The organism is Bradyrhizobium algeriense, from assembly GCF_003062295.1.
GTDB classification, from domain to species: domain Bacteria; phylum Pseudomonadota; class Alphaproteobacteria; order Rhizobiales; family Xanthobacteraceae; genus Bradyrhizobium; species Bradyrhizobium algeriense.
In genome coordinates this window covers 1-56,133 of sequence record NZ_PYCN01000019.1, presented here as the reverse complement: position 1 = coordinate 56,133, position 56,133 = coordinate 1, and the positions used below count along the sequence as shown (strand labels likewise).

The following is a 56,133-nucleotide window of genomic DNA, read 5'->3' as shown; positions in this document are numbered from 1 at the left end:
GCTACAATTCACCCGCGCCAAAACGCGCCATTGGCCGGGCGTAGTTTCATGCCTACATGCTGCAGTCTCAATCGATGATGCAATCTCTGCCGTTCTCAGGGAAAACTCGTAAGAGAGCTTCTCATCAGGGAACGCTCGACCGCCGGGCCCGTTGCCGGCGTTAGAACCAGAAAGCGAATACGACGTGGATATTTACACCATCATCTTCCTGGCGCTGGCGGTCTTTATTTTCCTGCGCCTGCGCAGCGTCCTCGGACAGCGCACCGGAAGCGAACGGCCGCCTTATGATCGCGCCGCTCCCAACGTCGTGCAGCGAACGCAGGACAATAACGCCGTCCCGATGCCGGGTGCGGTGATCGATCAGGCGCCGCTGGCGCCGAGCGCCGATGTCGCGCCGGCCGATCGCTGGAAAGGCATTGCCGAGCCGGGCACGCCGCTTGCCGCAGGCCTCGACGCCATTGTCGCCCAGGACTCCTCGTTCGATCCCAGGCACTTCATCTCCGGCGCCCGCGGCGCCTACGAGATGATCGTGCTGGCCTTCGCCAATGGCGACCGCCGCGCGCTGAAGGATCTCTTGTCCAGCGAGGTCTATGAGAGCTTCGAGGCCGTGATCAAGGATCGCGAGAAGCACGAGCAGAAAACCGAAACGCGGTTTGTTTCGATCGACAAGGCCGAGCTGGTGGGTGCGGAAGCCCGCGACCGCGCGGCGCAACTGACTGTTCGTTTCGTGTCGCAGATGATCTCGGTCACCCGCGACAGGACCGGCGCCATTGTCGATGGCAATCCCGATAAGGTCGCCGATATCACCGATGTCTGGACATTCGCCCGCGACACGAGCTCTCGCGATCCGAACTGGAAGCTGGTTGGCACTGGAAGCGCGGCCTGAGACGCGACGCCTTGCGAGGCTCGCGTTTGGCGTGATCGCTTTGGCGTGTTCGCTGGCTCCGGTGGATGCCCTTGCGGCACGTCATGCGCGTTCGCAAAAGCCTTCGTATCCGCCGTCCGTCCGTCACCTGCCATATCCGCCACTTGAATTGCCGTTTCAGATCAGCGGCGGCCAGTATGCCCCGGTCGCATGGTCCGGGATCGCGGGCTGGAGCGAGGACGATCATCTCGCCGCCTACAAGGCGTTTCGGGTGAGTTGCAGGCCGATATCGGCGCAACGAACGCCGCCGGCCGATCCGAAGGCGCTCGGCACTTCGCTGCGCGATCCCTGCCTCGTCGCGAGAGGCCTGGAACTGTCCGACGGACTGAAGGCAAAAGCTTTCTTCGAGGATCATTTTCTCCCCTTGCGCATTTCGCGGCTTGGCGAAGGCGAGGGTTTTGTCACCGGCTATTACGAGCCCATCGTCGACGGCTCGCGGACGGAGAACGAGGTCTACAAGGTGCCGGTCTATCGCCGGCCGTCCAATCTGTTCGTCCGCGGCACCACACAGAGCTCGGCCGGCTTGCCGAACAAGGGCCAGGTATTCCGCAAGATCGGCCGCCGCAAGCTGGTGCCCTATTACGATCGGGCCGAGATCGAGGACGGCGCGATTGAAGGCCGCGGCCTCGAAATCTGCTGGCTGAAGGAACAGACCGACCTGCTGTTCTCGCAGATCCAGGGTTCGGCGCGGGTCAGCCTCGACGACGGCTCGACCGTTCGTATCAATTACGATGCCCATAATGGCTATCCCTATACGGCGGTCGGCCGCATCCTGATCGAGCGCAACATCATCCCCAAGGATCAGATGTCGATGCAGAAGATCAGGGAGTGGATGGAGCAGAACCCCAATGAGGCCGACGAGCTGCGGCGGCAGAACAAGTCCTACGTCTTCTTCCGCGAGGTGCAGCTTTCCGACAAGGACGAGGCGGTCGGCGCCCAGGGCGTGCCGTTGACGCCGGGCCGCTCGATCGCGGTCGACAAATCGCTGCATGTCTATGGCACGCCGTTCTTCATCGAAGGCGAGCTGCCGATCGAAACGGAGCAATCGAAGACACCGTTCCGCCGCCTGATGATTGCGCAGGACACCGGCTCGGCCATCGTCGGTCCGGCGCGCGCCGATCTCTATTTCGGCGCCGGTCTCGACGCCGGCAAGGTTGCCGGCCGTCTCCGCCACAATGCGCGCTTCGTCATCCTTGTGCCGAAGAGCCTCGATCCGGTGGCGCGCGGCCGCAAGATGCCGGTACCCGACCAGCGGCCGTCGGAGACGATCGCTAAATTGTTCCCGCAAACCGATCCGCCGAAGGACCAGAAGAACGCTGCGAAGCCGCCCGAGGTCACCGCGGCGACCACCGCCAGGCCCGCGGCTCAGGCAGCACCGCCGACACCGGCAGCGGCGCCTTCGCAAATCCCGGCCGCGCAGGCTGCCGTGACAAAGCCGGTGCCGCTACCCGAGCCGCGGCCGAAGGTTGAAGCGGCCTCCGTAAAGCCGCATCAGTATCATTTGCGCCGATATCGCCATCGTCGATGAAACGCCGGCCGTCGAGTTTGATTCCCGAATTGCCGGAGCCGCCGCGACGCAAGCCCGGCCTGAGCGAAGAGGACCGCGCGCTGTGGGAGAGCGTCGCCAAGCAGGTCAAGCCGTTGCGCAAACGGCACCGCCCTTCGAAGCCGCCGGCCGTCTCGACCGAAGCCGATAGCAAAGTCGCGCCGAAACCCGCCGCTTCGCCGCGGCACGTCGCCCCGGCACGAATCGTTGCTCCTTCAAAGCCGGAACCGCCGCCATTGGCGCCGATCGGCCGCCGCGAGCGGTCGCATCTGTCGCGCGGGCGGAAGGAGATCGACGCCCGGCTCGACCTGCATGGCATGACGCAGACGAGGGCGCATCGCGCGCTGTTCGGCTTCCTGCAGCGCGCCCATCATGACGGGCTGACCTTCGTGCTCATCATCACCGGCAAGGGCAAGATCGGCGCCGAATCCGAGCGCGGCGTGCTCCGCCGCCAGGTGCCGCTATGGCTCGGCCTGCCGGAATTCCGTTCTCTGGTGGTCGGCTTCGAGGAAGCCCATATCGGCCATGGCGGCGAGGGCGCCTTGTACGTTAGGGTGCGGAGATCGAGAACTTAGATCTGTCAGAACGGCCGCACGATTCCGACTCGTGGAATCAGGGTCACGATCCAGCCGAACACCATTGTCTTCCGGTCATCGCCCGATATCGGCGGCACTTCTTTTGAAGGCAGCGTCTTCACCGCGTGCAGGATCAGGAACAGGCACACCGCCCAGTTCGAAATCCACCTCGAGTAATCGAAGATCATCGCGAACATGATGAGATAGCCGAGGCTGACGACGACGATCGCGGCAGCGACGATCCGGCGATGCGCTTCTATTGATAACGCTGCGATCAGATCGACGAAATATCGACAGAGCGGCGTGTGCAGCCAGATCAGGAGCGCAAATACGGGAATGCCGAGGAGGTTGTGCGGCAGCCGCTGCCAGGTATCCAGAACTTCCTTCGAGAGTGGCTGGTACCAGATATAGCCAAAGCTCAGCAGCTTGGTTTGCGATGGGTCGGCCATCCGGCCCTGCAGATAGACGACGAACTCCGCCTCCGGTACCGCCATCGTGCCGTAGAATTGCTCGGTGATGAAGAGCAGGCCTATGGCCGCGAGCGATGCCATGCCAACAGCGGCGTTCCGTCGGCTCACGCCCTGCACGAGGTAATGACGCAACGCCACGATGGCGGTGATCGTAGGCACGTACATCAAGAGATGAATGTGGTGGATCAACACGAGTACGATCGAGAACATCGCGGCGAGCAACACATAGGCCAGCGAACGCGCCGGAATCAGCAGCAGGCAGATCGCCAACAGGCATCCGTAAATGTCGAAGTGCCCGAGCGTGTGCATAAAATTCTTCAGGAAAAACGGTGAGCCCGCCATGAACATGAACAGCGGCAAATGCTTTTGATCAAAACCAAACGTTCGGCGGAATAACTGTACGAACAGCCCTGCCGTCACCAGCCACACCGTGCCGCTGAGCGCAAACACCAGCCACACCGGCACCTTGGCCGTGAACAGCGCGACGATCGCGCCGATCAGGGCGCGCTTGGTGAAGCCGAAATGATAATCGACCAGCAGATGGATGTAGGGGACGTAAGGCGGCAGCGTGATCTTGTGCCAGAAGACCCCGATCAGCACGGCGGCATTGACGGCAAGCATCAAGCGCCAGGGGTTTTCCCATAGCCGCAAATTCAGGTTCATCGTCGTCCCGGCCAAGCGATAGCGCGAGCCGGGATCCATAAACTACAGGCCGGCGTCACAGACGGGATAGCGGCCTCGGCGAGAGCGCACAATGAAGATTTGTGGTTGTGGGCGTAGCCCGGATTGCGCTGCGCTCCATCCGGGCTACAACGGCTACAAAATAAACCGGCTCAAATCGGCGTTCTTGGCGAGGTCGCCGACGTGCTTCTGCACGTAATCGGCATCGACCTTGATGGTCTCGCCATGACGGTCCGGCGCGGCGAATGAAATCTCGTCGAGCACCCGCTCCATCACCGTCTGCAGCCGCCGCGCACCGATGTTCTCGACCGTCGAATTGACGGCGACCGCGATATCCGCCAGCGCGTCGATGGCATCGTCGGCGATGTCGAGCGTGACGCCTTCAGTCTGCATCAGCGCGACATATTGCTTTATCAGCGAGGCCTCCGGCTCGGTCAGGATGCGGCGCATGTCGTCGCGTGTCAGCGCTTCCAGCTCGACGCGGATCGGTAGCCGCCCCTGCAATTCCGGCAACAGGTCCGAGGGCTTTGAGATATGGAACGCGCCGGAGGCGATGAACAGGATGTGGTCGGTCTTGACCGCGCCGTGCTTGGTCGAGACCGTGGTGCCTTCGATCAGCGGCAGCAGGTCGCGCTGCACGCCCTCGCGCGAAACGTCGCCGCCAGTACGGCCGTCGCGCACGCAGATCTTGTCGATCTCGTCGAGAAACACGATGCCGTTGTTTTCGACCGCGTTGATGGCTTCCAGCACCAGCTGATCGCTGTCCAGCAGCTTGTCCGATTCCTCGTTGACGAGAATCTCGTGCGAGCTTTCGACCGTCAGGCGACGGGTCTTGGTTCGTCCGCCCATCTTCCCGAAGATGTCGCCGATCGAAATCGCGCCCATCTGCGCGCCGGGCATGCCCGGGATTTCGAACATCGGCATGCCGCCGGAGGATTGCGTCTCGATCTCGATTTCCTTGTCGTTGAGCTCGCCGGCGCGCAGCTTCTTGCGGAAGGAATCGCGTGTCGCGGGGCTCGACGCCGGTCCGACCAGCGCATCCAGCACGCGTTCTTCGGCGGCCTGCTGCGCGCGGGCCTGTACGTCCTTGCGCTTGCGCTCGCGGACCTGCACGATCGCGACCTCGACGAGGTCGCGGATGATCTGCTCGACGTCGCGGCCGACATAGCCGACCTCGGTGAACTTGGTGGCCTCGACCTTGATGAAGGGCGCGTTGGCCAGCTTCGCCAGCCGCCGCGCGATCTCGGTCTTGCCGACGCCGGTCGGCCCGATCATCAGGATGTTTTTCGGCAGCACCTCTTCGCGCAAGCTGCCGGTGAGCTGCAGCCGCCGCCAGCGGTTACGCAGCGCGATCGATACCGCGCGCTTGGCGTCGGCCTGGCCGACAATGAAGCGGTCGAGTTCGGAGACGATTTCACGGGGAGAAAAGTCGGTCATACGTACATTCTTACACGGATAGGGTTGGTTGCGGGAGGCGACGCGTGAGCGTCGATGGTGCCAATTTCAATATCCCGGCCCGAAGTGGCTTCCATCCGGCGCTGAGCAACAGCACGAAAGCGCCGAGGGTCAGGATTGTGAGCGGGGTCGTTATGTCGGAAAGGCCCGCCTGGCGGATCAGAGCCCAGAAGGCACCTCCTGCATAGGCGAGGCCGGATACCAGCAGAGCGCGGCGGTCGATCAGGACCGCGACAAGGCTAAGTGCCAGAAACACAGCCACTACGGCAACAGCAGGTTTGGGTTCGAGTTTTACGCCCACGTCGAACACGCCACCAATTAATGAGTGTACGATGAGCGGCGCAGCAAGCAGATGTAGCCAGAAGGCAATATCGGTCCGGCGCGTCAGCCGTTTCGGATCCGTCATGTCAAACCCCATGGCCAAGCCAAAAATAGCGAGGCCGCAAATGAAAGCCAGGGCGCTGTACGCGCCGTGCGGTAGCTGCGGAAAAAGCCCATAAGCCAGTCCCATGACCGTGAGCAGCAACGCGCCGCACCCCGCCGCGATAGTTATGGGCACCCGAAAGCGCCAGTAGTGCAGTGCCGTCAGCAGCACGGTCATAAATGCGGCGCTCGCCAACGTCGCTGGCTCGATCCCACCAGGTCCGGAAAGCCCCCATGCAGATAGCGGAAAGCTGTATGGCCGGGCGCCCGCCCCGAGAAAGACGGCGCTGGCGGCGAAAGCGGCCCAGGCAAATACGATCAGGAGAACGATGCTTGGTAACGCCATGCGCCGCAGCCGTGTGAAGAATTCGGCGAGTAGCCAGGCTGTAACGGCGACTGCTATCCACATACCAACCGGCCCGCTGGATGACAGGGCAAAATAGCCGACCGCCCCGACGAACATGGCAAGGCCAATGGTGACAAAGATGTCGCTGAAGCCGCTGATGAAGCGAAGCTGTTCGTCGTCGGGCGAGGCGGGCAATTCCGGCGGCTCGCCGGCATTTTCCAGCGCGCGCAGGCGTTCGGCCTGTTCGGGCGTGATAATGCCGCGCTCAACGCCTTTCGCCAAAATCTCGCTTGCAATCATCGATACTGGACCTCTGGAGTTAAGTAAGCCGGATCAGGCCTGTCGCAAGCAGCCGACACAATCGTCTCTAGATAATCGGCGGTCCGCCTTGCCAAACCTTGATCGCCTCGAAGGGGTGAATCAGCATGATGATGTTGAGCGTCAGATTGTCGCGAATGTGGAGCGTCATTACGAGTTCGAACAACAGCGCCACCGCCACCGTGATGGCGACCGGAAGCCTTTTTGCCAAAAGGAAGCCGCCGATCATCGCAAGTGAATCGGAGATCGAATTGACAATGGTATCGCCAAAATAATCCAGCGAGATCGTGCCGGCGCGGTAGCGGTTGATGATCCAGTCGGAATTCTCGACCAGTTCCCAGCCGCCTTCCAGCAGCATGGCAAGGATCAGGCGGCCCTGCCAGGCGAGGCGCGGGAAGGCGAGGAAGGCCGCGCCGTAGAACAGGATGCCATGCAGGATGTGGGACAGCGTGTACCAGTCGGTAATGTGCTGCGAGTTTTCCGAACTTTGCACCACGCCGTGCCAGAGTTTGACGTAGCCGCAGGCGCAGATCGGCAGACGGCCCATCGCATACAGGATCGCGGCTTGAACTGCGAGGATGCCGGCTGCGATCAATGTCCAATGCCAGGCCGAAAGCGCGCGGATGACCGGGGCTTTTTCGATGCTGCTGGTAGAGGTCATGCGTTGCGGACCATCAATAAAGCGGGGCCATCAGGTGTATCGACCATACCAGCTTTTTCAAAGCCCGCTTTCTCGTAGGCACGAACGGCCCGGGTGTTGGCTGGATCGGGATCGGTGACAATGCGCGGCGCACCATTCCGCAGGCGCTCGTCGACGAAGGCGCGAATGAACGCCGAACCATGGCCGCGCGCGATCATGTCGGACTCGCCGATGAACAGGTCGATGCCGCGGGTGCCGGGCGGATGTTCACCAAAGCCTGAATTCCAGGCGGTCAGGTCGTAGCATTGCAGATAGGCGAAATCGTTGCTCCCTGCCGAGACGATGAATTGATCCATCGCGGGTTCATCGAGATCGCCGCTGACCAGATCATATTGCTCGGACGGATCGCCCCACCATTCCCGGACATGCGGCTGCGCCAGCCACTGCCGGATTACCTGCAGATCGTCAGATGTCATCGGGCGGAAGACATAGTCCGACGCCATGACCGGCGGCTCCCCTCAGAGCGTTTCGATCGTGACGTTGCGGTTGGTGTAGACGCAGATGTCGGCGGCGATATCGAGCGCGCGGCGCACGATGCTCTCGGCGTCCTTGTCGGTATCGACCAGCGCACGCGCCGCGGCGAGCGCATAATTGCCGCCCGAGCCGATCGCCATCACGCCCGCTTCCGGCTCCAGCACGTCGCCGGTGCCGGTCAGGACCAGCGAGACGTCCTTGTCGGCGACGATCATCATCGCCTCCAGCCGGCGCAGATAGCGGTCGGTCCGCCAGTCCTTGGCAAGCTCGACCGCCGCGCGGGTCAATTGCCCGGGATACTGCTCAAGCTTGCTTTCCAGCCGCTCGAACAGGGTGAAAGCGTCGGCGGTCGCCCCGGCAAAGCCACCGATCACGTCGCCCTTGCCCAGTTTGCGGACCTTTTTGGCGTTGGCCTTGATGACGGTCTGGCCGATCGAGACCTGGCCATCGCCGCCGATCACCACCTTGCCGCCCTTGCGGACCGTCAAAATCGTCGTGCCGTGCCAGATCGGCAGGCTGTTTTCAGATGCTTGCATGAATTGCCCTCGTTCCCATCAGATTTAGGGGCTGGCGGGGAGGGTTACAATCGCGGCCGGGATTCCGGTCACCATAGGCCGAAGTTCAGCCTCCAAAAGCGTCATCCCGCAGTAGCGAAGGCGACATCCGCCTGTTAAAAGGGCCGCGTTTTCGGCCCCCAGGGCGGCCAAAGGGAAGCAGTTTTCATGCGCACAGCGTCCATCAAGCGCAAGACCAAGGAAACCGACATCGAGGTCGCGGTAAACCTCGATGGCACGGGCGTGTCCAAGGTATCGACCGGTATCGGCTTTTTCGACCATATGCTCGACCTGCTGGCCCGGCATTCCCGCATCGATATCACCGTGAAGGCCGATGGCGACCTCCATGTCGACCACCACCACACCACCGAGGACGTCGGCATCGCGCTGGGCCAGGCCGTGAAACAGGCGCTCGGCACCATGGCCGGCATCACCCGCTACGCCTCGATCCACATGCCGATGGACGAGACGCTGTCGCGCGTCGTGATCGACATTTCGGGCCGGCCGGTGCTGGTGTTCAAGGTCGATTTTCCGCGCGACAAGGTCGGTCAATTCGATACCGAGCTGGTGCGCGAATGGTTCAACGCCTTCACCATCAACGCCGGCGTGACTTTGCACGTCGAGACCTTATATGGCGAGAACAGCCATCATATCGCCGAATCCTGCTTCAAGGGTCTGGCGAGGGCGCTTCGTGCCGCGGTCGCGATCGATCCGAGCGCGGCCGGCGAAGTGCCTTCCACCAAGGGTCAGCTCGGCGGCTGATTTCTTGTTCGCGTTTTTCGTTCGCGGCGGAGAGGTTCGATGCCGGTCTACACAGTGCATGCTCCCGTAGCCAACGGCGCCGATCTCGCGGCGACCGACAAATTCGTCTTTGTCCGCGACGGCTTCCATTTCTGGGCCGCGGTTGCGAGCGTGATCTGGCTGTTGTGGCACCGGCTATGGCTGGCGCTGATCGGCTGGATCGTTCTGATGATCGCCGTCCAGTTCGGGATGTCGGCGCTGGGCGCCAGCCGTGGCACGATCTTCATGGTTGTCGTCCTGATTGCGATCCTGATGGGATTCGAAGCGCCCAGCCTGCGGCGCTGGACCCTGTCGCGGCGCAAATGGCGCCAGCTCGATATCGTGGTCGCCGCCGACGAGGAGACGGCCGAACGCCGATTCTTCGAGCGCTGGACGGCCCGGCAGCGTGGCCTGAGCAATGACCAATGGGCGGTCGATCGCGGCGCACCGCCGCCGACCCGCAACATTCCGGGCCAGCCGTTCTCCAAACCGCCGCCGCCATTGCCGCAAGGCGGGATCATCGGCCTGTTTCCAGAGCCGGGAGGGCCGCGATGAGCGTTGCGATCATCGACTACGGCTCGGGTAATCTCCACTCGGCGGCAAAAGCCTTCGAGCGGGCCGCGCGGAGCATGGAAGAGCCGCAGAAGGTCATGGTGACGCGCGATCCCGAGGCCGTTTATCGCGCCGACCGCATCGTGCTGCCCGGCGTCGGCGCCTTCGCCGATTGCCGCCGGGGCCTCGACGCCGTGGACGGCATGCTGGAAGCGATGACCGAGGCTGTGCGCGTCAAGGCGCGGCCGTTCTTCGGCATCTGCGTCGGCATGCAGCTGATGGCCACGCGCGGCAAGGAGCACGTCGTCACCGAGGGCTTCAACTGGATCGCGGGCGACGTCGAGAAGATTGCGCCGCGCGAAGAAAATTTGAAGATCCCGCACATGGGATGGAACACGCTCGATATGATCCGTGAGCACCCGGTGCTGGAGCGGCTGCCGCTCGGACCGAAGGGACGCCACGCTTATTTCGTGCACTCCTATCATCTCAATGCCTCCAACGAGGCCGATGTGCTGGCGCGCGCCGATTACGGCGGGCCGGTGACGGCGATCGTCGGCAAGGACACCGCGATCGGCACGCAGTTTCACCCTGAGAAGAGCCAACGCTTCGGCTTGGCCCTGATCTCGAATTTCCTGAAGTGGAAGCCGTGATTCTCTTTCCCGCCGTCGATCTGAAAAACGGCCAGTGCGTGCGCCTCGAGCAGGGCGACATGGCGCGCGCGACCGTGTTCAACCTCGATCCCGCGGCGCAGGCGCGGTCCTTTGCCGAGCAGGGGTTCGAATATCTGCATGTTGTCGATCTCGACGGCGCCTTTGCCGGCAAGCCGATGAACGCGCTCGCGGTCGAGGCGATGCTCAAGGCCGTCACCATGCCGGTGCAGCTCGGCGGCGGCATTCGCGATCTCAAGACCGTGGAAGCCTGGCTGGACAAGGGAATTGCCCGCGTCATCATCGGCACGGCCGCGGTGCGCGATCCCGAGCTCGTGAAGAGCGCGGCGAAAAAATTTCCCGGCCGCGTTGCTGTTGGCCTCGATGCGCGTGACGGCAAAGTTGCGGTGGAAGGCTGGGCCGAGACCTCGCAGGTGACCGCGCTCGAAATCGCACAGCGTTTTGAGGATGCCGGCGTCGCCGCCATCATCTTCACCGACATCGCACGCGACGGCCTTTTGAAGGGCCTAAACCTCGATGCGACGATTGCCCTTGCGGAGCGGATATCGATTCCCGTCATCGCGTCGGGCGGTTTCGCTTCGATCGATGACGTGAAAGCCTTGCTTGAGCCACGTGCCAAAAAGCTTGCGGGTGCGATTGCTGGCCGCGCGCTCTATGACGGCCGGCTCGATCCGACTGCGGCGTTGACGCTGATCCGCAACGCACGCGCCGCGGCGTAGAGCCATGGTCAGAACCATGGCTCTACTTTTTATTTTGATGCGTTTTCTTCACGCGAACCGGTACCCGCTTCGCTTGAAAACGCTTTGGGAGTATCGCCATGTTCAAGGTCCGCGTGATCCCCTGTCTCGACGTGAAGGACGGTCGGGTGGTCAAAGGCGTCAATTTCGTCGATCTGCGTGACGCCGGCGATCCCGTGGAAGCCGCGATTGCGTATGATGCGGCCGGCGCCGACGAATTGTGCTTCCTCGATATCACTGCTACCCACGAAAACCGCGGCACCATGCTGGATGTCGTCCGCCGCACGGCGGAAGCCTGCTTCATGCCGCTGACGGTCGGCGGCGGGGTCCGCACCATCGACGACATCAAGACGCTGCTGCGGTACGGGGCCGACAAGGTCTCGATCAATTCCGCCGCGGTCAGCAACCGGGAGTTCGTCAAGCAGGCGGCCGAAAAATTCGGCGAGCAGTGCATCGTGGTCGCGATCGACGCCAAGCGGGTCAAGCGTGCCGGCGGCGGTGAGCGCTGGGAGATATTCACCCATGGCGGGCGCAACTCCACCGGGATCGACGCCATCGAATACGCGCAGGAAGTGGTATCGCTCGGCGCCGGCGAAATCCTGCTGACGTCAATGGACCGCGACGGCACAAGGCAGGGGTTCGACCTGCCGCTGACGCAGGCCATCGCCGACAGTGTCCCTGTACCGGTCATCGCCTCCGGCGGCGTCGGCAATCTCGACCATCTGGTCGACGGCATCCGCCAGGGCCACGCCACCGCGGTGCTGGCGGCCTCGATATTCCACTTCGGCGAATTTACCATACGCCAAGCCAAGGAGCACATGGTGCGCGCCGGCCTGCCGATGCGGCTCGATCCCTGACGACTCCCCGTCACAAAAGTGCTAAGTCCCTGATCGGGACGGCGTCGCGGCCTTCGGCCGGGCGCAAGTGTTGAGTTCGGTTGATGTCGCGTTTCACGATCCATGATCTGGCCGCCACCATCGATGCACGGGCCGCATCGGGAGGAGAGGCGTCCTACACCCGCAAATTGCTCGACAAGGGCGCGGAGCACTGCGCCAAGAAACTGGGCGAGGAGGCGGTCGAGACCGTGATCGCGGCCGTCGAGGACGATCGGGACCATTTGATCGCCGAAAGCGCCGATCTGCTGTTTCACCTGCTGGTGCTTTTGAAGGCGCGCGGCGTCAAGCTCGAAGAGGTCGAGGCCGCGCTGGCGCAGCGGACGTCGATGTCCGGGCTCGAGGAAAAGGCGTCGCGCAAGCGCGACTGACCGAGAGGGCAGTTCATGGATATCCGCACCCCCGACCAGCAATACAACCCCTACCGTATCTTCACCCGCGAGCAGTGGGCGCGCTTGCGCGACGATACGCCGATGACGCTGGAGCCGGGCGAATTCGAGCGGCTGCGCTCGATGCACGATCGCCTCGACATGCAGGAGGTGGAGGACATCTACCTGCCGCTGTCGCGCCTGTTGTCGATCTATGTCGACGCCACTCACCGCCTCTATCAGGCGCAGCGCCAGTTCCTCGACATCCGCGACCGCAAGGTGCCCTACATCATCGGCGTCGCCGGCTCGGTCGCGGTCGGCAAGTCGACCACCGCGCGCGTGCTGCAGGCGCTGCTCGCGCGCTGGTCGCCGCGGCCCAAGGTCGACCTGGTGACGACAGACGGTTTTCTGTTTCCCAATGCCGTGCTCGAGCGGCAGGGGCTGATGCAGAAAAAAGGCTTTCCCGAGAGCTACGACCTGCCGATGCTGCTGTCGTTCCTCTCCGACATCAAGGCCGGCCGCCGGCCAGTGCGCGCGCCGGTCTATTCGCATCTGGTCTACGACATCGTGCCGAACCAGTGGATCGAGGTCGACCGCCCCGACATCCTGATCGTCGAGGGCGTCAACGTGCTGCAGACCGGCCGCCTGCCGCGCGACGGCAAGGCGGTGCCGGTGGTGTCCGACTTCTTCGACTTCTCGGTCTATATCGATGCCGAGGAGCCGGTGCTGCGCGAATGGTATGTGCGGCGCTTTCTCGCGCTCAGGGATACCGCGTTCCACGATCCCAAATCGTACTTCCATCGCTACGCAGTGCTCTCGGACGAGGAGGCCACGGCGACCGCGATCGCGATCTGGGAACGCACCAACCTCGCCAATCTCGAGGACAATATTCTGCCGACCCGGCCGCGCGCGACGCTGATCCTGAAAAAGCGCGCCGATCATCTGGTCGAGACGGTGGCGCTACGGCGGCTGTAGCTCCGGTCGTCCCTGCGAACGCAGGGACCCATACGCCGCGGCTTCTCTTCGGGGCAGGGTGGCTAACGACCTTCTACTTATCGCTAAATCCTGTGGTTATGGGTCCCTGCGTTCGCAGGGACGACCGCAGCTACCGCTTCGGCACAAGGCCACCTCACGCCGCGATGTGTCGTGACGCGATGAGGCCGGAGAGCGCCTCGGCGAGTTTCTCGCGGTCGAGCGGCTTGATCAAAAATCCGTCCATGCCGGCTTCGAAGCAGGCGTAGCGGTCTTCCACCAGCGTGTTGGCGGTGAGTGCGAGGATCGGCGTCCGGCCTCCCGGCTCGCCCGCCTCGAGGGTGCGAATCCGCTTGGTGGTTTCGATGCCGTTGAGCTGCGGCATCTGGATGTCCATCAGGACCAGATCGTAGGGGCTGCCTGCGGCTTTCGCCGACAGCCAGGATTCCAGCGCCTCGGCGCCGTTGGTGGTGATCACGGCGTGATGGCCGAGCCGGCCGAGCAGCGAGCGGATCAACAGCGCATTGATCTGATTGTCTTCGGCAACCAGGATCGACAGGCCCTTGGCTGACGGCGCGGCTGATGTCTCGATCGTGTCGATGGCCGGCTCCAGGCTCGGCGCGGCCACCTCCGGCGCGGTGGTCAGGCGCGCCGCGAGCGAAGCCGCGCGCAACGGCTTGACCAGATAGCCGGTGAGGGCGGAGGTGGCGGATGGCTGCAATTCCTGCCGCGTCGCCGGCGTGAACATCACGATACGCTGCGTGGCATGCAGGCGCGCAGCTTCGCCGAGCCGTTCGATATCGGCCAGCCCCAACGCGTGATCGATCAGCACGGCGTGCCAGGGCCGCTCGGGCAGCAGGGCCTCGGCGACATCGGCGTCGGAAAGCATGCAGGTCTGTCCGCCCCAGCGCTGCAGCCGCCGCGCGGTCAGCGAGGCCTCGATGCTCTGTGGCGAGACCAGCATGATCGACTGGCCGGAGAGATCGGGCGCCGCGAAGGAGATTTGTTCGCCGTCGGCGGCGGCGAGCGGGATAGACACTTCGAATGTCGCGCCGGCGCCCGGCTGGCTCTCCAGCGTGATGCGGCCGCCCATGCGCTTGACGATGCGGTCGGAGATGCTCAGGCCAAGCCCGGTGCCGCCATAGCTGCGGGCGATCTTGTCGTCGGCCTGTTCGAACTCGCGGAAGATCCGCTCGCGCGCCTCGGGCGCGATGCCGATGCCGGTGTCGCGCACCAGAAAACTGATTTCATTGGGCCAGATGCCGGGCTCGACGATCAGGGCGACGCCGCCGGTCGAGGTGAACTTGATGGCGTTGCCGGCGAGATTGAGCAGCACCTGCCGCAACCGCGCCGCGTCGCCGATCACGTGCATCGGCAGCCGCTCGTCGACATAGGCGGCGATCTCGATTTTCTTGGCCTCCGCGCGCGGCGCCAGCAATTCGGTGATGTCCTCGATCATCCCCGACAGCGCGAACGGACGATGTTCGAGATCGATCTTGCCGGCCTCGATCTTGGAGTAATCCAGCAGCTCCTCGATCAGCGAGAGCAGCGCGTCGCCGGAAGTCTTCACCGCCTTGACATAGGTCGCCTGTTCCGGCGTCAGCGGCGTGTCCATCAACAGCCCGCTCATGCCGATGATGCCGTTGAGCGGCGTGCGGATCTCATGGCTCGCCATCGCGAGGAAGCGCGACTTGGCGCGGCTTGCCGCATCGGCCTGGTCGCGGGCCTCGGCCAGCGCCCGCTCGCTTTCGGTGCGATCGGTGACGTCGCGGCCGACGCTTTGCATTTCCGCCGGCCCCCCGGCGTCGTTGCGGACGAGGCCTTCGCGCCATGCGATCCAGCGCGGGCCGAGCGGACCCGTGACCTGCTGGTCGTGAACGCGGGTGCCGTTCGGTTCGAGCGCGGCGTCGCCCTGTTCGAGGACTTCAAGCGTGAAGCGCGTGCCGATCAGCGCGTCGCGCGGCATTTGTGCGAGTTCGCAATAGGCATCGTTGGCATAGGTGATGCAGCCCTCGGCGTCGCGCAGCACGATCAGATCGCCCTGCGATTCGAACAAGCGGCGGGCGCGCTGCTCGGCTTCCTGCAATTCCCAGTTCCGGTCGGCCAGCGCTTCATTGTGCAGGGCGACCTTGCGCATTTTCTTGCGCATCAGGCGGAGCCGGACGCTGAAAGTGGCGAGCGCGACGCAGGCGATCGCAAACAGGAAAGCGACGCCGATCGCAAAGGCGTGCGGGTCATAGCCGGAATTCTCCGCCTTGCTTCCGGTAATGAATCCATAGGCGGCGCCGAACACGATCGAGAAGATCATGAAGGAGCGCAGCGTGAGGGTCAGCCAGGGATGCCGGCGACCGAAACGGCGAAAGCGAAGTTTGATCCGGAAAGTCCGTCCCATCGCCAATGACCCTGAGATTGCTGCCTGAACTGAACCGGCCTGCTTCGCCGCCCCTCTGGGCACACGATGCGTTGCCGACGTTGCAAAGTGCTTGAGGCTCCCAGCGCGCAACGGCCGCGATGAGAACAGGGTAAATGAAACCTTAACCGAGCATAGTCCGGAAAAGTGGAAACCGGTTTTCCGAAAAGACCATGCTCAAACCTTAAAGTAACGCCGCTTCGACGCGGCGGCGCTCGCCGCGGGCGCCGACGATCAGGGCTGCGGCATCGAGCAGCGAAAGGCTCTTCGAGGACACGAAGATCCGGTAGTCGGCCGGGCCATCCCGCGAAAGATAGATGACGGGATCGGAGGGCGAGGGATTGCGGGAGATCGCGACCAGCCGCGGCGGGGCGTTGCTCTCGCAGGCGCCGGCTTCGGCCGTATCGATGTCGTCGATCACGGTGAAGTCGGCCGCTTCCGCGTCGTCGGAGATCTGGACCCGCACCGTCGCATGGGAGGGGTCGTCGGTGAAGGCGACGTTGTGGTGCGCCTGCCAGGAGAGAGCGGCGATCTGGACGGACGTACCCGCTATCTCGATGCAGGCCCTGGGTCCTGCCAAAAACTCGCCGCGCGCGAACAGGGCGGCAATCGCCAGCGGAACAACCGAGGCCAGTATCTTCAAACGCAACATGACACGCTACCCGCTCACCATACGCCCGCGACAGGGGCTTATGGTTGGCAGAGGGTAAAGGAAACTAGTTACCGCGGTGTTGACGTTGGTTGTTTTTGTTGGCTCGGCACCCTCAGTGCGAGTGTCGCGTGAGCGGATTTCGTAGGATGGGTAGAGCGAAGCGAAACCCATCAATGTCCGGGGCGGTGTTGGAGTGGTCCCGGATGTCGCTTCGCTCATCCGGGCTACGAACTATCCGCGTCATTGCGAGCGTGAGCGAAGCAATCCATGCCTCAACGCGGGGATAGATGGATTGCTTCGTCGCTTTGCTCCTTTGCGCAAACGCTTCGCGCTTGTCGCAGGCAATGACGGAGCTAATCGCTCAATGCTTGCCGCGCGTTACCGCTCCGATCCGGTCGTTGCGAGATATCGCACCAGCTCATCGCGCGGATTGGCGCGAAAACTCTGGCGGTCCCGCAGTTCGGGCGGAGTCCGCCAGCCCGGCTCGATGCCGGTCATGTCGGGCAGTTCATGCGCGATGCCCTTGTGGCAGTCGATGCAGGTCTTTTCGCCGGGGACCAGAAATCTGGCATGGATTTCCGCCGCACGTCGCGTCTGCTTGGTGAAGTCCATCGCCGCCGAGGAATGGCAGTTGCGGCATTCCAGGGAATCATTTGCCTTTAGTCTCGCCCACTCGTGCTTGGCGAGTTCGAGCCGGTGATCCAAGAACTTCTCTCTTGTATCGATCGTGCCGAAAATCTTGCCCCAGACTTCCTTTGATGCCTGCATCTTGCGGGCGATCTTGTCAGTCCAGTTGTGCGGAACGTGGCAGTCGGGGCATGTCGCGCGGACTCCCGAGCGATTGGAGAAATGGGGGGTGCGCTGCAATTCCTCGAACACGTTGGCGCGCATTTCGTGACACGAGGTGCAGAACTTTTCGGTGTTGGTGATCTCAAGTGCGGTGTTGAAGGCGCCCCAGAACAGCACGCCGCAGACGAAGCCGCCGAGTGCGAGAAAGCCGAGACTCAAATGCGCGCTTGGGTGGCTGGCTATGCGCCAGAACCAGATCAGGAGTGACTTGAGCCGCTGCATCGACGGTTCTCACTTCTTCTCGGAACCGACGAGGAGCATGTCCTTGAACGCGTTGGGGACGAGCGGCCGTGCATCAGTCTGCTGGACATGGCACGCCGTGCAGAAGTATCGCCGCGGCGTGACGTCGGCTAGGACCTGTCCGTCGCGGTCCATGAAGTGCGTGACACTGATCATCGGCGCACCCGAGCCCTCAGTGTACTGTCGGCGGTGACAGTCGAGGCAGCGATTGGTCTTGAGCGTGAGTTGATAATTGTCGATGGAGTGCGGGATGATCGGCGGCTGTTCCGGATAATTGCGCATCAGCCGCTTGTCATCGACGATCGGTCGCGCCAGGGGCGGCGTTCGCACATCTCCCATAGGCGCTGCGGCGCCGGTAACCCGCGGCACGATCTGGGGGGCGGTTTGCGCGTAGATCGCGCCGCAGGCGAACACCAGCAGGCCGCCGAGCAGGGCGCCTGCTATGGGACTTCGAAATCTCTTCAGACCGGGATGATCTTGACCGCGCATTTCTTGAAGTCCGCCTGCTTGGAAATGGGATCCGTTGCGTCCAGCGTCACCTTGTTGATGAGTTGGCTGGCGTCGAACCACGGAACGAAGACGACGCCGCGCGGCATCCGGTTGCGTCCTTTTGTATCCACCCGGGTTCGGATTTCACCGCGCCGCGACACCACCCGGACCTCGGCGCCCTGATTGATGCCTCTGGAGCGCGCATCCTCCGCATGCATGAAAACCTTGGCGCCGGGAAATGCCTTGTAGAGTTCCGGCACGCGCATGGTCATGGACCCCGAGTGCCAATGTTCGAGCACGCGACCGGTGACCAGCCAGATATCGAATTCCTTGTCCGGAGATTCCGCCGGCGGCTCATAGGGCACCGCAATGATCCTGGCGCGCCCGTCCTTGTTGCCGTAGAAGTCGACGCCCTTGCCCGGCTTGACGTAGGGATCCAGGCCTTCCCGATAACGCCACTTGGTTTCCTTGCCGTTGACGACGGGCCATCGCAGGCCCCGTACCTCGTGATAGGCGTCGAAGGGCGCAAGGTCGTGTCCATGACCGCGGCCGAATTCGGCGTATTCCTCGAACAGACCCTTTTGCACGTAGAACCCGAAGGCCTTGGCCTCCTGGTTTTCGTACTCGGCGGGGATTTCAGTGGTTGCGTACTTGTCGACCTTGCCGTTCCGGAACAACGCGTCGAACAACGTCTTGCCGCTATAGCTGGGGTTGGCATCCAGAAGCTGCGCCGGCCACACTTCGTCGGTGGTGAAGCGCTTCGAGAATTCCATCATCTGCCAAAGGTCGGAGCGTGCCTCCCCTGGCGCGTCGACGAGCTGCCGCCACACATGGGTGCGTCGCTCCGCGTTGCCATACATGCCTTCCTTTTCGACCCACATCGCCGCGGGAAGAACGAGATCGGCGGCCATCGCGGTGACGGTAGGATAGGCGTCGGAGACGACGATGAAGTTTTCCGGATTCCGGTAACCCGGATAGGTCTCGCGCGAACTGTTCGGCGCGGCCTGCAGGTTGTTGTTGACCTGGATCCAGTAGAAATTCAGCTTGCCGTCGCGAAGCATCCGGTCATGTTCGACCGCGTGGTAACCCGGCTTGTCCGGAATGATGCCGTGCGGGACGCGCCAGATTTCCTCGGTGTGCTTGCGGTGCTCCGGATTGGTGACGGTCATATCGGCAGGCAGACGATGCGCGAAGGTGCCGACTTCGCGGGCGGTGCCGCAGGCGGATGGCTGCCCCGTCAGCGAGAACGGCGAATTGCCGGGCTCGGAAATCTTTCCCGTCAGCAGATGCAGATTGTAGATGAGCTGATTGGCCCACACGCCTCGAACGTGCTGGTTGAAGCCCATCGTCCACAGCGACATCACCTTGCGCTTCGGATCGGCATAGAGCTCGGCGAGCTCCTGCAGGAAGCCGCGTTCGACGCCTGTAAGTTCGGATACCTTCTCGAGTGTGTAATCCTTCACGAAGGCTGCGTACGCGTCAAAGTCAATCGGCTCGGTGGCGCCGGCCGTTGCCGCGCCCTTGGCTTTGACTTCGAGCGGATGGTCCGGGCGCAAACCGTAACCGATGTCGACCGTGCCTTTCACGAAGGTGGTGTGGTTCCTGACGAAGTCCTGGTTGACCCGTCCGGTCGTGATGATGTGGTTGGCGATGTAGTTCAGGATCGCCAGATCCGTGCCCGGTTTGAACACGATCGGGATGTCGGCGAGATCGGAGCTTCGGTTGGTGAACGTCGAGAGAACTGCCACCTTGACATGCGGATGGCTCAATCGCCGGTCGGTAAGTCGCGTCCACAGGATCGGATGCATCTCGGCCATGTTCGAGCCCCACAGCACGAAGGCATCAGCCGCTTCGAAATCGTCGTAGCAACCCATCGGCTCGTCCATGCCAAAGGTGCGCATGAACGCGTAGGCCGCCGACGCCATGCAGTGGCGGGCGTTGGGATCGAGATTGTTGGAGCGAAAGCCGGCCCGCATCAGCTTGGTGGCGGCGTAGCCCTCGTAGGCGGTCCATTGCCCAGAGCCGAGCATGCCGAGCGCCGTCGGGCCCTTCTCGTTCAGCACCGCCTTGGCGCGGGCGGCCATCACGTCGAAGGCCTCGTCCCACGAAACCGGCGTCAGTTCGCCGTTCTTGTCGAAGACGCCGCCCTTCTTGCGCAGCAGCGGCGTGGTCAGGCGGTCGGCGCCGTACATGATCTTGGAGAGGAAATACCCCTTGATGCAGTTCAGTCCGCGATTGACCTCGGCGAGCGTATCGCCGTGGGTGGCGACGACCTTGCCGGCCTTGACGCCGACCATCACCCCGCATCCGGTGCCGCAAAAGCGACAAGGCGCCTTCGACCATTTGATCTCCAGCGATCCGATGCCGCCTGCCACCGGCTGCGCGGCTGCGGGAACGGCGATGCCGGCAGCCGCGGCGGCGACGGCTGCGGCCTGCGCCTTCAACAATTCGCGTCGCGAGAGTGACATGCTCTAGTCTCCGATATCGGCCAGGCTCTCGATCTGCTCGAACACCATGTTGGCTGATAGAACACCTTGCCAGGATGCGATCTCGGCGAGACGGCAGCCGAGAATTCCGCTCTCAGTCGCTTCCATCACGATCACGATCTTGGACGCATCGCGTTGATGTATCTCTACGTCGGGAAGTGCGGCGAGCGTGCGCAACACCTCGTCACGGCGTTCCGGCAACACGGAGACGACCGCGCTCGAAATGTGAATGGTGGCCTCCGCGGTCATGAAGCGTCTCCATGGCGCGCGGCACCCAGCGTGATGGCCTCGCCCGGACATGCGCCGACACATTCGCCGCATCCGATGCAGGCGGCTTCGTTGACGATGGCCTGGGGCGGCAATCCAATGCGGGGACGAAAACGAATGGCTGACTCAGGACAGGCATCGCCGCAGGAGCGGCAGACGATACCGGCTTCGGCGAGGCAGTCGTTGTTGATGATGGCGACTGGTCTGGAGAGGAGCTGACCGCGAAACAGCGCGCGGCGTGAGGGGCCCGGGCCTTTCATGGTGGCTTCATCCCCCCGGCGGGCCGGGCGGTCCCAGGATCAACTGGAACATCCAGATCAGAAAGCCATACCCGCCGACCACGCCGACGGCGACCACCGGCCAGATGAAAGCGACGATGATGGCGAATACGAAAAATTCCGCACGCCGGCCGATCGCAGGAGCAGCCCCATGCAACGGCGGGGCATCATGTCTGCCAGACGTGTCGCTCATACAACGACCTGCTACTTCGGAATGGGACATTGTTGAGCCGGCCGCACGCTCCCGTGCTGTACCAGTCAACCTGTCATCTGCAATCGGAGGGAACGCGCCCCGCCTGCGCCATTGCAGGAAATATCATTGCGCACGAGCAGCATAGTCGTGCCCGGGAAATCCTTCATTGATGTGGATCAAACAAAGAAGGACAAACGCTTGGATCATTTGATGATCTTTCGACATCCCTTGCGCCAGGCAGGGACAGTGCGATGCACTTATGCCGCCCGGCGCAGATCTTCCGCGAGTGCGCGATAGGACAACGCTTCGGCCAGATGAAGCCGGCCGATCTTTTGCGCGCCGTCGAGATCGGCGAGCGTGCGGGCGACGCGCAGCACGCGGTGATAGCCGCGCGCGGTGAGCTTCATGGTCTCGGCGGCGTCGCGCAAAAGTTTTTGCCCCTGCGCATCCGGCTGCGCGATCGTTTCCAGCAGCGAAGCCGGCGCTTCGGCGTTGGTGCGGATATGCGGCAGGCCGGCCGCCGCATAGCGCGCGAGCTGGAGGTCGCGGGCGGCCGCCACGCGGGCGGCGACTTCCGCGGAGCCTTCGGAAGGCGGCGGCAGGATCAGGTCGGCGGCGGTCACCGCCGGCACCTCGATGCGCAGGTCGATGCGATCCATCAGCGGACCGGAGATCCGCATCTGGTAATCTGCGGTGCAGCGCTCGACCGGGGCGCGCCTGCAGGAATAGCCGGGTTCATAGGCATGGCCGCAGCGGCAGGGGTTCATCGCCGCGACCAGCATGAAGCGCGCAGGGTAGGTGACGCGGTGATTGGCGCGGGACACCGAGACTTCGCCGTTCTCCAGCGGCTGGCGCAGCGAGTCCAGCACGCGCGCGTCGAATTCCGGCAATTCGTCGAGAAACAGCACGCCCTGATGCGAAAGCGAAATCTCGCCGGGCTTGGCGCGCATGCCGCCGCCGGTGAGCGCCGCCATGCTGGCGGAATGATGGGGCGCGCGAAACGGCCGCCGCGCGGTCAGCGCGCCGTCGCGGATTTCGCCGGCGACGGAGGCGATCATCGAGACTTCCAGCAGTTCAGATGGCGACAGCGGCGGCAGGATCGACGGCAGCCGCGCCGCCAGCATCGATTTGCCGGCGCCGGGCGAGCCGATCATCAGCAGATGATGTCCGCCGGCTGCCGCGATCTCCAGCGCGCGTTTGGCGCTTTCCTGGCCCTTGATGTCGCGCAAATCGAGATGCGTCGCCTCCGGCTCGTGCACTTTCGGCTGCGGGCGCGACAGCACCTGCGTGCCTTTAAAATGGTTGGCGATCTGGATGAGCGATTTTGCCGCGATGATCTGGATATCGGGGCTCGCCCAGGCGGCCTCCGTGCCGCACGCCGCCGGACAGATCAAGCCTTCCTCGCGCGCATTCGCCCCGATCGCGGCCGGCAATACACCGGCGACGGGGGCGATCGAGCCATCGAGCCCGAGCTCGCCGAGTACGGTAAAGCCGTTGAGTGCATCCGGCGGGATCGCGCCGATCGCAGCCATCAGGCCGAGCGCGATCGGCAGATCGTAATGGCTGCCTTCCTTCGGCAGGTCGGCCGGCGCGAGGTTGACGATGATCCGGCGCGCCGGCAGCGCCAGCCCCGAGGCGATCAGCGCCGAGCGCACCCGTTCCCGCGCCTCCGACACCGCCTTGTCCGGAAGACCCACGATCGCAAACGCCGGCAAGCCGGGCGCGACCTGCACCTGCACGTCGACCGCCCGCGCCTCGATGCCCTCAAACGCTACGGTAGAAACCCGCGCAACCATGCCTGCCCCTTGTTCCACAATCGAAGGTAGCGGGGAACCTTGGGGAAAGTCAAGAACATTAAGGGAACATAGGCGCAAAGGCGCGCGCACGCATCCTGCACCAACAGACCGGCCGCCGGATCGCTGAGGCACTGTCGCCTCGCCCCAAGCCTAGCGCTCCGTTCGCATGTACGGGTTCTGCTCTGACGCAAGCTTCAGCGCCGGATCATCGGCGAGAATGCGCGCCTCCTGGGTCTCCGCAGGCCTCGCGTCCTGCGGGTGACCCCACAAGCTCCACATTCCCAATCCCACAATGAGCATGCCCGCGCCAATAGCTACGAAGTCTTTGGTCATTTGCTGGCCTCCATACCGGCTGCCAAGCTGTCGAGATTCGGGCTGCATTATTTGGGCAGCGCTCACAGGATCGCGACCAGTTTCATGGTGCTTTGTCGCTCAAGCAAAACAAATTTCGGCGATCCGCGATTGTTCCGGGACATGTCCTTTCGCTAGAAGCCTCCGAAGACGTCCAAGCCGCGCACACGCTTCCGGCAGCGCATTGCCGGTCGGAGGGGCCGGCCGTGTCGACCGGCCCCCGGGACGTCGGCTTTCTAGAGCTGCATGTTCATCGGCTCGGGATAATACCGGAAGCCGTCGCCGTTCTTGGCAACGTGGCCGTAGCCCGGCCAGGCGAAGTGATAGGACATCACCGGGATCTTCTGGGCGGCGAGCATGTCCAGCATTTTAACGCGCGAGGCTGCCGCCTGCTTCGGATCGCTGTCGTAGGAGAATTCCATCCGCGGCTTCTCCAACAGCAGCACGGCGTGGTGCGAGAGGTCGCCGAGGAAGCAGAAGGATTTGCCCTTTGAGCTCACCATGAAGATGGTGTGGCCGACGGTGTGGCCGGGGGCCGAGAGCGCGGTGACGCCGGGCAGAAATTCCTGGTTGTCCTTGATGAACACGATGCGGTCGCGCACCGGCAACAGGTTCTTGCGGGCGTGGAGGATAAAGTCCTTCATTGGACTGCCGAGCTTGCCTTCATCGGTCCAGAAATCGAAATCGCTCTGGGCGATGTAGACCTGCGCGTTCGGGAACAGCGGCTTGTCATCGGCGCCGACGAGGCCGCCAATGTGATCGATATGGGCATGCGAGCACACCACGGCGTCGATGTCGGACGCCTTGATGCCGGCAGCCGCCATGTTCTTCTGCTGCTGGCCGGTGGTCGGGCCGAACGCCTTCAAGGTACCCATGCCGGTGTCGAACAGAATCAGCTTGTCGCCGGTGTTCACGATCGGCGAGTTCTGCTCCAGCACGACATTGTCGGGATTGAGGAAGTTGTCGGCGAGCATCTGCTTCACTTCCTCCTTCGGCACGCCGGTGAAGGTGCCGGAGGGATCGCCGAGCGGCAGCGGTCCATCGGAGACCACGGTAACTTCGGCGTCGCCGAGGATGAAGCGGTGCCAGTAGGGCGTCTGCGTGCCGAGTTTTGGCGCCTTCGCCAGCGCACTGCCGCCGAGCATGGTCGATGCACTGAGGCCCACACCGAGTCCTGCGCCGAGCGCAAGCAAAGACCGTCGCGAAAGATTCGTCGTCATGCGTCTTCCTCCACTGATTTTTATGAATTGCAGTACGTGCCCGGACAGATTTATCCGTGACTACAGGCTGCGCCCGCTTCCTGAAATTGGCAAGTGGGAGGAGGCGGCACAACAGGGATGTGAAAATGCGATGACGGCGCGGCGTTACGTTGCGTCGCGCTTCCTTGCGCGCGAAACAACGAATCGCATCCCAAATCATTCCAGTCGGTGGGCCATTTCCTTCCGTTGCCCGGCGGGATTATATGTATCGGCAACCCAAGAGGTCAGGCCGATGCCAGACACTATCCTGTCGCCACAGCGGATCGCCACCGAAGCCTTCACCGACGCGGCCGCAGCGGTCGACCGTCTCACCGAAATCTACGAACGTAACGTCAGCTTCCTGCGTGCCGCTTTTGAAGCGTATGTCCGCGGCGAACCGCTCGCCGGGCGCGTGCGTGCCGCCTATCCATTTGTCAGGATCACCACAGGCACTCACGCCCGCCTCGATTCGCGCCTCTCTTATGGTTTTGTCTCGGGCCCTGGCATCTACGAGACGTCGGTGACGCGGCCGGATCTTTTTCGCGGGTATTTCACCGAGCAGATCGGGCTTCTCGTGCAGAACCACGGTGTGCCGGTCGAGATCGGCGAATCAGACGAACCGATCCCGGTTCACTTTGCCTATCGACGCGACATCAACATCGCAGCGAGTGTAGCCACTCGCGACCGGCCGCTGCGTGATCTGTTCGACACGCCCGATCTCGCCACCATTGACGACGCGATCGTCAACGGCACGCTGCCTGCCGGCCCGCGACAGCCGCTCGCGATGTTCCGTGCTGCGCGTGTGGATTATTCACTGCACCGGCTCTACCACTATACCGGAACGGATCCGGAGCACTTCCAGAACTTCGTGATCTTTACCAATTACCAATTCTACATCGACGCCTTCGCGCGCATGTGCCGCGAGCGCATGGCGGCCGGCGATCCCGCGGCGGATGCCTTCGTCGAGCCGGGTAACGTCATCACGGCCAAAGCGGGCTTCGACACCCCAGGCCCCGCGCCGGAGCGCATGCCCCAGATGCCGGCTTTTCATCTGGTTCAACAGGCGACCCGCGGCATCACCATGATCAACATTGGCACCGGTCCGTCGAACGCGCGCAACATCACCGACCATGTCGCAGTGCTTCGGCCCCATGCCTGGTTGATGCTCGGCCATTGTGCCGGGCTGCGCAACACGCAGAAGCTCGGCGATTACGTCCTGGCTCACGGATACGTCCGCGAGGATCACGTGCTGGATGAGGAATTGCCGCTGTGGGTACCGGTTCCGGCGCTGGCCGAGATGCAGGTCGCGCTCGAGCAGGCCGTCGGCGAAGTGACGGGGCTGAGCGGGTTTGAGCTCAAACGGGTGATGAGGACCGGTACGGTAGCCAGCGTCGACAACCGGAACTGGGAGCTCGGCGACCACGTCGCGACCATCCGCCGCCTGTCGCAGTCGCGTGCCATCGCCCTCGACATGGAATCGGCTGCCGTGGCCGCCAATGGGTTCCGCTTCCGCGTACCCTACGGAACCCTGCTTTGCGTATCGGACAAGCCGCTGCATGGCGAGATCAAATTGGCCGGCATGGCCGGAGACTTCTACCGCCACCGCGTCGGCCAGCATCTTGAGATCGGCCTTCGCGCGCTGGAAAAGCTCAAGTCCCAGGAACGGGAACGGCTGCATTCGCGCAAGCTGAGGAGCTTTGCCGAGGTTGCGTTCCAGTAAGCGGCGGGACCCGGATTTCTGCTGGTGTCATTGCTGAACGGCGGCTCGCCTGGGCGACGGCTACCAATCGTCGTACATCCACTCCCTCGGGTATCGAGGCCGCGTTCTCGCCTGCGGCGTCCGTTCGGGCTTGCGCAAGGTCGGAGCCGGCTGCGGCTGGGCCTGTGACGGCGGCTGTGACGTCCTGGCCGGACTCTGCTCGGAAACCTTCGCAAGCTCGCGTTTTATCTCTTCCTGGCTCGCCTTGAGCTCCACAATGGCTTTTGAATTGTCGTTGGCTATCTGCTGCTGGTTCGCCTTGAGTTGTTCGATGTTTCGCTGCAGATTCGCGAGGTCGCGCGCCATCGTTTGCAGCAACTGCGTCTGATCGGGAAGCGCTGCAGGTGCTGCCGGCGCGTCGCCTTGCGGTGCGGTCTGAGCCAGGGTTGTTGCTGGCGGCGGTGGTGGTGGTGCTTGCGCTGGTGCCGACTCCGCCGCGGCCACTTGAAAGGTAGATGGCGCGGGTTGCGCGGGAGACGGCAGATTTTCCGGCGGCAATGGTGGCGTTGAAACGGGCTGCGGCGCCCAACGGGCGACAATCAGCGTAGGCCCGTCGCCATGGGATAACAGCAAAGCCAGAAGGGCGGCGACAGTGATGCACGCCGCCAGGGACAAGCCGACGAGCGTCAGGAGCGCCGGTCTTCTTGGCGGTGGTTGCGGGCTAGGTCCTTGTTGGCCAAGTCCGTGCGGGTCAGGTCCGTGCGGGCCAGATTCGTTCGGGCTAAGTCTGGCCGAAGGTGGACGCGCGTCATCGCGCTCCATTCTTGCAAGCTGTTCGGTCAGGCGCGTGAGTTGTTCATCCGCACGCTTGATCTGTTCGTGGGCGTGCGCGAGCCCTTCATCGGCGCCCGCGATCAAGGCATCGTGGGGTTTAATTTCCGTCGGATCAGGTGTGGAGTTCATTGGCGCTTCCCTTTCCGTCCAATGTCATCCGTAGGTAGCCGGTCGACCAGCCACCACGCTCCAGTTTTGTCCAAAGAATGGCCGTATGATGGAGAGAATGGCCGAATGACGGAAGAATACAGGATCACATGTGGCATTCTGGAATCCGGCGGGCCACGCGTCGGCGACGCGGCGGCTTTTCTCTTCGGTTCCCGGCAGCAGGCGCACGCAATTCATGCAACTCGCTCGAGAAGATGCGCACGCGAGGGCGCAGGGTCAAACCGATCGGCGAAATCGAAATACTGCGTTTCGTTGGCCACCAGTCCTTCGCGGAACTCACGGTTCGATCATCCATCTCAGTCTCCCACCTGCGCTTCAGGCTACTATTTGCTCGGCGAAAATCTCTCCTATGCCATGCTCGAAAAGAAGATCATTTGCCCGTTCGCCTTGCCCGGATGGCATCCCAGACGGCGAGGTCCTCTTTCTTTTCGCGAAACAGCGCCGCCAAGGGATTTCCCATTTCAGAGATAATATGAATAAGGGGTTTGTCCTTCTCGATTTTGTAACGACGGTTCACGGCTTCGGAGATAGAGGGAGCGACCTTCAGCCGTATCGGATCAACCGATATAACGTCCATTTCCTTCCACTGCAGCTGGTGCTCAAAAGCATCCTCAAGCTCTTCGTCGGTCCAGGCTGAACGCGAAGCCTCTCCGAAGTATTGGATAAACTCGCCTTTTGCCGGCAGCTTCCGCTTCAGGAGGGATTTAAGCAGCCGTTTGACCTTGGCACGATCCTGTTCGACGGAAAATTCCGAAGCCTTGAAGGAGGGCAGGATTTCGTTCACGGCCGAGAAGATGTTTTGCGCCTGATGATTCGACATCAGTGACTCGGCGCCGTCTCGAAACAGGTTTTGGGAAATGGGCGCTTTTGATGCCGTCCAATCCCTCAGCGCCACGAATCGCGGATCGCCAATCTCGTCGCAGACAATGGAGCCCTCGAAACACCCGGCGATATATTCATAGATGCACCAGCCGCGCGTGACATAGTTTGGGTGGTCCATCACGACAACGTTGCGAATAAGCGCACCCATGTCGTCCAGGACGATGTCCAGATCGCTGGCCTCCAATTCGCTCATCGGCTTCTGCGGGAACGATGTGTAGTCATAGATGATGAAGCAGTCTTTGAGCGCCCGAAGCCTTTCGAGCTGACGTCCGGCCGGGTCGGGGTGTTCAGTGGCTTCCCACCGGTGGGAGATGAACAGGACGGGATGCGCAAATCGGCTGGTCGCAATCTCGTCGATGGCCTGGTTCTCCGAAGCGCTGAATTCCGATATTTTCGTTTCCAGGGATTCAATCTCTTCACGATGCCGGACCCGCATCGGGCATTTATATTCGACAGTAACCTTCCTTTTCAGCCATCCGGCCCGGGCAACAAGCTGTCCGTCAACGATCTCGCCTGCGGACGCGCTGATGACGGTCTGCTGGTATTTCGGGGCCGGAAGGGCGATCTTGCGCAGCTTGCGCCAGAAGAACGGTGAGACCGCGACCGGAAGGCGCTCATATGAAGTGAGGTCGTCGCGATCGAGTGCGATCGCCTTCCCAAGCACCGCGATGGCGTCGCGATGATCGCGCTTCAGCTGGTCTATCCGGGCGTGCTCACGCTCGTATTCGTCAAGCCGAATGCCCCCGAAATCCTGATACCTCGGCAACGCGGCCAGTCCGCGCAGCTCGTCCGCGTGGATCAGCTTCACGATCGATCGATAGTCCCGCTTTGCGGGAGCGGCTTCCGTTTCCGACGCGGGGCCCGGCTCGGTGATAGCCCCTAGAACGAGGTCAAATACCCCGGATAGAAGCTTGCCAAAGTCCGGTGTCATGGATCGTCCGAGCGCATGCCGGCCTGAAAAGGCGCAAGAGAATCTAGCTCCGCTTCTTCTCGATGGTATCCCAAATCCTTGCCGCGATGTCCGGCCCGCCGAGCTTGGCAATGGCGCGGATGCCGGTGGGGCAGGTGACGTTGATCTCGGTAAGATTGCCGTCGATCACGTCGATGCCGACGAACAACAATCCTCGCTCGCGCAGCGCGGGGCCGAGGGTTGCGCAGATTTCGCGTTCGCGCTCCGAGAGTTCGGTGGCCTGGGCTGCGCCGCCGCGCACCATGTTGGAGCGCAAGTCGTCGGGCGCGGGCACGCGGTTGACGGCGCCGGCGAATTCACCGTCGACCAGGATGATGCGCTTGTCGCCGTGCTTCACCTCGGGCAGGAAGCGCTGGATCACCCAGGGCTCGCGGAAGGTGACCGAGAACATGTCGAACAGCGAACCAAAATTCATGTCCTGCGGCATGACGCGAAACACCGCGGCGCCGCCATGGCCGTGCAGCGGCTTCATGACCACGGCGCCGTGCTCGTCGCGGAACGAATTGATTTCGTCGAGGTCGCGCGAGATCAGCGTCGGCGGCATCAGCTGCGGAAAGTTCAGCACGAACATCTTTTCCGGCGCGTTGCGCACGCTGGCCGGATCGTTGACGACCAGCGTCTTGGGATGGATTCGTTCCAGCAAATGCGTCGAGGTGATGTAGGCGATGTCGAACGGTGGCTCCTGCCGCAACAGGATGACGTCGAAATGGGTCATCGGCTCGCGTTTGGGTTCGCCGAGGGTAAAATGGTCGCCGAGTTCGTCGCGCACGGTGAGCTTTTGCACCGGCGCCACCAGCTCCTCGCCGCGCAGTGAAAGCTTGTCCGGGGTGAAATAGGAAATGCTGTGGCCGCGCTTTTGCGCTTCCAGGAGCAGCGCGAAGGTCGAATCGCCGCGGATGTTGATACGCGCGATGGGGTCCATCTGGACGGCGACATTCAGTTTCATTGGTTGGGTCCGGGTCTCTGGAGGGGTTCTTACTAAGCGCTGGCGTCGAACGCCGCTAACAGATGGCGTGGCAGGCGCCGCGGCGCAATCAGGATGGCGTCAAATCGCAGCTCAAATTCGGCATGCTCGGGATGCGCCATCAGCCAGCCTTGCGCGGCATCAATGATGCGCCCCTGCTGGCGCGGCGTCACCGCGTAGGCGGCGTCGTCGAGGGTGGCCCTCGCCTTGACCTCGATGAAGGCGACCAGATTGCGCTTCCTCGCCACCAGGTCGATCTCGCCATAGGGGGTGCGGAAGCGTTTTGCGAGGATGCGGTAGCCTTTGGCCATCAGAAAGGCGGCGGCGCGGCTTTCGGCCGAAAGCCCGGTGCGGAAGGCCGCGACCCGCTCGGGGGCGGCGAGCTTTGCCCCAGCGCGCGGCGGTGACGTGCCGTCAGTCTTCGCCATGCCCGCCTCTGGTTTCCTTGTCAGTTTGCTTGTCAGTTTCCTTGGCAAGCTCCAGCGCGCGGGCATAGACCTCGCGGCGCGGTCGCCCGGAAAGCTCGACCGCGTGCGCCACGCTGTCCTTGACGCTGTCGCGCGAAAGCGAAGATCGCAGAAGGTTGTCGAGATCGTGCTGCGTCATGATCCCTTCATCGGCGCGCGGCGGGCCGACCACGAGGACGAACTCGCCGCGGGTTTCCAGTTGATCCGCGGCCTTCGCCAACTCCGCAATCGGCGCACGCTTGATCTCCTCGTGCAGTTTGGTGAGCTCGCGGCAGATCGCGGCGTCGCGCCCGCCCATGATGTCAGAAAGATCGGCGAGGGTGTCCTGCACGCGGTTGCCGGATTCGAACATCACGAGCGTAGCGTCGATCCGGGCAAGCTCCGTGAGCCGCGTCCGCCGCGCGATCTCCTTGGCGGGCAAAAATCCCTCGAAGAAGAATCGATCGGTCGGCAATGCGGCGACCGCAAGCGCCGTCAGCACCGAGGACGCGCCCGGCACTGCGATCACGGCATGGCCGGCGGCACAGACCTCGCGCACCAGCTTGAAGCCGGGGTCCGATATCAAGGGCGTGCCGGCATCCGATACCAGCGCGATCGAGGCGCCCTGCGCCAGCTTTTCCAGGATTTTCGGTCTTGCCATCGCCGCGTTGTGCTCATGATACGGCTTGAGGTCGGCCGAGATCGCATAGCGCTCGGTCAGGCGGCGGGTGATGCGGGTATCCTCGCAGGCGATGATGTCGACGCCGGCCAATGTCTCCAACGCGCGCAAGGTAATGTCGCCGAGATTGCCGATCGGCGTTGCCACCAGATAGAGGCCGGGAACCGGTTTTGGGGCATTCAGGATATGGCCGCCAATCAAAAATGTTCTGTTGGCCGAACCCGGTTCGGTGTCAGACCCGTAGTTTGAACTGGGCTTTGCGCGCATAATGGCAATCTAAAGAGGTCTTGGTGCCAGCGCCATATCCGACGGGAGGGAGGCAAGGCGGAAGTTCCCCGCCACGTGCAATGTCGCGGCGGGGCCGTAATCCTTTTGTTTTGGTTAACTAATCCTCGACAATATTACAGAATCCCGCGTGTGGGTTCAGTAGCGGTTCAGGTGCCTCGGCCCAGAAAGCCGGAATCCTGGCCGACGGCGGTCGGTCAAGAGAAGAGACAAGATGGTAGGCCCGCTCAATCCCAAGCCTGGATCCCCGGATGCTCGGCTGTCAGGACCGACCCGGCGAACGGCGGTCGGCCTTATTCTTGGCGCGCCCCTGCTCGCCGCCTGCTCCGGCAGCCAGATTTCCAACCCGTTCGGCCCGTCCCAGCCCGAGGGTCCCCCAGGCCCGCAGCAACAGCCGCTTGCGGTCGGCACCGGGCAGGTCAAGGTCGGCCTGATCCTGCCGCTCTCGGCCGCCGGCAATGCCGGCGTCGCCGCGCAATCGATGAAGAACGCGGCCGAGATGGCGCTGGCGGAATTCCAGAATCCGAACATCCAGCTTCTGATCAAGGATGACGGCGGCCTTCCGCAAGGCGCCCAGCAGGTCACCCAGCAGGCGCTCGGCGAGGGCGCGGAAATCATTCTGGGTCCGCTGTTTGCGGCCTCGGTGCCGGCGACCGCGCAACTGACGCGCGCCCGCGGCGTTTCGGTGATCGCGTTCTCGACCGACTCGAGCGTCGCCGGACGCGGCGTCTATCTGCTCAGCTTCCTGCCCGAATCCGACGTCAACCGGATCGTCGATTATTCCGCCAGCATCGGAAAGAAATCTTTCGCGGCGCTCTTGCCCGACAACGCCTACGGCAATGTGGTGGAAGCAGCCTTCAAGCAGGCGGTCGGCCGCAAGGGACGTATCGTCGCCTTCGAGAAGTACGCCTCGGACCGTTCCGCGGCGGCGCGGACGGTGGCGCAGTCGCTCGGCTCGGCGGATGCGCTGTTCATCGCCGACGACGGCGAATCCGTCGTGGCGACGGCGGATGCCTTGATCGCGGCGGGTGTGAATTTGCGCAACATCCAGTTGCTCGGCACCGGGCTGTGGGACAATCCGCGCGTCTATGCGAGCGCTCCACTGCAGGGCGGGCTCTATGCCGCGCCGGATCCGTCGGGCTTCCGCGCCTTCTCCGGCCGCTACCGCGCCAAATACGGCGCCGATCCCGTACGCACCGCAACGCTGGCCTATGACGCGGTCGCCCTCGTCGCCGCGCTATCGAAGCAGGGCAGCCAGCGTTTTGCGCCGGAAACGCTGACCAACCCGTCGGGCTTTGCCGGCATCGACGGCCTGTTCCGATTCCGCTCCGACGGCAGCAATGAGCGCGGCCTTGCCGTGATGAAGGTCGCCAGCGGCGGCAGCGCGCCGGTTGCGGGATCGCCGAAGAGCTTTGGGGCGTAGGATTCGCGCCGCGGCCCGATGACTTTTCCCGGATTGCGCTTCGCTCCATCCGGGCTACGGCTTCCTGCTACGCCGCCAAATCCGCGACCACCGCGTCGAGTACCGGGAATCCTGCCTGCGTCACGCGCAGCCTTCCGTCGGCGTCGACGATGATGGCGCCTTCCTCGCGGAGCACGGCGATCCGGCTCGGGTCGAGTGCGCGGCCTGACAGCGCGGCATAGCGTTTGGGATCGATGCCCTCGGCGAGCCGCAACCCCATCAGCAAAAATTCATCGGCGCGCTCTTCGCTGTTGAGCGCATCGTCGGTCACGACGCCATGGCCGTTGGCCTCGACGCGCATCAGCCAGGCCTCGGGGCGCTTTTCGGTCGCGGTCGCATGTCTCGCGCCGTCGATGTCCAGCCGCCCATGCGCGCCCGGACCGATGCCGGCATATTCGTCACCGCGCCAATAGACGAGATTGTGCTGGCATGCCGCGCCGGCGCGGGCGTGGTTGGAAATCTCGTAGGCCGGCAAGCCATGATGCGCGCAGACTTCCTGCGTCACATCGTAGAGCGCGCGGGCAACCGCCTCGTCCGGGGTCTTCAATTTGCCGGCAGCATGCAGGCCGAAGAACGGCGTGCCTTCCTCGATCGTGAGCTGGTAGAGCGAGAGATGTTCGGCGGCTTCCGAGATCGCGAGCTTGAGTTCATCCGCCCACATCTGCGGCGTCTGGTCGGGGCGGGCGTAGATCAGGTCGAACGAGTAACGGTCGAACGCGCTGCGTGCGATCGCGACCGCATCCAGCGCCTCGCGCGCGCTGTGCAATCGTCCCAGCCCCTTCAGCGAAGCGTCATCGAGCGCCTGCACGCCGAGCGAGACACGGTTGACGCCGGCTGCGCGATAGCCGCGAAACCGCGTAGCTTCCACGCTGGTCGGATTGGCCTCCAGCGTCACCTCGACATTGTCGGCGACGCGCCAATGCTTGCCGATCGAATCCAGGATTAAGCCCACGGTTCGCGGCTGCATCAGCGACGGCGTGCCGCCGCCGAGAAAGATCGACGTGACGGTTCGATCAGGCGCGCGGGCCGCCGTGGTTTCGATCTCGCGCGCAAACGCACGGGCAAATCTTTCCTCGTCGATCGGCGCGTGGCGGACGTGGCTGTTGAAATCGCAATAGGGGCACTTCGACAGGCAGAATGGCCAGTGCACGTAGACGCCGAAGGCGGCGCGCTTCGCGTAATGGCGTACGGAGCTAGCCAAGACAGATCTCCGCCAGTTTGACGAAGGCACGCGCCCGGTGCGACAGGCCGAGGCCGATCGGCGGCAGGCCGTGTTTCTCGATCGAGGTCATCTCGCCAAAGGTCCTGACGTGCCCGTAGGGCTGGAACGCCGGATCATAGCCGAAACCGGCGGTGCCGCGGGGCGGCCATACCAGAGTTCCATCGGCGCGGGCCTCGACCTCTTCGAGATGACCGTCGGGCCAGGCGACGCAAAGGGCCGAGACGAAATGCGCACTTCGCTTATCGGGCGTGGTCGCACCGCGTTCCTGCAGCAGGCGTTCGATCCGGCTCATCGCCGCCATGAAATCCTTGCCCTCGCCGGCCCAGCGCGCCGAGTAGATGCCGGGCGCGCCGTCCAGCGCATCGACGACGAGGCCGGAATCATCGGCAAAGGCCGGAAGCTGGGAAGCCTGCGCCGCCGCGATCGCCTTGATCGCCGCATTCGCCCGAAACGTCTGGCCGGTTTCCTCGGGCTCAGCCAGACCCAGGTCGCCCGCGGAAACGGCCTCGACGCCGTGCGGCGCCAGCAATTCCCGCATCTCGGCGAGCTTGCCGGGATTGTGGGTCGCGATCACGAGGGCGCCGGTGATTCGACGGTGCATATGCGATCAGACTACGCGACGGCCAGCTTCTGCAAGTCCACCAGACGCGCGACACCCTTGCGCGCCAGTTCCATCAGCGCGAGGAACTCGTCCTGCGAGAACGGCGTCTTTTCGGCTGTGCCCTGCACCTCGATGATGCGGCCATCGCCGGTCATGACGAAATTGGCATCGGTCTCGGCCTCGGAATCCTCGGCATAATCGAGGTCCAATACCGGTGTGCCCTGATAGATGCCGCAGGAGATCGCGGCGACATTGTCGCGCAGCACATTGGCCTTGATCATGTTGCGGCTTTTCATCCACACGATGCAGTCGGCCAGCGCCACCCAGGCGCCGGTGATCGAGGCGGTGCGGGTGCCGCCATCGGCCTGGATCACGTCGCAGTCGACCGTGATCTGGCGCTCGCCGAGCGCTTCGAGGTCGACGGCTGCGCGCAAGCTGCGGCCGATCAGCCGCTGGATTTCGACGGTGCGGCCGCCCTGCTTGCCGGCGGCGGCCTCGCGGCGGGTGCGTTCCAGGGTGGCGCGCGGCAGCATGCCGTATTCGGCGGTGACCCAGCCGCGGCCCTGGCCCTTCAGCCACGGCGGCAGCCGTTCTTCCAGGGTGGCGGTGACCAGCACATGGGTGTCGCCGAATTTCACCATGCAGGAACCTTCGGCATATTTGACCACGCCGCGTTCCAGCGACACGGGGCGCAGCTGATCGGGCGCACGGCGGCTTGGCCGCATGGGAAATCCTTTCGAAATCGAGCGAAAATTCGTTTGCGGTGCTTGTAGGTGGGGGCGTGCGCAGCGGCAAGGGTTTTTGGCCCTGTTTGGCGGGAAAGGGAACGCTTGTCATTGGGCCGCCGGAGCTACAAATTAGGGCTGTCCAGGGAGTTGACAGTGGCCCACCACGATCCGATTGGCCTGATCGCGCCGCATGCCGGGCTCGCCCAGCTCAACGAGCGTTCGCGCGACATTTTTCGTCAAATTGTCGAGAGTTATCTCGCCACCGGCGAACCGGTTGGCTCGCGCAACATTTCGCGGCTGATCGCGGTGCCGCTGTCGCCGGCCTCCGTCCGCAATGTGATGTCGGACCTCGAGCACCTCGGGCTGATCTATGCGCCACATACCTCGGCCGGGCGGTTGCCGACCGAACTCGGGCTGAGGTTCTTCGTCGACGCCCTGATGCAGATCGGCGACCTTACCGAACCGGAACGGGAATCGATCCAGAACCAGCTTGCATCCGTCGGGCGCGCGCAATCGGTCGAGGCGGCGCTCGGCGAGGCGCTGACGCGGCTCTCCGGCCTGACCCGCGCCGCCGCCGTGGTGCTGACCGCCAAATCGAATTCGCGGCTCAAACACATCGAATTCGTCCGGCTGGAGCCGGAACGCGCGCTGGTGGTGCTGGTCGGCGAAGACGGCCAGGTCGAAAACCGCGTGCTGGCGCTGCCGCCCGGCGTGCCGTCTTCGGCGCTGACGGAAGCGACCAACTTCCTCAATGCGCGGATTCTCGGCCGTACGCTCGCCGAAGCGCGGTTAGAGCTCGAGACCGCGCTGACGCAGAGCCGCGTCGAACTCGATCAATTGACGCAGAAGGTGATCGCGGCCGGCATCGCGAGCTGGTCCGGCGGCGACAATGACGACCGGCAATTGATCGTGCGCGGCCACGCCAATTTGCTGGAAGACCTGCATGCGCTGGAGGATCTCGAACGCGTCAAGTCGCTGTTCGACGATCTCGAGACCAAGCGCGGCGTGATTGATCTGCTGGGCCGGGCCGAGCGCGCCGAAGGCGTGCGGATTTTCATCGGATCGGAGAACAAGCTGTTTTCGCTGTCCGGTTCCTCCACCATCATCGCCCCCTATGGCGATGCCGCGGGCCGCATCGTCGGCGTTCTCGGCGTGATCGGGCCGACGCGGCTGAACTATGCAAGGGTGATTCCGACCGTGGACTACGCCGCCCGGATCGTCAGCCGGATGCTGGGCGGCTAATCCGCCCGAATAGGGCCTCAATCCCGGCGGGTTGTGCTTGATTTTCGGCCCCTAAAGCACGATATCCGGCCTAGCAAATCCCCATCGAACCAGATGCGTTTTTTGAGAAGGCAGTCTTATGACCGATCCCAACCGGCCGAGTGATGACGAGGTGAAACAGGCCCAGACCGGCGAGCCCGTGGTCTCAAAACCCTACATCATGCCCGACGATCCCGAGGAAGGCTCGAACGAGGCCCTGACCAAGGAACTGGCCGAGGCGCGCGACAAGATGCTGCGCACGCTGGCGGAAATGGAAAATTTGCGCCAGCGCACCAGGCGCGAGGTGGCCGATTCCAAGATGTATGGAATCACCGGGTTTGCGCGCGACATTCTCGATATCGCCGACAATCTGCAGCGTGCGCTCGATGCCATTCCGGCCGAGGCCAGGGAGACCGCCGATCCCGGCATCAAGGCCTTCATCGAGGGCGTCGAGCTGACCGAGCGTTCGCTGCTCAACACGCTGGAGAAGAACGGCGTCAAGAAGTTCGATCCGTCGGGCGAGAAGTTCGATCCCAACTTCCAGCAGGCGATGTACGAAGTGCCCGACCCGTCCGTTCCGTCGGGGACGGTGGTTCAGGTCGTGCAGGCCGGCTTCATGATCGGCGAGCGCGTGCTGCGCCCGGCGCTGGTCGCCGTCTCCAAGGGCGGCGCCAAGGCAGCTCCTGCCGCCGACGTCACGAACTGAGCCGGCTTACCCCTTCAGCGGTTTCTCACAGGTCTTCGGCCAGAAGGTGCCAAAACTCCAGAGATTGCCTTCCGGGTCCCGGCAGGCAAAGTCGCGGCTGCCGTAGTCGGTGTTGTGCAATTCCATCTCGATCTTTGCGCCTGATGCCTTGACCCTGGCGTGCAGGGGGTCCGGATCATCGACGGCGACGTAGAGCGCGTCGGTGCGGCGGCCGCCGATATCGCCGACAAGTTTGCCGTATTCGTCATCGCGGCTCTGGCCGAGCATCAGCAGCGAGGAGCCGTAGGCAAGCTCGGCATGTTGGACCGCGCCGTCCTTTCGGTAGACGACGTACTCGGTGAAGCCGATTACATCCTTCAGCCAGCGGATCATGGCTTCGGCATCGCGACAGCGCATCGTCGGATAGATGCGCGGCGCTTCGATCTTGCTTGGCTCGGTCACGAAAAATCTCCTTGCTTGCTTCGGCTGCGCCAATATGCGCGAAGCGCGACAGCGCTGGCTTGAAGATTTGTTACCGGAACCGTCAGGCGTCGAGCCCGTCCAGCGATCGCAGCAGGCGGCCGTCGATCAGCGCCAGCCGCCGGGCCCAGGCTGTCGGGGTTTCGCCGGCAAGCGTTGAAAATTCGCGGGCGAGATGCGCCTGGTCGGCGTAGCCGCTTTCAGCCGCAATCCCGGCCCAGCCGCTGCAGCCTCCATCCCGCGCGAGCCGGCAGGCGCGATGGAAGCGCATCATGCGCGCGATTGGCTTCGGCGCGAGACCGAGTTCGGAGCGAAAGCGGTCGACCAGATGTTTGCGGCTCCAGCCGATCTCCTTGGCGAGTGCGGTGATCCGCACGCCGCCCGCGCTGCGCGCCAGCCGGCGATAGGCGAACTCGATCTCGGGTGAGGGCAGATGGTTGGCGCGATCGGCTACAAAATCCTCGACCAGATCGAAGCGGTTCTGCCAGCCGCCTGTCGCGCCCAGCCGTTCGCGCAGCGCCCGGCCTTCGCGGCCCAGCACGTCGCCTATGTCGACCATGCGTGCGGCGAGATCGACGACAGTGCCGCCAAAAAAGCGATAGGCGCCGAGCGGCGTGAAATCCACCTGCACGCATTCGGCGCCGCCATCGGATTCGATAAAGACCGGGCCGGCATGAAGCCCGGCGGCAAAGCTCGGCTGCCGGTCGGTGGCGGCGGGCTCGCGGCCGAGCGCGATCAGGAACGGCGTGCCGAAGCTGATGATCAGCGGCACCACCAGGCCTGCGGCTTCGCGCTGGAAAAACCGGCCGCGCGCCGTCTCACGGTAACCGGTCATGCCCGAGATCAGGCCCGCCGTGCGCGGTGACGGCGCGCGCCGGGCTAGTTCGAACGCGAAAGGTGCCGCCAGATCGGACATCCCCGATCTCCGCGAGGTGATGCGGGTTAAGCCGCGATATCGTCCGATTTGATGCGCTTGACGCCGGCCTTGGTCATGTCGGCCCAGGCTTTTGCGAGCGAGCCCTGGGTGTCGATGCCGCGGCAGGCGTCTTCGATCACATAGGTTTCGAAGCCCGCCTTGCGCGCGTCGAGCGCGCTCCATGCCACGCAGAAGTCGGTGGCGAGGCCGGCGAGGAACACCCGCTTCACCTTGCGCGCCTTCAGGTAGGCGGCGAGCCCCGTCGTGGTCTTGCCGTCAGCCTCGGTGAAGGCCGAGTAGCTGTCGACGTTCTTGTTGAAGCCCTTGCGGATGACGAGCCCGGCATGCGGGATCGCGAGGTCCTTCGACAGCGACGCGCCCTCGGTGCCCTGCACGCAATGATCGGGCCACAGCACCTGCTTGCCGTAGGGGAGATTAACGGTCTCGAACGGCTTCTTGCCGGAATGGGTGGAGGCGAACGAGACATGGCCCGCGGTGTGCCAGTCCTGCGTCATCACCACATTGGCAAAACCCTTGGCGATGCGGTTGATGATGGGCACGACCTGCTCGCCGTCTTTGACCGCGAGGCTGCCGCCCGGCAGGAAGCAGTTTTGCACGTCGATGACGAGCAGCGCGGATGCTTCGTCGGGCTTGATCGGCGCGGCCCAAAGCGCCGATGGAACGAGGGCAGCGACCGACGTCGCGCCGAGACCTGTCAGAACCAGCCTGCGAGTAAACATGGTGCGTCTCCCCGTTTTGAACCCGACCGGGGAGAAGGCTAGTTCCATGTGTGTACAAACGAAAGCCCGAAGTTTCGGCGCGCTTGCAAATTTCCGGATCAGGTTCGCGGATGGATTCCGTCGCGCACCGCGCGGAAGCGCGGAAAGGCCTTGGTCCAGTCGTTGCGCGGCGAAGAGCCGATGATGCGCATCGAGCTCTGGGAGCCGAACCGCACCCACTGCACGATGGTAACAGGCGTATTATCCTTGCCGCTGGTGGCGTCGATCCGCGTCTCGTAGCCGGGCTGGCCATCGATGCGGACCGGCTCCGACATCGTGATCCTGCCGTCGCGCACGCCTGGAATGGTGGTCGCGATCTGCTGGGCGAAGCGGCCGCGATCATCGGGGGACGCCGCCGTCGAGCCGATCAGGCCGATGATCATGAAGGGCGCGACTTCGAAGCCGGTCTTTTCGTCGCCATCGGAGAGAATGAGAGCTGCGCCCGGCGCCAGCGTGCGGATGTTCTTGAAGCTCGAGAGCTCGCTGATCTTGAACGGCATCATTCCGAGCTGCTCCTCGACCGGAACCTCGTTGCGGATCACGGCGGAAGCAAACATCTGGCGGATGGCGTCGTCGGTATAGATCTTGGAGGCGTTCTCCGGCACCTGCACGGCGACATAGCCGGAGAAGGTGGGGCCGGGCAGGATCATCGAATAGCGGCGCACATTGCCGGCGCCGTCCTTGGCGTTTTCCTTGCCGTTTTCGGCGGTGTAATAGGCGAGCCCCGCCGCGGTCTCGATGCTCTCCGGCTTGATGCCGCCGGCGCCGCCCGGGTTGGCCTTGAAGGCATTGGCGACCTCGCCATAGGCCTCGGCGGGCAGGTCCGTGACCAGCACCTTGACGCCGTGGTCCTCGGTCTCGAAGCCGATGAACGCTCTCGCCTTGTTGAGGCCGACCAGTGGCGTCATGCCCACCCTGGCGCCCGGCGGGAAGACCGGGTCGGCGGCGAACGCGGAAGAGAATACGGTAGAGTTGGCGGCAACGGTCAGGGCAATCGCAGCGAAGTATCGAAGTAGCTTCATGGAGGGTCTACCGGGTTTGCATGGGGCCGTTCAGTGGGGCCGACGATGCAGCTAGGAATCTCTAGTGGAATTTTGGAGTCTTGCGGGCACGGCAGGGGTCGTTCCAGTCGGCCCGCTTTTAGCGGTTTTGATGTCTCTGCAACAGGGCAGGGTAGGGGTCCGTTCCATCGTTACATTCCGATATGTCGGCCTTTTTGCAGCATTTTGCCCGGTATCCGAGCTCTTTTTGAGGCGCTTCCAGCGGCCAAATACCGCGTCCCTTGACGCGGCCGGCCGGGCCCCCGCGGGCGGGATGATGCCGCTTCGTTGCGCAACGCGTCAGTAGTGCGCGCAGCGAACCGGCCCTGGTCGAGCGGCCTTGCCGATTTCTTAACACCTGCTGAGGCGCCGGCCCGGCCCGCCCCGGGCTGACACAATCTTTCAAACGTCAGCCTTTTCAGGCCCTAAGCTTGCGTTCGGTCCTTGCAGGGTCGACCCCCCCTCCTATATGAGGCTCACCGTCGCAATATCGCGAGTAATTGATCGTTGGGGGTTCGGTTAGGTGCGCCGTCCAGGGCCCAGCCAACCTGCCGCAACAAGAAGGATATGAGGACCATGGGAAAGGTCATTGGGATCGATCTCGGCACCACGAATTCGTGCGTCGCCGTAATGGATGGCAAGACTGCAAAAGTCATCGAGAACGCGGAAGGCATGCGCACGACGCCTTCGATCGTTGCCGTCACCGATGACGGCGAGCGCCTCGTCGGCCAGCCCGCCAAGCGTCAGGCGGTGACCAATCCCGAGCGAACGTTCTTCGCAGTGAAGCGCCTGATCGGCCGCCGCTACGACGACCCGATGGTCGAGAAGGACAAGAAGCTCGTCCCCTACAAGATCGTCAAGGCATCGAACGGCGACGCCTGGGTCGAGGCCGACGGCAAGACCTATTCGCCCTCGCAGGTCTCCGCCTTCATCCTGCAGAAGATGAAAGAGACCGCGGAAGCCCATCTCGGCCAGAAGGTCGAGCAGGCCGTCATCACCGTCCCGGCTTATTTTAACGACGCGCAGCGCCAGGCCACCAAGGACGCCGGCAAGATCGCCGGCCTCGAAGTGCTGCGCATCATCAACGAGCCGACGGCGGCAGCGCTGGCCTATGGTCTCGACAAGTCGAAATCCGGCACCATCGCGGTCTACGACCTCGGCGGCGGCACCTTCGACGTCTCCATTCTTGAAATCGGCGACGGCGTGTTCGAGGTGAAGTCCACCAACGGCGATACCTTCCTCGGCGGTGAAGACTTCGACATGCGCCTCGTCAGCTATCTCGCCGACGAGTTCCAGAAGGAGCAGGGCATCAACCTGCGCAACGACAAGCTGGCCTTGCAGCGCCTGAAAGAGGCCGCGGAAAAGGCCAAGATCGAATTGTCTTCGACCACGCAGACCGAAATCAACCTGCCCTTCATCACGGCCGACCAGACCGGGCCGAAGCATCTGACGATGAAGCTGACCCGCGCCAAGTTCGAGGCGCTGGTCGACGATCTCGTCCAGAAGACCATCGAGCCCTGCCGCAAGGCGCTGAAGGATGCGGGCCTCACGGCGGCCGAAATCGGCGAAGTGGTGCTGGTCGGCGGCATGACCCGCATGCCCAAAGTGCAGGAAGTCGTGAAGCAGTTGTTCGGCAAGGAGCCGCACAAGGGCGTCAACCCGGATGAAGTCGTCGCCATCGGTGCGGCGATCCAGGCCGGCGTGCTGCAGGGTGACGTCAAGGACGTGCTGCTGCTCGACGTCACCCCGCTTTCGCTCGGCATCGAGACGCTGGGCGGCGTGTTCACCCGCATCATCGACCGCAACACCACGATCCCGACCAAGAAGAGCCAGGTGTTCTCGACCGCCGAGGATAACCAGAACGCGGTCACCATCCGCGTCTTCCAGGGCGAGCGCGAGATGGCGGCCGACAACAAGGTGCTCGGTCAGTTCGACCTGATGGGCATTCCGCCGTCGCCGCGCGGCATGCCGCAGATCGAGGTGACGTTCGACATCGACGCCAACGGCATTGTCAACGTATCAGCCAGGGACAAGGCGACCGGCAAGGAGCAGCAGATCCGGATCCAGGCCTCCGGTGGCCTGTCGGAAGCCGACATCCAGAAGATGGTGAAGGACGCCGAGGCCAATGCGGCCGAGGACAAGAAGCGCCGCGAGGCGGTCGACGCCAAGAACCATGCCGACGCGCTGGTGCATTCCACCGAGAAGGCGCTGGCCGAGCACGGTTCGAAGGTCGAGGAAAGCGAGCGCCGCGCCATCGAGGACGCCGTCAGCGATTTGAAGGAAGCGCTGAAGGGCGACGACGCCGAGGCGATCAAGGCCAAGACCAACACGCTGGCGCAGACTTCGATGAAGCTCGGCGAGGCCATGTACAAGCAGCAGGCCGAAGCCGACGCCAAGAAGGATGCGGCCAAGGATGACGTGGTCGACGCGGAGTTCACCGAGGTCGACGACGACAAGAACAACAAGAAGTCGGCGTAAGCGGGCTTTCGATCATGACCCTCATCCAAAAGAGCGCGCGGCTTGCGTTCCTTGGGTGGGGGTCATTTTTCTTTAAGCTGAAGGCGGCATCTTTGAGTGTGCCTTCGGCGTGAAGTTCGGGCGGGTCTGACTGATGTCCACCAAGCGCTGCTATTACGAAACCCTGGAAGTCGATCGGAACGCGGACGAGTCGAAGCTCAAGGCAGCGTTCCGCAAGCTGGCGATGAAATGGCATCCGGACAAGAATCCGGGCGACGCCACCAGCGAAGTGAAGTTCAAGGAAATCAACGAAGCCTACGAAGTCCTCAAGGACGGCGACAAGCGCGCCGCCTATGACCGCTACGGCCATGCCGCGTTCGAGCAGGGCATGGGCGGCGGCGGCCCCGGTTTCGGCGCAGGCTTCGCCTCGTCATTCTCCGATATTTTCGAAGACCTGTTCGGCATGGCCGGGCAGCGGCGCAGCGGTGGACGCGAGCGCGGCGCCGACCTGCGCTACAACATGGAAATCACGCTGGAGGAAGCTTTTCAGGGCAAGACCGCGCAGATCGAGATTCCGGTCTCGGTCACCTGCGAGTCCTGTTCGGGCACCGGCGCTAAGGCCGGCACCAAGCCGAAGACCTGCTCGATGTGCGGCGGCGCCGGCCGGGTCCGACAGGCCCAGGGCTTCTTCACGCTGGAGCGGACCTGCCCGGGCTGTCAGGGCCGCGGCCAGATGATCGAGGATGCCTGCCCGAATTGCTCTGGCTCGGGACGCGTGACGCGCGACCGCACACTGTCGGTCAACATCCCGCAGGGCGTCGAGGACGGCACCCGCATTCGCCTGGCCGGCGAAGGCGAGGCCGGCGTCCGCGGCGGGCCGCCCGGCGATCTCTATATTTTCCTGTCGCTGGCCACCCACGAGTTCTTCCAGCGCGATGGCGCCGATCTGCATTGCAGGGTTCCGATCTCGATGGTTGCGGCCGCCCTCGGCGGCGAATTCGAGGTCCCGACCATCGACAAGGGCAAGACCAAGGTGAAAGTGCCGGCCGGGACTCAGTCCGGCCGCCGTTTCCGCATTGCATCAAAAGGCATGCCGGTGCTCCGCTCGCGCCAGACCGGTGACATGTATGTCCAGGTCATGGTCGAAACACCGCAGAATCTGACCAAGAAGCAGCAGGAATTGCTCGCCGAGTTCGAAAAATTGTCGTCCGGCGCCACCCAGCCGGAAGCAGCGGGCTTCTTCACCAAGGTCAAGGACTTCTTCGGCAACCGCGCGGGCTCCTGAGCCTGCGCGCACGCGCGGCTGCGCGAAGCGCAGTTCTCGCACCGCAGTCATGATTCATTCAGCTTGCACAGGGTCTTATCGCGGGATCGCGGGCACTTTGGCGCGGCCGACACGTTACCGTTTGGCTTGACCATATCGCCGTCGACCTATACGTGTTTATGACCGTTTTCTGACATTCCCGCTCGTTAGCGGGTCCCGCCTGGTAGCGACATGCCTTTGCAATCGTCCGTGCGTGCGTTGAAGAAGCCTCTCCGTCTCGACGATGAGGTTCGCTTCCTTCGTTCATGGATCGAAAAGCCGCTGCACATGGGCGCGGTGATGCCGTCGAGCAAGCTGCTCGCCCGGACCATGGCGCAATATGTCGACGTCGAGTCCAAAGGACCGGTGATCGAACTCGGCCCCGGCACCGGCGCGATCACCAACGCGCTGATCGAACATGGCGTCGACCAGAAGCGGCTGGTGCTGGTCGAATACAATCCCGGCTTCTGCGCGCTGCTGCGCGACCGTTATCCGCAGGCCAAGGTGGTGCAGGGCGACGCCTATGCGTTGCGCGCCTCGCTTGACAAGGTGCTGGATGCGCCGGCCTCCGCCGTGGTTTCCGGCCTGCCGCTCGTGACCAAACCGATGCTGACGCGCCTGAAACTGATCCGCGACGCCTTCATGGCGCTCGCGCCCGGCGCTCCGTTCGTGCAGTTCACCTATTCGGTCGCGCCGCCGATCCCGAAATCGCTGCCGGGCGTGTCCACAGAAGCCTCCGAGCGGATCTGGATGAACCTTCCGCCCGCGCGGGTCTGGGTTTATCGCAAGGGCTGATACCTGCTACGTATTCGCGTTGGCAGGGTTGCCCCGAATACGAATTCAAATATGTCCGCACTGAAAATCCTCGTGATCCCGGGATCGCTCCGATCAGGCTCGCTCAATGCGAAGCTGGCCGCCGTTGCCGCGCATGCGCTGGCGCGGGAGGGCGCCGAAATCACCCGCATCTCGCTGTCAGACTTTCCGCTGCCGATCTATGACGGCGACCTGCAGGCCAAATCGGGCGTACCGAAACACGCGGTCAATCTGAAGCGGATGATGGCGGCTCACCATGGCGTGCTGATCGTGACGCCGGAGTATAATTCCTCGGTGCCGGCGCTGGTGAAAAATACCATCGACTGGGTGAGCCGGGTGCAGGACGCGCACGAGACCCGCGGGCAGGTGTTTCGCGAGCGGGTGTTTGCGATCGCGTCTGCCTCCGGCGGGCGGCTCGGCGGCGCCCGTGCGCTGGCCGCGCTGCGGCTGATCCTGTCGGCCTGCCATGCCCAGGTGATCCCGAACCAGCTCGCGCTGCCGTTTGCCGACGATGCCTATGACGAGATGGAACGCCTGAAGAATGCCGCCGACAGCGAGGCGCTGAAAGCGCTGGTGCGGCAATTGATCGACGTTTCCCAACGCATGATGTGAGGTGACATGCAGCCAGCCGTTATCGCGCCGAAAGACCGCCTGATCGTCGCGCTCGATTTGCCCGGGGTGGCCGAGGCGGAAGCGATGATTGCGCGGCTCGGCGACAGCGTGAGTTTCTACAAGATCGGCTATCAACTCGGCTATGCCGGCGGCTTGCCGCTGGCGCAGCAATTGGCGAAATCCGGCAAGAAGGTCTTTCTCGATCTCAAGCTGCACGACATCGGCAACACGGTGGCGCGCGGCGTCGAGAGCGTGGCAAAACTCGGCGCGACTTTCCTCACCGTGCACGCCTATCCGCAGACCATGAAGGCGGCGGTCGAGGCGCGCGCCGGATCGGGCTTAAAAATTCTCGCCGTCACCGTGCTGACCTCGTATGACGACGGCGACCTGCATGCCGCGGGCTATCGGCTCAACGTCTCCGACCTGGTCGAAGCGCGCGCCCAGCAGGCGCAGGTGCTCGGCGTCGACGGCCTCGTCAGCTCGCCGGAGGAGGCGGCGGCGCTGCGCAAGATCGTCGGCCACCAGATGAACCTGGTGACGCCAGGCATCCGCCCGGCGGGGTCCGCGACCGGCGACCAGAAGCGCATCATGACGCCGGCGCGCGCCATCGCCGCCGGCGCGGACTATCTTGTTGTCGGGCGGCCGGTGACCGAAGCTGCCGACCCGAAGGCGGCGGCGGACGCCATTCAGGCGGAGATCAAGCAAGCGTTGGCATAGTCAAACCAGTGAATCAAGAAACGGGAGAGTGAGATGGCGAAGGGATACTGGATCGGTCGCGTCGATGTCAGCAATGATGAGGGCTACAAGCCCTACATGGCGGCCAATCCGGCCATCTTCCAAAAATTCGGCGGCCGCTTCATCGTGCGCGGCGGCAAGTTCACCGCGGTGGAGGGTCAAAGCCGCTCGCGCAACGTCGTGATCGAATTCGACAGCTACGAGGCCGCGCTGGCCTGCTACAATTCGCCGGAATACCAGGCCAACATCAAGGTGCGCCAGCCGCACTCAATCGCCGATCTCATCGTCATCGAGGGCTATGACAGCCCGCAGCCGTGAGTGAGTGTTACTTTGTTCGTGATCTAGACAGCTCGAGGCCAGCGTCAAGGCGATCGGTTCGGCCGGCGGAAGCCGCAATTTCGCGCGCTTCGCGGAGCCCATCGCATCAAGAAATATGTGCAAATATTTCCGATTTTGCCTGGCCCATCGGTTTCTGTCGAAAATAGCAAAATAGCTGACAGTTAAGCCTGCAGCGAGCGCGGCTCTGCGCGTCAACGTCGGCTACCTGACATTTCTTTTGTCCCCAAATGGGGATTGCGACGCTGCCTCGCCTTCATCCAAGGTTGCCTCCATCGAACCCCGCATCGATCGTGGATTCCCCCTCGATCGTGATGGAAATCGAGCCAACACAAAACACACAAATCCCGATGTGCATGACGGGCCGCGAGCGGACCCGCATCTCGGACGGCTGTGCGTAAAGGAGTAGCTTCATGGCACTTATCGATGGAACAGCAGGCAATGACGTATTAGTTGGCACGCCGGATCCCGATGAGATCAACGGCCTGCAAGGCGATGACACCATAACCGGTTTGGCTGGTGCCGACCTTGTCAATGGCGGCGCAGGTGACGACGATATCGATGGCGGCGCCGACAACGACATCCTGAACGGCAATGCCGGCATCGATACGATCGCCGGCGGCGATGGCGACGACGAAATCAACGGCGGCGCGGGAGATGATTTGCTGTCAGGGAACGCCGGCGTCGACGCGATCCACGGTAACGCGGGCGACGATAGTATCGACGGCGGAGCTGACAACGATGTGCTCGATGGTGACGCCGGTGACGACACCATCCTCGGCGGAGCTGGTGATGACACCATAAACGGCGGCGCGGGCGTCGATACCCTCTCTGGTGAAGCCGGCAATGATACGCTGAATGGGAATGCCGGCGACGACACATTGAACGGCGGCGACGGCGATGACACGCTCAACGGCAACGTTGGCGATGATACCCTGAACGGCGATGCAGGAATCGACACGCTGAATGGCGGTCTCGGCAACGACACGCTCAACGGCGGCGCGGATGACGACATCCTGAACGGCGGTGTCGGCAACGACACGCTGAACGGGGAAGCTGGCAACGACACGCTCAATGGCGGCGCGGATGACGATATCCTGAACGGCGGCGTCGGTGACGACATCATGTTCGGCAACGCCGGCGATGACACCTTGGACGGTGGTGACGGCAATGACGCGATGTCCGGCGGCGTCGGTGCGGACGAACTTGCCGGTGGCGCAGGCGACGATCTGCTGGAAGGCGATGCCGGAGATGATACGCTCGCGGGCGGTGCCGGTATTGATTTGCTCAATGGCGGGGACGGAGACGATACCCTCGCCGGCGACGCAGGCAACGACGTCCTGAACGGTAACGCGGGCGACGATGAGTTGGACGGCGGCAACGGTGCCGACGTACTTAACGGCGGTCTCGGCGACGATATGCATACAGGCGGTGCAGGCACCGACACGCACAATTTCGGCGACAACACTGCCACCAACTTCGGCGACGATGAAGTCACCGACCTGAGCTTTGCTGACGGCGATGAAGTCAACGTCGATGCCGATCCGGCGTTCGATCCAACCACCATCGTGGTGGTCGACGACGGCACCAACACGACGCTCGACTTCGGCTTCGGCACCATCACGCTCGACGGCATTACGGGTGGCGCCGGAACGGAATTCGATTCGATCGCCGACATCAACGCTGCCGCAGGTTATGACGCTATCCAAGTCGTCTAACATCCAATAATTCAGCGGGGTGGCTGCCGGGCCGCCCCGCTCCGGCCTTCTGCAATACTCAGTTAGTGATAGTGCCGGCCACTCATGTATTTGCGTAATCGTTGTGAAACCTCAGCGTCTGCTCAAAGGTCGCTGCTTGGATTGATTCCGGGACGATCCGCGTTGGCGTGGATCGCCGCCTTTAGCGTGTCCATCAACGTGCTGCTTCTGGTCCTGCCGCTCTATTCCATTGAAGTGTTCGATCGAGTGATCAGCAGCGGCAGCGTCGAAACGCTTGTCGGCCTCACCATCATCGCTGCAACCTCCCTTGTCTTCGGCGCTGCGTTCGACACCCTGCGCAGCCGGCTGCTCAGTCGCTTCGCCGTCAGATTCGAGCGGCATCTCGCTCCCATTGTGCTCGAAAGCACGATCGTTGATGCCACCAACCGCGGCGACGGGGGCAGGACGCACGATCTTGCCAGGGTGCGCGAGTTGAGGACGTTCCTGTCCAGCACAACGGTTGTAGCGCTGCTCGACGCTCCCTTTCTTCCAGCATTCATTCTCATCCTCTTCTTCCTGCATCCCTGGTACGGCGTGATCGCGCTGATCGGAACGGCAATTATGCTCACCATGGGCATCGCGAGCCGCTGGATTGCCCGCGCCGAAATCGCACAGGCGTACCAGGCCGCACAGAAGACCCAGGCTACTCTTGACGGAATTGTCCGGCATTCCGCCCTGGTGCGCGCGATGGGCTGGACCAGAGGTGCGATTCGCGAATTCATGGACCTCAACGACCAGGCCTTGTCGCCTGTGGTTCGAGCCAGCGAGCGGGTTTATGCCATCGGCGCGGTGGCGCGCATGGTGAGAACGATATTGCAGGTTGCCGCAATCGCCGCAGGTGCCTGGCTCGTGCTTCAGAACGAAGTGCTGGCGGGCAGTCTGATTGCGAGCTCGATCCTGATCGCCCGCACACTGCAGCCGATGGAGGGCCTGATCTCGGCATGGCGCGCTCTTGCATCCGCGCATGAGGCCTGGAAGCAGGTTCAGGCAGCCGCAGTTCCGATGCTTGTTCGAGAGAGGCGTACGCTGCTGCCGTCCCCCTCCGGGAGGGTCGAAGTGAAGCGGGTGACCTATCGGATGGCCACGGCGCAGCGCCCGATCCTCGCAGGCGTCACGTTTGAGTGCCAGCCTTCCGAGATTGTTGTCGTCATCGGCCCGACTGGCGCTGGAAAATCGACCTTGCTGCGTCTGATGGCGGGGCTGGAACGACCGAGCGGCGGCACGATCCGGCTGGACAGCGCAGCCCTGCATGACTGGGACCCCGAGCAGCTTGGGCAGTTTGTTGGCTATCTTCCTCAGGAAGTGCAGCTGCTGGGCGGCACCGTGGCCGAAGCCATCGCCGGCTTTGACGACCAAGCGCGGGACGAGGACATCGTGGCCGCGGCCACGCTCGCGCAGGCGCATGAGATGATCCTGTCTCTGCCGGCCGGCTACCAGACCGAGATAGGACGCGACGGTAACAAGCTTTCTGGTGGTCAGCGCCAGCGTATCGGTCTTGCCCGCGCGTTCTTTGGCAATCGCAAATTGATCCTGCTGGACGAGCCGAATTCCAATCTCGACCCGGACGGCGAGCAAGCACTTTGCTCCGCCATTGAGCTGGCCAAAGCGCGCGGCGCGACGCTGGTGATTGTCACCCACCGGCCCCGACTATTGACCATCGCCGATGCAGTGCTCCTCTTGAGGGATGGCGCGCAGCTCGCCTTCGGGCCGCCTGCTGAAGTTCTTCGCCTGCCTGTCACTTCATCCGTGTCGAAGCCGCACGTAATCCGGCATCAAGCGGAACCTCAGAAACTGACCGTGAGGGGAACTCCTCGATGACTCAGGGGCCGGATTATCCAGCCGTCGTTTCCCGCAAGGAACGACCGCGATCCGATATAGGGCGGATCATCGGATGGGGATGTGTGCTGCTCATTCTGCAATTTTGCGGCTTCGGCGTGTGGGCCACGACGGTTCCGCTTCGCGGCGCGGTTGTTGCGCCAGGCGTCATAAAGGTTCATTCGAAGCGCAAGGCAGTCCAGCATCTCGAGGGAGGGATAATAAAGTCAATTCACATCAGGGAAAACGATCAGGTCACGACCGGCCAGCTCATCGCGCGGCTTGACACCACGCAGATCGAAGCAACCCTTGGCTCGCTCGAGACAAAATATTTTGCGGCTCTCGCGATGGAGGCGCGGCTGGCGGCGGAACAGACCCGCGCCGAATCGATCTTGTTCCCCGACGAACTGAAGCAGAACGTGAGCCATACGTCGGCTCGAATTGCCATGCAGACACAGGAAGCCGAGTTCGCAGCACGGCTGGCCGCGATCGAGAACGAGCGTAAGATGATCGATCAGCAGATGCTGCAATTGACGGACTCGATCCGAGGCCTCGAAAGCAACACCAAAGGTGTCGAGCAACAACTCAAGTTATTGCAAGAAGAGATAGCCGATACGAGCTACCTTCTGGCAAAGGGCCTCGCCCGAAAGCCACGCGTGCTGGCCTTGAAACGAGCCGAAGCCGAGGCCAGCGGACAGATTGCCCGCAACTCGGCATCGGTGGCGGAGATGAGAGGCAAAATGGCGGAGCTGGAGGACAGGCGTCGGCAGCTCGGCTTCAATCAGAATCAGGAAACCGCCAAGCAGCAGCATGCGACGAGCGAGGCCATTGGCGATCTTCGACATCGAATTGCCGCGTTGCGCGATCAGCTTGGCCGGTCTGAATTGCGCGCCCCGGAGAGTGGGAAGATCGTTGGCCTCAACAGCAGGGATCTCAGCGCCGTGCTTGCACCCCGCGAAACCCTCCTGGAAATAGTTCCGACGGAAGATCGGCTTGTCATCGAAGCGTCATTGAAGCCAATGGATCGGGAAGAAGTTCATGCCGGACAGACCGCGCGCGTGCGGGTTCACGCGCTGAATATTCGTCGTCGGCCCATACTCGCTGGAAAAGTCGTGGCCGTGGCGGCAGACGCGCTGACCGACGCCAAGAGTGGCGTTACCTCTTACATGGCGGAAGTGGAGCTCGATATCAACGCGCCGACCTCCTCGTATCTTTCGTCATTGCTACCCGGAATGCCCGTTGAAATATTTGTTGAAACGGGAGAACGAACTTTTGCGCAGTATCTACTGCAGCCGATGGAACTACGCATCGACCGCGCGTTTAGGGAGCACTAGGCCGCCGGCATGAGTCCGGCTGCACCAGTATTGCGGGAGGCGCCCATGCATGAGAGCAGCAAAGCATTGCCCTTCAGGCAGAATCGATTTCGCGTCAATCACGCTGAGTGCGGCGAGCCTTTTCAGGACGCCGACGAGCCGCATATAGGACAGGCTGCGGAGCAAGGTCGAAACCAAAGTGCAATGGAATACTTTGGCAAGGCTGTTGCCGAGCTTTTCGATTGCAAGAGTTGCTACGTCGCGGTCATGTCGTGCGCGGGCGGGTCAGAGATTGAAGAGTTTCGGATCGGACACGCCACAATCGATCCGTCATGCTCCACGACCGTCGCGCGAATTGCCCGCAAGGGCGCTGGCGCCGATTGCTCTCTTCTCGAACCCGTCAACGCGCGCACCGCTTTTGTGCGGAAGTTGATCGGCTCCGAGCCAGGAACAAATAGTCATTCCGTCATAGGGAGGTTTTCCTCTCGCGACAGGTCAACTATAGTGTTTGTCGCGGGATGGCGGCAGACCGCGCTCGCTCGGGCCGAAATCCCCTGTCTAGCGCGCGCGGTGCGTACGGTTTGGGAAACCGCGCATTCCCTTGCCCAGCGGTCACCGGATCAGCATCCAGACGCAGAAACATGGCTGGAAAAGCTGGCTTTTCCCGCCCTCGTCGTTGACGAAGACCTGCATGTTCATGAGGTAAATCAGGGTGGACGGGCGCTGCTGGCAAAGGGCGACCTTATCAGGGTGGATGGCGGCACCCTCGCAGGGTCCAGCGGACCGGTAACCGAGAATTTGAAGGAGGCAATCCGGGAGGCGTTGGCCCCGCGGCCCGGCCAGGTTTGGCTGAACACAACGGTGCCTCTCTCAACGGAGCGTCAGCAGTTTGCCTTCGCCAAGATCGGCGCCGCACCAATGCATTGCGACGCGGGAAAAGCGTTGGTCATCGTGCCGCAATTCGATGAGGTGCTGGGGGCACACCGTATTGCCTCCGCCTTCGGCCTGAACTGGGCCGAAGAGCGGATCATTACCCGGATTCTTCAGTTCCAAAGTCCACGGGACATCGGTGCTGACCTGCGGTTGACCGAGGCAACCGTCAGAACCTACACCAAGCGCATCATGCTTAAACTGGGGATCAATCGGCAGGCAGAGTTCTTTCTGCTCTATCATCTCACGCAATCGCCGTTCGGCGCCGGGACGCGCGACAAGGCCGTCGGCGCAGCGTCCTCGGATTGCCGCTTGAACGGCGACAGTGAGGTTGACCTTGACACGGCCGGCAGGCGGCCGCTGGACTGATGCTCAAGCCACTTACGATGGCTCGGGAATCCATGCGCCGAGCGGCTTTTTCTCGAACTTTTGCCTTGGCGGCGACACTTGGCCTTTCTTCTGGCCTTTCTTCCGAGGTGATCGCCCAGGGCATTCAATTGGGGATGCCAATCGCCTGCGAACCTGGCCGCACCTGCTACATCCAGAATTATATTGATGCCGATCCGTCAGCATCAGCGCGAGACTTCAAGTGCGGTACCCTGACGTATGACGGCCATAACGGGACTGACTTTCGCTTGCCGTCACTGGCGTCGCAAAGGGCGGGCGTGGAAGTCCTCGCTTCCGTAAGTGGTCGCGTTCTTCGCACCCGAGGCGATGCGCCGGACGGCGTCTTTAGCAAATCTGCGCGCGAAGCCGTTCGCGATGTCGAATGCGGCAACGGCGTTGTGATCGAACATGCGGAGCACTGGGAAACCCAGTATTGCCATATGGCCAGCGGCAGCCTGGTGGTGAAGCCCGGCGACGTGGTTAAAGCCGGGCAGCCGCTCGGCCGCGTAGGTCTTTCAGGACTGACCGAATATCCTCATCTGCATTTCACGGTCAGGCACAATGGGGCGGTCGTCGATCCTTTCGCCTATGGCGCTGCCGCCGGCTCATGCGGTAGCGGCGAACCGCTGTGGCACCCCGCGCTTCACGCGCAACTCGCCTATCAGGAGCGAGCCGTTCTAAACGCCGGCTTCGCGAGCGGTCCGGTGACGATGGAATCCATCGAGGATGGAAGCGCGGACAAGGAAGTGCCGTCCGCCGGCGCAGCGGCGATTGTCGCTTTTATTCGTGTTATCGGCCTGAAGACGGGCGACGCTCAACAACTGGCGATCAAGGACCCGCTCGGGAACGTCATCGCCGAAAATCGAGCGCCACAGCTTCAGGCGAACAAGGCGCAGTACATGTTGTTTACCGGCAGAAAGCGTCCGGCGACCGGCTGGGATCGTGGCACCTACAAGGCCACGTATGTTGTCGAGCGCGACGGCCGGGTCGTCCTGAAGAAAGACATGGAACTCACTCTCTAGTGGCGAGGGGCGGCCGATCTCCGGGGCATCTGGTTCGATCCGGCGGACAGGGCGCCGACAATACGGATCATCGCCGGATCGAAATATCAGGGACAGGATCGCTGTCCTGCTTGCCCCCTCGCTCGTCCGGAGCCCGGTCCGCATGGTCGCTCGGAAGCCTCAGATGGCTGCCTGATTGGTTGCCGGAACGGCCTCGTCCCGCTATAGGGCGTAAAGAGGTGAAACCATGGCCGATATGCGATTGATCGTTGCGGGGGCCGGCGGCCGGATGGGCCGCGCGCTGGTGCGCGTCATTTCGGAAACGCCGGGCGCGGTTTTGACCGGTGCGCTGGAAGCGCCGGGCTCGGAACTTTTGGGCAAGGATGCCGGCGTGCTCGCCGGCCTGCCGGAGAACGGCATCAAGCTTTCGGCCGACCTGTGGACGCTGTCGGCCAATGCCGACGGCATTCTGGATTTCACCGTCCCTGCGGCGACCATTGCCAATGTTGCGATTGCCGCCCAGCGCGGGCTCGTGCACATCGTCGGAACCACCGGCCTGTCGGCATCAGACATGGCCGTGATCAAGAGTGTTACCGAGCGCGCGGTCGTGGTGCAGTCAGGCAATATGAGCCTCGGCATCAATCTGCTCGCTGCGCTGGTCAAGCGCGTCGCGCAGTCGCTGGACGAAAGCTTCGACATCGAAATCGTCGAAATGCACCACAAGGCCAAGATCGACGCGCCGTCGGGCACCGCCTTCCTGCTCGGCGAGGCCGCTGCCGCCGGCCGCGGCGTCGACCTGCACGCGCGCTCCGCACGAGGCCGCGACGGACATACCGGCGCGCGCCGGCCGGGCGATATCGGCTTTGCGAGCTTGCGCGGCGGTACCGTTGTTGGCGATCACAGCGTGATCTTCGCTGGCTCCATGGAGCGCATCGAACTGACCCATCGTGCGGAAGACCGGACGATGTTCGCGCAAGGTGCGGTGAAAGCCGCGCTGTGGGCGCACGGCAGGAAGCCGGGCTTCTATACGATGACCGATGTGCTCGGGCTGGCCGACTTCTAGAAATCGAACAACGGAAAATCCACTCAATGAGCGAACGTCTTCTTGTGCTCGTGCGTCACGGGCAGAGCGAATGGAATTTGAAGAACCTGTTCACCGGCTGGAAGGACCCTGACCTCACCGAACAGGGTATTACTGAGGCCAAGGAGGCCGGCCGCAAATTAAAGGCGCAAGGGCTGACGTTCGACGTTGCCTTCACCTCGGACCTGACGCGCGCCCAGCATACGCTGAAGCTGATGCTCGCCGAGATCGGGCAGACCGGACTGCCGACGACGAAGGACCTCGCGCTCAACGAACGCGATTACGGCGACCTCTCCGGGCTCAACAAGGATGACGCCCGCAAGAAATGGGGCGAGGACCAGGTGCTGGTCTGGCGCCGCTCCTACGACGTGCCGCCGCCCGGTGGCGAAAGCCTGAAGGACACGCTGGCGCGCGCGCTGCCGTATTACGTGCAGGAGATTTTGCCCGGCGTGCTGCGCGGACAACGCACGCTGGTCGCCGCCCACGGCAATTCGCTGCGCGCGCTGATCATGGTGCTGGAGAAGCTCACGCCCGAGCAGATTTTGAAGCGCGAACTCGCAACCGGCGTGCCGGTGATCTACCGGTTGAATGCGGATTCGACGGTGGCGACGAAGGTCGATCTGGCGGCGTGAGTTTGGGCGTGTAGGATGGGTGGAGCGAAGCGATACCCATCATGGCTCTAGGTGGTGTGGACTCTAAGGATTCCCATTTAGGGGCAAATCAGATTCAAGACTGCTTTTGGGGAGGCAGTCTTGGGTGTGATGGATCGGTTGGTTTTGAGCGACGCGGCGTGGGAGCGGATGGCGC

Annotated in this window: 57 protein-coding genes; 27 read left to right on the top strand and 30 right to left on the bottom strand. The window is 63.1% G+C overall.

Annotated elements, in window-relative coordinates:
• Positions 1–184 precede the first annotated feature (184 nt).
• From C7G61_RS28740 to C7G61_RS28730, 3 genes are read left to right on the top strand one after another with little or no spacing between them, the layout of a single operon-like run.
• Positions 185–886, top strand: coding sequence for a Tim44/TimA family putative adaptor protein (locus C7G61_RS28740; RefSeq protein ID WP_108520073.1), 702 nt, complete (start codon positions 185–187; stop codon positions 884–886).
• The gene (gene mltA, locus C7G61_RS28735) at positions 864–2,453 is read left to right on the top strand and encodes a murein transglycosylase A (RefSeq protein WP_244608516.1); all 1,590 of its coding nucleotides are present in this window, start codon (positions 864–866) and stop codon (positions 2,451–2,453) included. The genes C7G61_RS28740 and mltA overlap by 23 nt, the downstream gene beginning before the upstream one ends.
• Positions 2,450–3,046, top strand: a complete 597-nt coding sequence (locus tag C7G61_RS28730) for a Smr/MutS family protein (RefSeq protein WP_108520069.1) — start codon at positions 2,450–2,452, stop codon at positions 3,044–3,046. Before mltA ends, C7G61_RS28730 begins: the two co-directional genes overlap by 4 nt.
• 5 nt (positions 3,047–3,051) lie before the next feature.
• On the opposite strand, the gene C7G61_RS28725 is transcribed toward C7G61_RS28730, so the two are convergent.
• From C7G61_RS28725 to hslV, 6 genes are all read right to left on the bottom strand, one after another.
• Entirely contained in the window at positions 3,052–4,173 is a 1,122-nt protein-coding gene (locus tag C7G61_RS28725; RefSeq protein ID WP_108520247.1) for a hypothetical protein, read from the bottom strand.
• 159 nt (positions 4,174–4,332) lie between these two features.
• Positions 4,333–5,634 carry an ATP-dependent protease ATPase subunit HslU gene (hslU, locus tag C7G61_RS28720; RefSeq protein ID WP_108520067.1) on the bottom strand — a complete coding sequence of 434 codons (1,302 nt, stop codon included), beginning with the start codon at positions 5,632–5,634 and terminating at the stop codon, positions 4,333–4,335.
• A 10-nt stretch (positions 5,635–5,644) separates the two neighbouring features.
• The gene (locus tag C7G61_RS28715) at positions 5,645–6,721 is read right to left on the bottom strand and encodes a hypothetical protein (RefSeq protein ID WP_108520065.1); all 1,077 of its coding nucleotides are present in this window, start codon (positions 6,719–6,721) and stop codon (positions 5,645–5,647) included.
• Positions 6,722–6,788: 67 nt separating this feature from the next.
• The gene (locus C7G61_RS28710; RefSeq protein ID WP_108520063.1) at positions 6,789–7,400 is read right to left on the bottom strand and encodes a DUF2585 domain-containing protein; all 612 of its coding nucleotides are present in this window, start codon (positions 7,398–7,400) and stop codon (positions 6,789–6,791) included.
• A complete protein-coding gene (locus C7G61_RS28705) occupies positions 7,397–7,882 on the bottom strand; it encodes a GNAT family N-acetyltransferase (RefSeq protein ID WP_108520061.1) in 486 nt (161 codons plus the stop codon). The genes C7G61_RS28710 and C7G61_RS28705 overlap by 4 nt, the downstream gene beginning before the upstream one ends.
• Before the next feature lie 15 nt (positions 7,883–7,897).
• Positions 7,898–8,449 (bottom strand): ATP-dependent protease subunit HslV, encoded by a 552-nt coding sequence (hslV, locus tag C7G61_RS28700; RefSeq protein ID WP_108520059.1) that lies wholly within the window; start codon positions 8,447–8,449, stop codon positions 7,898–7,900.
• A 186-nt stretch (positions 8,450–8,635) separates the two neighbouring features.
• On the opposite strand from hslV, the gene hisB reads away from it, so the two are divergent.
• The 7 genes from hisB to coaA all read left to right on the top strand — a co-directional run bounded on the left by hisB (position 8,636) and on the right by coaA (position 13,440).
• On the top strand, positions 8,636–9,229 hold the full coding sequence (hisB, locus tag C7G61_RS28695; protein WP_108520057.1) for an imidazoleglycerol-phosphate dehydratase HisB: 594 nt from the start codon (positions 8,636–8,638) through the stop codon (positions 9,227–9,229).
• A 39-nt stretch (positions 9,230–9,268) separates the two neighbouring features.
• Complete coding sequence (locus C7G61_RS28690) at positions 9,269–9,802, top strand: DUF2628 domain-containing protein (protein WP_108520055.1); 534 nt, start codon at positions 9,269–9,271, stop codon at positions 9,800–9,802.
• The gene (hisH, locus tag C7G61_RS28685) at positions 9,799–10,449 is read left to right on the top strand and encodes an imidazole glycerol phosphate synthase subunit HisH (protein WP_108520053.1); all 651 of its coding nucleotides are present in this window, start codon (positions 9,799–9,801) and stop codon (positions 10,447–10,449) included. The genes C7G61_RS28690 and hisH overlap by 4 nt, the downstream gene beginning before the upstream one ends.
• A complete protein-coding gene (hisA, locus tag C7G61_RS28680; protein WP_190242012.1) occupies positions 10,437–11,186 on the top strand; it encodes a 1-(5-phosphoribosyl)-5-[(5-phosphoribosylamino)methylideneamino]imidazole-4-carboxamide isomerase in 750 nt (249 codons plus the stop codon). Before hisH ends, hisA begins: the two co-directional genes overlap by 13 nt.
• A gap of 98 nt (positions 11,187–11,284) precedes the next feature.
• Positions 11,285–12,061, top strand: a complete 777-nt coding sequence (hisF, locus tag C7G61_RS28675) for an imidazole glycerol phosphate synthase subunit HisF (protein WP_108520051.1) — start codon at positions 11,285–11,287, stop codon at positions 12,059–12,061.
• Between the two features lie 83 nt (positions 12,062–12,144).
• On the top strand, positions 12,145–12,468 hold the full coding sequence (locus C7G61_RS28670) for a phosphoribosyl-ATP diphosphatase (RefSeq protein WP_108520049.1): 324 nt from the start codon (positions 12,145–12,147) through the stop codon (positions 12,466–12,468).
• A 15-nt stretch (positions 12,469–12,483) separates the two neighbouring features.
• Entirely contained in the window at positions 12,484–13,440 is a 957-nt protein-coding gene (gene coaA / locus C7G61_RS28665; RefSeq protein WP_108520047.1) for a type I pantothenate kinase, read from the top strand.
• 154 nt (positions 13,441–13,594) lie between these two features.
• Here coaA and C7G61_RS28660 read toward each other — a convergent pair whose 3' ends face one another.
• From C7G61_RS28660 to C7G61_RS28610, 11 genes are all read right to left on the bottom strand, one after another.
• The gene (locus C7G61_RS28660) at positions 13,595–15,829 is read right to left on the bottom strand and encodes a PAS domain-containing hybrid sensor histidine kinase/response regulator (RefSeq protein WP_108520046.1); all 2,235 of its coding nucleotides are present in this window, start codon (positions 15,827–15,829) and stop codon (positions 13,595–13,597) included.
• Positions 15,830–16,031: 202 nt separating this feature from the next.
• Positions 16,032–16,499, bottom strand: coding sequence for a hypothetical protein (locus C7G61_RS28655; protein ID WP_190242011.1), 468 nt, complete (start codon positions 16,497–16,499; stop codon positions 16,032–16,034).
• Between the two features lie 378 nt (positions 16,500–16,877).
• Positions 16,878–17,570, bottom strand: coding sequence for a cytochrome c3 family protein (locus C7G61_RS28650; RefSeq protein ID WP_108520045.1), 693 nt, complete (start codon positions 17,568–17,570; stop codon positions 16,878–16,880).
• A gap of 9 nt (positions 17,571–17,579) precedes the next feature.
• The gene (locus C7G61_RS28645) at positions 17,580–18,077 is read right to left on the bottom strand and encodes a nitrate reductase cytochrome c-type subunit (RefSeq protein ID WP_108520044.1); all 498 of its coding nucleotides are present in this window, start codon (positions 18,075–18,077) and stop codon (positions 17,580–17,582) included.
• Positions 18,050–20,545 (bottom strand): periplasmic nitrate reductase subunit alpha, encoded by a 2,496-nt coding sequence (gene napA, locus C7G61_RS28640; RefSeq protein WP_108520043.1) that lies wholly within the window; start codon positions 20,543–20,545, stop codon positions 18,050–18,052. The genes C7G61_RS28645 and napA overlap by 28 nt, the downstream gene beginning before the upstream one ends.
• A 3-nt stretch (positions 20,546–20,548) precedes the next feature.
• On the bottom strand, positions 20,549–20,812 hold the full coding sequence (locus tag C7G61_RS28635; protein ID WP_108520042.1) for a chaperone NapD: 264 nt from the start codon (positions 20,810–20,812) through the stop codon (positions 20,549–20,551).
• Positions 20,809–21,090 (bottom strand): 4Fe-4S dicluster domain-containing protein, encoded by a 282-nt coding sequence (locus C7G61_RS28630; protein ID WP_108520041.1) that lies wholly within the window; start codon positions 21,088–21,090, stop codon positions 20,809–20,811. The genes C7G61_RS28635 and C7G61_RS28630 overlap by 4 nt, the downstream gene beginning before the upstream one ends.
• A gap of 7 nt (positions 21,091–21,097) precedes the next feature.
• Positions 21,098–21,301, bottom strand: coding sequence for a nitrate reductase (locus C7G61_RS28625; protein WP_108520040.1), 204 nt, complete (start codon positions 21,299–21,301; stop codon positions 21,098–21,100).
• 257 nt (positions 21,302–21,558) lie between these two features.
• Positions 21,559–23,097, bottom strand: a complete 1,539-nt coding sequence (locus C7G61_RS28620) for a YifB family Mg chelatase-like AAA ATPase (protein WP_108520039.1) — start codon at positions 23,095–23,097, stop codon at positions 21,559–21,561.
• A 150-nt stretch (positions 23,098–23,247) separates the two neighbouring features.
• Positions 23,248–23,430, bottom strand: a complete 183-nt coding sequence (locus tag C7G61_RS28615) for a hypothetical protein (protein WP_108520038.1) — start codon at positions 23,428–23,430, stop codon at positions 23,248–23,250.
• Between the two features lie 254 nt (positions 23,431–23,684).
• Entirely contained in the window at positions 23,685–24,668 is a 984-nt protein-coding gene (locus tag C7G61_RS28610) for an MBL fold metallo-hydrolase (RefSeq protein WP_108520037.1), read from the bottom strand.
• Between the two features lie 271 nt (positions 24,669–24,939).
• On the opposite strand from C7G61_RS28610, the gene C7G61_RS28605 reads away from it, so the two are divergent.
• Positions 24,940–26,406 (top strand): AMP nucleosidase, encoded by a 1,467-nt coding sequence (locus tag C7G61_RS28605; RefSeq protein WP_108520036.1) that lies wholly within the window; start codon positions 24,940–24,942, stop codon positions 26,404–26,406.
• 60 nt (positions 26,407–26,466) lie between these two features.
• On the opposite strand, the gene C7G61_RS44075 is transcribed toward C7G61_RS28605, so the two are convergent.
• The 6 genes from C7G61_RS44075 to rsmI form a co-directional block, all read right to left on the bottom strand.
• The gene (locus C7G61_RS44075; RefSeq protein WP_145963702.1) at positions 26,467–27,348 is read right to left on the bottom strand and encodes a hypothetical protein; all 882 of its coding nucleotides are present in this window, start codon (positions 27,346–27,348) and stop codon (positions 26,467–26,469) included.
• A 124-nt stretch (positions 27,349–27,472) separates the two neighbouring features.
• Entirely contained in the window at positions 27,473–27,682 is a 210-nt protein-coding gene (locus tag C7G61_RS47530) for a hypothetical protein (RefSeq protein ID WP_190242010.1), read from the bottom strand.
• A 75-nt stretch (positions 27,683–27,757) separates the two neighbouring features.
• The gene (locus C7G61_RS28595) at positions 27,758–29,200 is read right to left on the bottom strand and encodes a hypothetical protein (RefSeq protein WP_145963701.1); all 1,443 of its coding nucleotides are present in this window, start codon (positions 29,198–29,200) and stop codon (positions 27,758–27,760) included.
• 43 nt (positions 29,201–29,243) lie between these two features.
• Positions 29,244–30,185 carry a glutathione synthase gene (gene gshB / locus C7G61_RS28590; protein ID WP_108520033.1) on the bottom strand — a complete coding sequence of 314 codons (942 nt, stop codon included), beginning with the start codon at positions 30,183–30,185 and terminating at the stop codon, positions 29,244–29,246.
• Between the two features lie 32 nt (positions 30,186–30,217).
• The gene (locus tag C7G61_RS28585) at positions 30,218–30,631 is read right to left on the bottom strand and encodes a YraN family protein (protein WP_108520032.1); all 414 of its coding nucleotides are present in this window, start codon (positions 30,629–30,631) and stop codon (positions 30,218–30,220) included.
• On the bottom strand, positions 30,618–31,595 hold the full coding sequence (rsmI, locus tag C7G61_RS28580; protein WP_108520031.1) for a 16S rRNA (cytidine(1402)-2'-O)-methyltransferase: 978 nt from the start codon (positions 31,593–31,595) through the stop codon (positions 30,618–30,620). The genes C7G61_RS28585 and rsmI overlap by 14 nt, the downstream gene beginning before the upstream one ends.
• A gap of 232 nt (positions 31,596–31,827) precedes the next feature.
• Here rsmI and C7G61_RS28575 point away from each other — a divergent pair, with 232 nt between their 5' ends.
• Positions 31,828–33,036 (top strand): penicillin-binding protein activator, encoded by a 1,209-nt coding sequence (locus C7G61_RS28575; protein WP_108520030.1) that lies wholly within the window; start codon positions 31,828–31,830, stop codon positions 33,034–33,036.
• Between the two features lie 67 nt (positions 33,037–33,103).
• Here the strand turns inward: C7G61_RS28575 and hemW are convergent, their stop codons facing one another.
• From hemW to rph, 3 genes are read right to left on the bottom strand one after another with little or no spacing between them, the layout of a single operon-like run.
• Positions 33,104–34,276, bottom strand: a complete 1,173-nt coding sequence (gene hemW, locus C7G61_RS28570) for a radical SAM family heme chaperone HemW (protein WP_108520029.1) — start codon at positions 34,274–34,276, stop codon at positions 33,104–33,106.
• Positions 34,269–34,898 (bottom strand): RdgB/HAM1 family non-canonical purine NTP pyrophosphatase, encoded by a 630-nt coding sequence (gene rdgB / locus C7G61_RS28565; protein ID WP_108520028.1) that lies wholly within the window; start codon positions 34,896–34,898, stop codon positions 34,269–34,271. The genes hemW and rdgB overlap by 8 nt, the downstream gene beginning before the upstream one ends.
• Positions 34,899–34,909: 11 nt before the next feature.
• Positions 34,910–35,623 carry a ribonuclease PH gene (rph, locus tag C7G61_RS28560; RefSeq protein ID WP_108520027.1) on the bottom strand — a complete coding sequence of 238 codons (714 nt, stop codon included), beginning with the start codon at positions 35,621–35,623 and terminating at the stop codon, positions 34,910–34,912.
• Between the two features lie 156 nt (positions 35,624–35,779).
• Here rph and hrcA point away from each other — a divergent pair, with 156 nt between their 5' ends.
• On the top strand, positions 35,780–36,868 hold the full coding sequence (gene hrcA, locus C7G61_RS28555) for a heat-inducible transcriptional repressor HrcA (RefSeq protein WP_108520026.1): 1,089 nt from the start codon (positions 35,780–35,782) through the stop codon (positions 36,866–36,868).
• Between the two features lie 118 nt (positions 36,869–36,986).
• Positions 36,987–37,592 carry a nucleotide exchange factor GrpE gene (gene grpE, locus C7G61_RS28550; protein WP_108520025.1) on the top strand — a complete coding sequence of 202 codons (606 nt, stop codon included), beginning with the start codon at positions 36,987–36,989 and terminating at the stop codon, positions 37,590–37,592.
• 6 nt (positions 37,593–37,598) lie between these two features.
• Here the strand turns inward: grpE and C7G61_RS28545 are convergent, their stop codons facing one another.
• The 4 genes from C7G61_RS28545 to C7G61_RS28530 form a co-directional block, all read right to left on the bottom strand.
• Positions 37,599–38,033, bottom strand: coding sequence for a VOC family protein (locus C7G61_RS28545; protein ID WP_244608515.1), 435 nt, complete (start codon positions 38,031–38,033; stop codon positions 37,599–37,601).
• An 82-nt stretch (positions 38,034–38,115) separates the two neighbouring features.
• On the bottom strand, positions 38,116–38,967 hold the full coding sequence (locus tag C7G61_RS28540) for a helix-turn-helix domain-containing protein (RefSeq protein WP_108520024.1): 852 nt from the start codon (positions 38,965–38,967) through the stop codon (positions 38,116–38,118).
• Between the two features lie 26 nt (positions 38,968–38,993).
• The gene (gene pncA / locus C7G61_RS28535; RefSeq protein ID WP_108520023.1) at positions 38,994–39,707 is read right to left on the bottom strand and encodes a bifunctional nicotinamidase/pyrazinamidase; all 714 of its coding nucleotides are present in this window, start codon (positions 39,705–39,707) and stop codon (positions 38,994–38,996) included.
• A 98-nt stretch (positions 39,708–39,805) separates the two neighbouring features.
• Positions 39,806–40,768, bottom strand: coding sequence for a hypothetical protein (locus C7G61_RS28530; RefSeq protein ID WP_244608514.1), 963 nt, complete (start codon positions 40,766–40,768; stop codon positions 39,806–39,808).
• A 594-nt stretch (positions 40,769–41,362) separates the two neighbouring features.
• Between C7G61_RS28530 and dnaK the strand changes: the two genes are divergently transcribed.
• The 13 genes from dnaK (at position 41,363) to C7G61_RS28465 (ending at position 55,958) form a co-directional block, all read left to right on the top strand.
• The gene (dnaK, locus tag C7G61_RS28525) at positions 41,363–43,264 is read left to right on the top strand and encodes a molecular chaperone DnaK (protein WP_108520022.1); all 1,902 of its coding nucleotides are present in this window, start codon (positions 41,363–41,365) and stop codon (positions 43,262–43,264) included.
• Between the two features lie 133 nt (positions 43,265–43,397).
• Positions 43,398–44,528: a molecular chaperone DnaJ gene (gene dnaJ / locus C7G61_RS28520; protein ID WP_108520021.1), complete on the top strand. Its 1,131-nt coding sequence runs from the start codon at positions 43,398–43,400 to the stop codon at positions 44,526–44,528.
• A gap of 210 nt (positions 44,529–44,738) precedes the next feature.
• A complete protein-coding gene (locus tag C7G61_RS28515) occupies positions 44,739–45,341 on the top strand; it encodes a class I SAM-dependent methyltransferase (protein ID WP_108520020.1) in 603 nt (200 codons plus the stop codon).
• Positions 45,342–45,392: 51 nt separating this feature from the next.
• On the top strand, positions 45,393–45,971 hold the full coding sequence (locus C7G61_RS28510) for an NADPH-dependent FMN reductase (protein WP_108520019.1): 579 nt from the start codon (positions 45,393–45,395) through the stop codon (positions 45,969–45,971).
• 6 nt (positions 45,972–45,977) lie between these two features.
• Positions 45,978–46,688 carry an orotidine-5'-phosphate decarboxylase gene (pyrF, locus tag C7G61_RS28505; RefSeq protein WP_108520018.1) on the top strand — a complete coding sequence of 237 codons (711 nt, stop codon included), beginning with the start codon at positions 45,978–45,980 and terminating at the stop codon, positions 46,686–46,688.
• A 33-nt stretch (positions 46,689–46,721) separates the two neighbouring features.
• On the top strand, positions 46,722–47,024 hold the full coding sequence (locus C7G61_RS28500; RefSeq protein ID WP_108520017.1) for a DUF1330 domain-containing protein: 303 nt from the start codon (positions 46,722–46,724) through the stop codon (positions 47,022–47,024).
• A 431-nt stretch (positions 47,025–47,455) separates the two neighbouring features.
• The gene (locus C7G61_RS28495; protein ID WP_108520016.1) at positions 47,456–48,760 is read left to right on the top strand and encodes a calcium-binding protein; all 1,305 of its coding nucleotides are present in this window, start codon (positions 47,456–47,458) and stop codon (positions 48,758–48,760) included.
• A 162-nt stretch (positions 48,761–48,922) separates the two neighbouring features.
• Positions 48,923–50,617: a type I secretion system permease/ATPase gene (locus C7G61_RS28490; protein WP_244608513.1), complete on the top strand. Its 1,695-nt coding sequence runs from the start codon at positions 48,923–48,925 to the stop codon at positions 50,615–50,617.
• Between the two features lie 83 nt (positions 50,618–50,700).
• The gene (locus tag C7G61_RS28485) at positions 50,701–51,948 is read left to right on the top strand and encodes an HlyD family type I secretion periplasmic adaptor subunit (protein ID WP_244608512.1); all 1,248 of its coding nucleotides are present in this window, start codon (positions 50,701–50,703) and stop codon (positions 51,946–51,948) included.
• Between the two features lie 45 nt (positions 51,949–51,993).
• Positions 51,994–53,226, top strand: coding sequence for a helix-turn-helix transcriptional regulator (locus C7G61_RS28480; RefSeq protein WP_244608511.1), 1,233 nt, complete (start codon positions 51,994–51,996; stop codon positions 53,224–53,226).
• Positions 53,226–54,266, top strand: coding sequence for a M23 family metallopeptidase (locus C7G61_RS28475; RefSeq protein ID WP_244608510.1), 1,041 nt, complete (start codon positions 53,226–53,228; stop codon positions 54,264–54,266). Before C7G61_RS28480 ends, C7G61_RS28475 begins: the two co-directional genes overlap by 1 nt.
• Positions 54,267–54,492: 226 nt before the next feature.
• Positions 54,493–55,308, top strand: coding sequence for a 4-hydroxy-tetrahydrodipicolinate reductase (dapB, locus tag C7G61_RS28470; protein ID WP_108520011.1), 816 nt, complete (start codon positions 54,493–54,495; stop codon positions 55,306–55,308).
• A gap of 26 nt (positions 55,309–55,334) precedes the next feature.
• Positions 55,335–55,958: a 2,3-bisphosphoglycerate-dependent phosphoglycerate mutase gene (locus C7G61_RS28465; protein WP_108520010.1), complete on the top strand. Its 624-nt coding sequence runs from the start codon at positions 55,335–55,337 to the stop codon at positions 55,956–55,958.
• Positions 55,959–56,133: the final 175 nt, after the last annotated feature.

Bases quoted from the DNA above. Each gene is read 5' to 3' on its own strand.
- C7G61_RS28730 (WP_108520069.1), top strand. From the start codon at position 2,450: ATGAAACGCCGGCCGTCGAGTTTGATTCCCGAATTGCCGGAGCCGCCG.
- hslU (WP_108520067.1), bottom strand. From the start codon at position 5,634: ATGACCGACTTTTCTCCCCGTGAAATCGTCTCCGAACTCGACCGCTTC.
- C7G61_RS28715 (WP_108520065.1), bottom strand. From the start codon at position 6,721: ATGATTGCAAGCGAGATTTTGGCGAAAGGCGTTGAGCGCGGCATTATC.
- C7G61_RS28710 (WP_108520063.1), bottom strand. From the start codon at position 7,400: ATGACCTCTACCAGCAGCATCGAAAAAGCCCCGGTCATCCGCGCGCTT.
- C7G61_RS28705 (WP_108520061.1), bottom strand. From the start codon at position 7,882: ATGGCGTCGGACTATGTCTTCCGCCCGATGACATCTGACGATCTGCAG.
- hslV (WP_108520059.1), bottom strand. From the start codon at position 8,449: ATGCAAGCATCTGAAAACAGCCTGCCGATCTGGCACGGCACGACGATT.
- hisB (WP_108520057.1), top strand. From the start codon at position 8,636: ATGCGCACAGCGTCCATCAAGCGCAAGACCAAGGAAACCGACATCGAG.
- C7G61_RS28690 (WP_108520055.1), top strand. From the start codon at position 9,269: ATGCCGGTCTACACAGTGCATGCTCCCGTAGCCAACGGCGCCGATCTC.
- hisH (WP_108520053.1), top strand. From the start codon at position 9,799: ATGAGCGTTGCGATCATCGACTACGGCTCGGGTAATCTCCACTCGGCG.
- hisF (WP_108520051.1), top strand. From the start codon at position 11,285: ATGTTCAAGGTCCGCGTGATCCCCTGTCTCGACGTGAAGGACGGTCGG.
- C7G61_RS28670 (WP_108520049.1), top strand. From the start codon at position 12,145: ATGTCGCGTTTCACGATCCATGATCTGGCCGCCACCATCGATGCACGG.
- coaA (WP_108520047.1), top strand. From the start codon at position 12,484: ATGGATATCCGCACCCCCGACCAGCAATACAACCCCTACCGTATCTTC.
- C7G61_RS28660 (WP_108520046.1), bottom strand. From the start codon at position 15,829: ATGGGACGGACTTTCCGGATCAAACTTCGCTTTCGCCGTTTCGGTCGC.
- C7G61_RS28655 (WP_190242011.1), bottom strand. From the start codon at position 16,499: ATGTTGCGTTTGAAGATACTGGCCTCGGTTGTTCCGCTGGCGATTGCC.
- C7G61_RS28650 (WP_108520045.1), bottom strand. From the start codon at position 17,570: ATGCAGCGGCTCAAGTCACTCCTGATCTGGTTCTGGCGCATAGCCAGC.
- C7G61_RS28645 (WP_108520044.1), bottom strand. From the start codon at position 18,077: ATGCGCGGTCAAGATCATCCCGGTCTGAAGAGATTTCGAAGTCCCATA.
- napA (WP_108520043.1), bottom strand. From the start codon at position 20,545: ATGTCACTCTCGCGACGCGAATTGTTGAAGGCGCAGGCCGCAGCCGTC.
- C7G61_RS28635 (WP_108520042.1), bottom strand. From the start codon at position 20,812: ATGACCGCGGAGGCCACCATTCACATTTCGAGCGCGGTCGTCTCCGTG.
- C7G61_RS28630 (WP_108520041.1), bottom strand. From the start codon at position 21,090: ATGAAAGGCCCGGGCCCCTCACGCCGCGCGCTGTTTCGCGGTCAGCTC.
- C7G61_RS28625 (WP_108520040.1), bottom strand. From the start codon at position 21,301: ATGAGCGACACGTCTGGCAGACATGATGCCCCGCCGTTGCATGGGGCT.
- C7G61_RS28620 (WP_108520039.1), bottom strand. From the start codon at position 23,097: ATGGTTGCGCGGGTTTCTACCGTAGCGTTTGAGGGCATCGAGGCGCGG.
- C7G61_RS28615 (WP_108520038.1), bottom strand. From the start codon at position 23,430: ATGACCAAAGACTTCGTAGCTATTGGCGCGGGCATGCTCATTGTGGGA.
- C7G61_RS28610 (WP_108520037.1), bottom strand. From the start codon at position 24,668: ATGACGACGAATCTTTCGCGACGGTCTTTGCTTGCGCTCGGCGCAGGA.
- C7G61_RS28605 (WP_108520036.1), top strand. From the start codon at position 24,940: ATGCCAGACACTATCCTGTCGCCACAGCGGATCGCCACCGAAGCCTTC.
- C7G61_RS44075 (WP_145963702.1), bottom strand. From the start codon at position 27,348: ATGAACTCCACACCTGATCCGACGGAAATTAAACCCCACGATGCCTTG.
- C7G61_RS47530 (WP_190242010.1), bottom strand. From the start codon at position 27,682: ATGGATGATCGAACCGTGAGTTCCGCGAAGGACTGGTGGCCAACGAAA.
- C7G61_RS28595 (WP_145963701.1), bottom strand. From the start codon at position 29,200: ATGACACCGGACTTTGGCAAGCTTCTATCCGGGGTATTTGACCTCGTT.
- gshB (WP_108520033.1), bottom strand. From the start codon at position 30,185: ATGAAACTGAATGTCGCCGTCCAGATGGACCCCATCGCGCGTATCAAC.
- C7G61_RS28585 (WP_108520032.1), bottom strand. From the start codon at position 30,631: ATGGCGAAGACTGACGGCACGTCACCGCCGCGCGCTGGGGCAAAGCTC.
- rsmI (WP_108520031.1), bottom strand. From the start codon at position 31,595: ATGCGCGCAAAGCCCAGTTCAAACTACGGGTCTGACACCGAACCGGGT.
- C7G61_RS28575 (WP_108520030.1), top strand. From the start codon at position 31,828: ATGGTAGGCCCGCTCAATCCCAAGCCTGGATCCCCGGATGCTCGGCTG.
- rdgB (WP_108520028.1), bottom strand. From the start codon at position 34,898: ATGCACCGTCGAATCACCGGCGCCCTCGTGATCGCGACCCACAATCCC.
- rph (WP_108520027.1), bottom strand. From the start codon at position 35,623: ATGCGGCCAAGCCGCCGTGCGCCCGATCAGCTGCGCCCCGTGTCGCTG.
- grpE (WP_108520025.1), top strand. From the start codon at position 36,987: ATGACCGATCCCAACCGGCCGAGTGATGACGAGGTGAAACAGGCCCAG.
- C7G61_RS28540 (WP_108520024.1), bottom strand. From the start codon at position 38,967: ATGTCCGATCTGGCGGCACCTTTCGCGTTCGAACTAGCCCGGCGCGCG.
- pncA (WP_108520023.1), bottom strand. From the start codon at position 39,707: ATGTTTACTCGCAGGCTGGTTCTGACAGGTCTCGGCGCGACGTCGGTC.
- C7G61_RS28530 (WP_244608514.1), bottom strand. From the start codon at position 40,768: ATGAAGCTACTTCGATACTTCGCTGCGATTGCCCTGACCGTTGCCGCC.
- dnaK (WP_108520022.1), top strand. From the start codon at position 41,363: ATGGGAAAGGTCATTGGGATCGATCTCGGCACCACGAATTCGTGCGTC.
- dnaJ (WP_108520021.1), top strand. From the start codon at position 43,398: ATGTCCACCAAGCGCTGCTATTACGAAACCCTGGAAGTCGATCGGAAC.
- C7G61_RS28515 (WP_108520020.1), top strand. From the start codon at position 44,739: ATGCCTTTGCAATCGTCCGTGCGTGCGTTGAAGAAGCCTCTCCGTCTC.
- C7G61_RS28510 (WP_108520019.1), top strand. From the start codon at position 45,393: ATGTCCGCACTGAAAATCCTCGTGATCCCGGGATCGCTCCGATCAGGC.
- pyrF (WP_108520018.1), top strand. From the start codon at position 45,978: ATGCAGCCAGCCGTTATCGCGCCGAAAGACCGCCTGATCGTCGCGCTC.
- C7G61_RS28500 (WP_108520017.1), top strand. From the start codon at position 46,722: ATGGCGAAGGGATACTGGATCGGTCGCGTCGATGTCAGCAATGATGAG.
- C7G61_RS28495 (WP_108520016.1), top strand. From the start codon at position 47,456: ATGGCACTTATCGATGGAACAGCAGGCAATGACGTATTAGTTGGCACG.
- C7G61_RS28480 (WP_244608511.1), top strand. From the start codon at position 51,994: ATGCATGAGAGCAGCAAAGCATTGCCCTTCAGGCAGAATCGATTTCGC.
- C7G61_RS28475 (WP_244608510.1), top strand. From the start codon at position 53,226: ATGCTCAAGCCACTTACGATGGCTCGGGAATCCATGCGCCGAGCGGCT.
- dapB (WP_108520011.1), top strand. From the start codon at position 54,493: ATGGCCGATATGCGATTGATCGTTGCGGGGGCCGGCGGCCGGATGGGC.
- C7G61_RS28465 (WP_108520010.1), top strand. From the start codon at position 55,335: ATGAGCGAACGTCTTCTTGTGCTCGTGCGTCACGGGCAGAGCGAATGG.